Source organism: Pseudomonas retamae, from assembly GCF_043496865.1.
Lineage (GTDB): Bacteria > Pseudomonadota > Gammaproteobacteria > Pseudomonadales > Pseudomonadaceae > Aquipseudomonas > Aquipseudomonas retamae.
Map to the genome: position 1 here is coordinate 1 of NZ_JBIEIL010000020.1, position 55,173 is coordinate 55,173.

Here is a 55,173-nt window from a genome sequence, read left to right on the forward strand (position 1 = left end):
GGTCACGTTGACCACGGTAAAACCACTCTGACCGCTGCTCTGACTCGCGTCTGCTCCGAAGTTTTCGGTTCGGCCGTCGTTGAATTCGACAAGATCGACAGCGCTCCAGAAGAAAAAGCTCGCGGTATCACCATCAACACCGCTCACGTTGAGTACAACTCGACTATTCGTCACTACGCTCACGTTGACTGCCCAGGTCACGCTGACTACGTGAAGAACATGATCACCGGTGCTGCCCAGATGGACGGCGCGATCCTGGTTTGCTCGGCCGCTGATGGTCCGATGCCACAAACCCGTGAGCACATCCTGCTGTCCCGTCAGGTAGGCGTTCCGTACATCGTGGTTTTCCTGAACAAGGCTGACCTGGTAGACGACGCTGAGCTGCTGGAACTGGTTGAGATGGAAGTTCGTGACCTGCTGTCGACCTACGACTTCCCAGGTGACGACACTCCGATCATCATCGGTTCGGCTCGTATGGCGCTGGAAGGCAAAGACGACAACGAAATGGGCACCACTGCCGTTCGTAAGCTGGTTGAAACTCTGGATACCTACATCCCAGAACCAGTTCGTATGATCGACAAGCCATTCCTGATGCCAATCGAAGACGTATTCTCGATCTCGGGTCGCGGTACTGTTGTGACTGGTCGTATCGAGCGCGGTATCGTTCGCGTTCAGGATGCACTGGAAATCGTTGGTCTGCGTGACACCACCACCACCACCTGCACCGGTGTTGAGATGTTCCGCAAGCTGCTCGACGAAGGTCGTGCTGGCGAGAACTGCGGCGTTCTGCTGCGTGGTACCAAGCGTGACGACGTTGAGCGTGGCCAGGTTCTGGTCAAGCCAGGTTCGGTCAAGCCGCACACCAAGTTCACTGCAGAAGTTTACGTTCTGAGCAAGGAAGAAGGCGGTCGTCACACTCCGTTCTTCAAAGGCTACCGTCCACAGTTCTACTTCCGTACTACTGACGTGACTGGTAACTGCGAGCTGCCAGAAGGCGTTGAAATGGTAATGCCAGGTGACAACATTCAGATGACTGTTACCCTGATCAAAACCATCGCGATGGAAGACGGTCTGCGTTTCGCTATCCGTGAAGGCGGTCGTACCGTCGGCGCTGGCGTCGTAGCTAAAATCATCGAGTAAGTGGTTGTAATGTATTTTTCGGGCCGGCATAATGGTCGGCCTGATTTTGTTTTAGGTCAGTAGCTCAATTGGCAGAGCGACGGTCTCCAAAACCGTAGGTTGGGGGTTCGATTCCCTCCTGACCTGCCAGATTCACTCGGTGTGTCTGGCTTTCTTTTCACAGGATCTTCATAGATGACTCCTAAAGCTGAAGCTCAAGGCTCTCGCTTCGATCTGCTCAAGTGGCTTGTAGTTGTCGCTTTGGTGGTTGTTGGCGTTGTTGGCAATCAGTATTACTCTGCTTCGCCGATCCTGTACCGTGTACTCGCTTTGCTTGTCATCGCTGCTGTAGCTGCCTTTGTAGGCCTGCAGACTGCGAAGGGCAAGTCTTTCTTTGTACTGGTTAAGGAAGCTCGCACCGAGATTCGTAAAGTCGTGTGGCCAACTCGCCAAGAAACCACGCAGACCACCCTGATTGTGGTGGCTGTTGTTCTGGTTATGGCGTTGCTGTTGTGGGGGCTTGATTCCCTGCTCGGCTGGCTTGTTTCCTTGATTGTCGGCTAAGGGTGTCCCGTGGCTAAGCGTTGGTATGTTGTGCATGCTTACTCGGGTTACGAGAAGCATGTGATGCGCTCGCTGATCGAGCGCGTAAAGCTGGCTGGCATGGAAGATGGCTTCGGCGAAATTCTGGTTCCCACTGAAGAAGTGGTTGAAATGCGTAATGGCCAGAAGCGCAAAAGCGAGCGTAAGTTCTTCCCTGGCTATGTGCTGGTCCAGATGGATATGAACGAGGGTACTTGGCACTTGGTCAAGGATACTCCTCGGGTGATGGGCTTTATCGGCGGTACTGCTGACAAGCCTGCGCCCATTACTGATAAAGAGGCAGAAGCGATTCTGCGTCGTGTCGCTGATGGTAGCGACAAGCCGAAGCCGAAGACTCTGTTTGAGCCAGGCGAGACAGTACGCGTCAATGACGGTCCATTTGCTGATTTCAATGGCGTTGTCGAAGAAGTTAACTACGAAAAGAGCCGGATCCAGGTCGCAGTGCTCATTTTCGGTCGCTCTACTCCGGTGGAGCTCGAGTTCAGTCAGGTCGAAAAGGTCTAACTGGGCAAGCAATCCCAACCCCGCAGCCCTAGGCTGTGGGGTTTTGTCGTCACTGGGATAAACGCGCAAGTAACCGGGGAGCCTTTCGAGGCGTTCGAACCCGTAATTGGAGTGCCTCATGGCCAAGAAGATTACCGCTTACATCAAGCTGCAAGTGAAGGCCGCTCAGGCTAACCCAAGCCCACCTGTTGGTCCTGCTCTGGGTCAGCACGGCGTGAACATCATGGAATTCTGCAAGGCTTTCAACGCCCGTACTCAGGGTCTTGAGCCAGGTCTGCCGACTCCAGTGATCATCACTGTCTACAGCGACCGTAGCTTCACTTTTGAAACCAAATCCACCCCTGCTTCGGTTCTGCTGAAGAAGGCGGCCGGTCTGACCAGCGGCTCCGCTCGTCCGAACACCGTTAAGGTTGGCACCGTTACCCGTGCTCAGCTGGAAGAAATCGCGAAAACCAAAAACGCGGATCTGACTGCAGCTGATATGGATGCAGCCGTGCGTACTATCGCCGGTTCTGCTCGTAGCATGGGCCTTAACGTGGAGGGTGTGTAATGGCTAAGCTGACCAAGCGTCAAAAGGCTATCGCCGGCAAAATCGAAGCAGGCAAGGCCTACAACATTGTAGATGCCGCTGCTTTGCTGGCTGAGCTGTCGACTGTCAAGTTCAGCGAGTCGTTCGACGTTGCTGTAAACCTGGGTGTAGACCCGCGTAAATCCGACCAGGTTGTTCGTAGCGCTACCGTGCTGCCACACGGCACTGGCAAGACTGTTCGCGTTGCTGTGTTTACCCAGGGTCCAGCTGCTGAGGCCGCTCTGGCTGCCGGCGCTGACCGTGTTGGCATGGACGACCTGGCCGCCGAAATGAAAGGCGGCGACCTGAACTACGACGTAGTGATCGCATCCCCGGATGCCATGCGCGTTGTCGGTCAGTTGGGTCAGATCCTCGGTCCACGTGGTCTGATGCCTAACCCTAAGGTTGGTACCGTGACTCCAGACGTAGCTACCGCGGTTAAAAACGCCAAGGCTGGTCAGGTTCGTTATCGCACCGACAAAAACGGCATCATTCACACCTCCGTTGGCAAGATCGGTTTCGACGCCGTCAAGCTGAAGGAAAACGTTGAAGCCCTGATCGCTGACCTGAAGCGTATCAAGCCAGCTTCTTCGAAAGGTATCTACGTCAAGCGCGTTACCCTGAGCACCACTATGGGCCCAGGTCTGGTTATCGATCAGAGCTCGCTGGACGCGTAAGACACAGATTGGCGCGAGAGATCGCGTCAATTGAAAAATTGGGGTCCCTGCCTGGCGGGGGCTATCCAAGACCGTAGGCGACGTAAGTCTTAAACCATCAGCCTACGCAGATGGTGCTCCCGGTTCCTTACCGAATCAGACACCAAAACGACATTCGGTTTCGATCGAATGAAACGGTAACAAGCAGGAGTTAAACCCGTGGCAATTAATCTCGAAGACAAGAAGGCCATCGTCGCTGAAGTCAACGAGGCTGCCAAAGTCGCTCTGTCCGCTGTCGTGGTTGATGCACGTGGCGTAACAGTAGGCGCAATGACCGGACTCCGTAAAGAGGCTCGTGAAGCTGGCGTTTACGTACGTGTTGTACGTAACACCCTGCTCAAGCGCGCTGTTGCTGACACTCAATACAGTGTCCTTAACGACGTGTTCACCGGCCCGACCCTGATTGCATTCTCCAACGAACATCCGGGCGCTGCTGCCCGTATCTTCAAAGAGTTTGCCAAGGGTCAGGACAAGTTCGAGATCAAGGCAGCTGCGTTCGAGGGCAAGTTCCTCGCAGCTAATCAGATCGACGTACTGGCAACTCTGCCGACCCGTGACGAAGCAATTTCTCAGCTGATGAGCGTGATTCAAGGCGCTACCAGCAAATTGGCTCGTACTCTGGCGGCAATTCGCGACCAGAAAGAAGCTGCCGCAGCCTAAGGCTCGTCAACTTCTCGCGTTTTTTGTTTATTTCGATGGTCGCGTAGGCCGTCCCCCAATTCAGGAATTGAGTCATGTCTCTGACTAACGAACAAATCATCGAAGCAATCGGCCAGAAATCCGTAGTGGAAATCGTTGAGCTGATCAAAGCGATGGAAGAAACCTTCGGTGTTACCGCTGCTGCCGCTTCGGCTGGCCCAGCTGTAGCTGCTGCTGCTGTTGAAGAGCAAACCGAGTTCAACGTTGTGCTGCTGGAAGCTGGCGAGAAGAAGGTTAACGTGATCAAGGCAGTTCGTGAACTGACTGGTCTGGGCCTGAAAGAAGCCAAAGAGAAAGTAGACGGCGCTCCTCAGGTTGTAGCTGAAGGCGTTTCGAAAGAAGCGGCTGAAGACGCCAAGAAGAAGCTGGAAGAAGCAGGCGCTAAAGTCGAGCTGAAGTAAGCATCGACTTTGCTCCTCCAGCCCGAGCGTCAAGCGACAGGCTGATGGCTGGTGGCTCTTGCCACCGGCCTTTTTCCGTTATTGGCAGCCGACTGGGTCGGTGCTGATAAAGGCGCTGTAACCACCCGATGCGGTGGCGCAAACCATGGGGTTTGCACGATTTTCTGGCTGCTCCCGTCGGGAGGGGCCAAACAAGCAGGTGACCAAGCTGGGGAACGCTGATGGCTTACTCATATACTGAGAAAAAACGTATCCGCAAGGACTTTAGCAAGTTGCCGGACGTCATGGATGTGCCTTACCTCCTGGCCATCCAGCTGGATTCGTATCGTGAATTCTTGCAAGCGGGAGCGACTAAAGATCAGTTCCGCGACGTGGGCCTGCATGCGGCCTTCAAATCCGTTTTCCCGATCATCAGCTACTCCGGCAATGCTGCGCTGGAGTACGTCGGTTATCGTCTGGGCGAACCGGCATTTGATGTCAAAGAATGCGTATTGCGCGGTGTAACTTTCGCCGTACCTTTGCGGGTAAAAGTGCGCCTGATCATTTTCGACAAAGAATCGTCGAACAAAGCGATCAAGGACATCAAAGAGCAAGAAGTCTACATGGGTGAAATCCCCCTGATGACTGAGAACGGTACCTTCGTAATCAACGGTACCGAGCGTGTAATCGTTTCCCAGCTGCACCGTTCCCCGGGCGTGTTCTTCGACCACGACCGCGGCAAGACGCATAGCTCCGGCAAACTGCTGTACTCCGCGCGCATCATTCCTTACCGCGGTTCGTGGCTGGACTTCGAGTTCGACCCGAAAGATTGCGTGTTCGTGCGTATCGACCGTCGTCGCAAGCTGCCGGCCTCCGTGCTGCTGCGCGCGCTCGGCTATACCACTGAAGAAGTGCTCGACGCGTTCTACACCACCAACGTGTTCCACCTGAGCGGCGAAACCCTCAGCCTGGAACTGGTGCCGTCGCGCCTGCGTGGTGAAATCGCAGTTCTGGACATCCAGGACGACAAAGGCAAGGTCATTGTTGAAGCAGGCCGCCGTATTACCGCGCGCCACATCAACCAGATCGAAAAAGCCGGCATCAAGACGCTGGAAGTGCCTCTGGACTACGTCCTGGGTCGCACTACCGCCAAGGTCATCGTGCACCCGGCTACCGGCGAAATCCTGGCTGAGTGCAACACCGAACTGAACACCGAAGTCCTGGCAAAAATTGCCAAGGCCGGCGTTGTACGCATCGAGACTCTGTACACCAACGATATCGACTGCGGTCCGTTCGTCTCCGACACACTGAAGATCGACTCCACCAGCAACCAATTGGAAGCGCTGGTCGAGATCTATCGCATGATGCGTCCAGGCGAGCCGCCAACCAAAGACGCTGCCGAGACCCTGTTCAACAACCTGTTCTTCAGCCCTGAGCGCTACGACTTGTCTGCGGTCGGCCGGATGAAGTTCAACCGTCGTATCGGTCGTACCGAGATCGAAGGTTCGGGCGTGCTGTGCAAGGAAGACATCGTCGCGGTACTGAAGACTCTGGTCGACATCCGCAACGGTAAAGGCATCGTCGATGACATCGACCACCTGGGTAACCGTCGTGTTCGCTGCGTAGGCGAAATGGCCGAGAACCAGTTCCGCGTTGGCCTGGTACGTGTAGAGCGTGCGGTTAAAGAGCGTCTGTCGATGGCTGAAAGCGAAGGCCTGATGCCACAAGACCTGATCAACGCCAAGCCAGTGGCTGCGGCGGTGAAAGAGTTCTTCGGTTCCAGCCAGCTTTCGCAGTTCATGGACCAAAACAACCCGCTGTCCGAGATCACCCACAAGCGTCGTGTGTCTGCACTCGGCCCTGGCGGTCTGACTCGTGAGCGCGCCGGCTTTGAAGTTCGTGACGTACACCCGACTCACTACGGTCGTGTCTGCCCGATTGAAACGCCGGAAGGGCCGAACATCGGTCTGATCAACTCCCTGGCTGCGTACGCTCGCACCAACCAGTACGGCTTCCTGGAAAGCCCGTACCGTGTGGTGAAAGAGGGTGTGGTCACCGACGAGATCGTGTTCCTGTCCGCCATTGAAGAAGCCGATCACGTGATCGCGCAGGCTTCGGCGACCATGAACGAGCAGAAAGTCCTGATCGACGAACTGGTTGCCGTACGTCACCTGAACGAATTCACCGTCAAGGCGCCTGAAGAAGTCACCTTGATGGACGTTTCGCCGAAGCAGGTAGTTTCGGTTGCAGCGTCGCTGATTCCGTTCCTCGAGCACGACGACGCCAACCGTGCGTTGATGGGTTCGAACATGCAGCGTCAGGCTGTACCAACCCTGCGCGCCGACAAGCCGCTGGTCGGTACCGGCATGGAGCGTAACGTAGCCCGTGACTCCGGCGTTTGCGTCGTGGCTCGTCGTGGCGGCGTGATCGATTCCGTTGATGCCAGCCGTATCGTGGTTCGTGTTGCTGATGACGAAGTTGAAACCGGCGAAGCTGGTGTCGACATCTACAACCTGACCAAATACACCCGCTCGAACCAGAACACCTGCATCAACCAGCGTCCGCTGGTACGGAAAGGTGATCGCGTTCAGCGTAGCGACATCATGGCCGATGGCCCGTCCACCGACATGGGTGAACTGGCGCTGGGTCAGAACATGCGCATCGCGTTCATGGCATGGAACGGCTTCAACTTCGAAGACTCCATCTGCCTGTCCGAGCGTGTGGTTCAGGAAGACCGCTTCACCACGATTCACATTCAGGAACTGACCTGTGTGGCTCGTGACACCAAGCTTGGCCCAGAGGAAATCACTGCGGACATCCCGAACGTGGGTGAAGCTGCGCTGAACAAGCTGGACGAAGCCGGTATCGTTTATGTAGGTGCTGAAGTAGGCGCAGGCGACATCCTGGTAGGCAAGGTCACTCCGAAAGGCGAGACCCAACTGACTCCGGAAGAAAAACTGCTGCGTGCGATCTTCGGTGAAAAAGCCAGCGACGTTAAAGACACCTCCCTGCGCGTGCCTACCGGCACCAAAGGTACTGTCATCGACGTACAGGTCTTCACCCGTGACGGCGTTGAGCGTGATGCTCGTGCACTGTCGATCGAGAAGTCCCAGCTGGACGAGATCCGCAAGGATCTGAACGAAGAGTTCCGCATTGTTGAAGGCGCTACCTTCGAACGTCTGCGTTCCGCTCTGGTAGGCCACAAGGCTGAAGGCGGTGCGGGTCTGAAGAAAGGTCAGGACATCACCGACGAAGTACTCGACGGTCTTGAGCACGGCCAGTGGTTCAAACTGCGCATGGCTGAAGATGCTCTCAACGAGCAGCTCGAGAAGGCTCAGGCCTACATCGTTGATCGTCGCCGTCTGCTGGACGACAAGTTCGAAGACAAGAAGCGCAAACTGCAGCAGGGCGATGACCTGGCTCCAGGCGTGCTGAAAATCGTCAAGGTTTACCTGGCAATCCGTCGTCGCATCCAGCCGGGCGACAAGATGGCCGGTCGTCACGGTAACAAAGGTGTGGTCTCCGTGATCATGCCGGTTGAAGACATGCCGCACGATGCCAATGGCACCCCGGTCGACGTGGTCCTCAACCCGCTGGGCGTACCTTCGCGTATGAACGTTGGTCAGATCCTCGAAACCCACCTGGGCCTCGCGGCCAAAGGTCTGGGCGAGAAGATCAACCGGATGGTCGAAGAGCAGCGTAAAGTCGCTGAACTGCGCACCTTCCTGGACGAGATCTACAACCAGATCGGCGGTCGTAACGAAGATCTGGACAGCTTCTCCGATCAGGAAATCCTGGATCTGGCGAAGAACCTGCGTGGCGGCGTTCCAATGGCCACTCCAGTGTTCGACGGCGCCAAGGAAAGCGAAATCAAGGCCATGCTGAAGCTGGCAGACCTGCCGGAAAGCGGCCAGATGCAACTGACCGACGGCCGTACCGGCAACAAGTTCGAGCGTCCAGTTACCGTTGGCTACATGTACATGCTGAAGCTGAACCACTTGGTAGACGACAAGATGCACGCGCGTTCTACCGGTTCTTACAGCCTGGTCACCCAGCAGCCGTTGGGTGGTAAGGCGCAGTTCGGTGGTCAGCGTTTCGGGGAGATGGAGGTCTGGGCACTGGAAGCATACGGTGCTGCATACACTCTGCAAGAAATGCTCACAGTGAAGTCGGACGATGTGAACGGCCGTACCAAGATGTACAAGAACATCGTGGATGGCGATCACCGTATGGAGCCGGGCATGCCCGAGTCCTTCAACGTGTTGATCAAGGAAATTCGTTCCCTCGGCATCGATATCGATCTGGAAACCGAATAACACGTGACGCGAATCGAGAGCGGGGCAGGATTGCCCGCTCTCTGCTCCGCCAGGAGGAAAGGCCTTGAAAGACCTACTGAATTTGCTGAAAAACCAGGGTCAAGTCGAAGAGTTCGACGCCATCCGTATCGGATTGGCATCGCCTGAGATGATCCGTTCGTGGTCGTTCGGTGAAGTTAAAAAGCCGGAAACCATCAACTACCGTACGTTCAAACCTGAGCGTGACGGCCTGTTCTGCGCCAAGATCTTTGGCCCGGTAAAGGATTACGAGTGCCTGTGCGGTAAGTACAAGCGCTTGAAGCACCGTGGTGTGATCTGCGAGAAGTGCGGCGTTGAAGTTGCACTGGCCAAAGTTCGTCGTGAGCGCATGGCGCACATCGAACTGGCTTCGCCGGTTGCCCACATCTGGTTCCTGAAATCGCTGCCGTCGCGTATCGGCTTGCTGATGGACATGACCCTGCGTGATATCGAACGCGTTCTCTACTTCGAGAGCTATGTCGTTATCGATCCAGGCATGACCACCCTTGAAAAAGGTCAGCTGCTGAACGACGAGCAGTACTTCGAAGCGCTGGAAGAGTTCGGTGACGACTTCGACGCCCGCATGGGTGCAGAAGCTGTCCGTGAACTGCTGCACGCTATCGACCTGGAACACGAGATTGGCCGTCTGCGTGAAGAAATTCCGCAAACCAACTCGGAAACCAAGATCAAGAAACTGTCCAAGCGTCTGAAGTTGATGGAAGCCTTCCAGGGTTCCGGCAACCTGCCAGAGTGGATGGTGCTGACCGTTCTGCCGGTTCTGCCGCCAGATCTGCGTCCACTGGTCCCGCTCGATGGCGGTCGTTTCGCGACTTCCGACCTCAACGATCTGTATCGTCGAGTGATCAACCGTAACAACCGTTTGAAGCGCCTGCTGGATCTGTCCGCTCCGGACATCATCGTGCGCAACGAAAAGCGTATGTTGCAGGAAGCTGTCGATGCTCTGCTCGACAACGGTCGTCGTGGCCGCGCCATCACCGGTTCGAACAAGCGTCCTCTGAAATCCCTGGCTGACATGATCAAGGGTAAGCAGGGTCGTTTCCGTCAGAACTTGCTCGGTAAGCGTGTTGACTACTCCGGTCGTTCGGTAATTACCGTAGGCCCGACCCTGCGTCTGCACCAGTGCGGTCTGCCGAAGAAGATGGCTCTCGAGCTGTTCAAGCCGTTCATTTTCGGCAAGCTGGAAATGCGTGGTCTCGCGACCACCATCAAAGCGGCCAAGAAAATGGTCGAGCGCGAACTGCCAGAGGTTTGGGACGTTCTCGCTGAAGTGATTCGCGAACACCCGGTCCTGCTCAACCGTGCACCGACCCTTCACCGTCTGGGTATCCAGGCGTTTGAACCGGTTCTGATCGAAGGTAAGGCTATCCAGCTGCACCCGCTGGTCTGCGCCGCGTACAACGCCGACTTCGACGGCGACCAAATGGCCGTGCACGTACCGCTGACGCTGGAAGCCCAGCTCGAAGCGCGTGCGTTGATGATGTCGACCAACAACATTCTGTCGCCAGCCAACGGTGAGCCAATCATCGTTCCGTCGCAGGACGTTGTATTGGGTCTGTACTACATGACCCGTGAAGCGATCAACGCCAAAGGCGAAGGTCGTGTGTTCGCGGATCTGCAGGAAGTTGACCGGGTGTTCCGTGCCGGCGAAGCCGCACTGCACGCCAAGGTCAAGGTTCGTATCAACGAAACCGTCAACGACCGTGACGGCAACAGCGTGAGCGGTACCCGTATCGTCGACACCACTGTCGGCCGTGCGCTGCTGTTCCAGGTTGTGCCAAAAGGTCTGTCATTCGACGTCGTCAACCTGCCGATGAAGAAAAAGGCGATCTCCAAACTGATCAACCAGTGCTACCGCGTGGTTGGTTTGAAAGAGACCGTTATCTTCGCTGACCAGTTGATGTACACCGGTTTCGCTTACTCGACCATCTCCGGCGTCTCCATCGGTGTTAACGACTTCGTTATCCCGGACGAGAAAGCCCGCATCATCGGTGCTGCCACCGACGAAGTGAAAGAGATCGAGAGCCAGTACGCCTCCGGCCTGGTAACCCAGGGCGAGAAGTACAACAAAGTGATCGACCTCTGGTCGAAAGCGAACGACGAAGTTTCCAAGGCAATGATGGCCAACCTCTCGAAAGAGAAGGTTATCGACCGTCACGGCGTTGAAGTCGATCAAGAGTCGTTCAACTCGATGTACATGATGGCCGACTCGGGTGCGCGGGGTTCCGCCGCACAGATTCGTCAGCTGGCCGGTATGCGTGGTCTGATGGCCAAGCCGGACGGTTCCATCATTGAAACGCCGATTACTGCGAACTTCCGTGAAGGTTTGAGCGTACTTCAGTACTTCATCTCGACTCACGGTGCTCGTAAAGGTCTGGCGGATACCGCGTTGAAAACTGCGAACTCCGGTTACCTGACTCGTCGTCTGGTAGACGTGGCGCAGGATCTGGTAGTAACCGAGATCGATTGCGGCACCGAGCACGGTCTGCTGATGACTCCGCACATTGAAGGCGGTGACGTTGTAGAGCCGTTGGGTGAGCGCGTATTGGGTCGTGTTATTGCCCGTGACGTATTCAAGCCAGGTACCGAGGACGTTATCGTTCCTGCCGGCACTCTGGTAGACGAGAAGTGGGTCGAGTTCATCGAGCTGAACAGCATCGACGAAGTGATCGTGCGTTCGCCGATCAGCTGCGAAACCCGCTATGGCATTTGCGCCAAGTGCTACGGCCGTGATCTGGCACGTGGTCACCAGGTGAATATCGGTGAAGCGGTCGGCGTTATCGCTGCCCAGTCCATCGGTGAGCCGGGTACCCAGCTGACGATGCGTACGTTCCACATCGGTGGTGCGGCTAGCCGTACTTCCGCAGCCGACAGCGTTCAGGTGAAGAATGGCGGTACCGTCCGTCTGCACAACCTGAAGCACGTTGAGCGAGTGGATGGTCACCTGGTCGCTGTGTCCCGTTCCGGTGAGCTGGCAATCGCTGATGACTTCGGTCGTGAGCGCGAGCGTTACAAGCTGCCATACGGTGCCGTGATTTCGGTTAAAGAAGGTGACAAGGTCGACGCTGGCGCAATCGTGGCCAAGTGGGATCCGCACACTCACCCGATCGTTACCGAAATGAAAGGTACCGTGACCTACGTGGGCATGGAAGAAGGCATCACGATCAAGCGTCAGACTGACGAATTGACCGGTATGACCAACATTGAAGTACTCGACGCGAAAGATCGTCCAGCTGCGGGCAAAGAAATTCGTCCTGCAGTGAAGATGGTCGACGACAACGGCAAGGATCTGTTGCTGCCAGGCACTGACGTTATCGCTCAGTACTTCCTGCCAGCCAACGCTCTGGTCGGTGTGGCTGACGGCGCGAAGATTGCGATCGGTGATGTTATCGCTCGTATCCCGCAAGAAACTTCGAAGACCCGTGACATCACCGGTGGTCTGCCGCGTGTTGCCGACCTGTTCGAAGCCCGTCGTCCGAAAGAAGCGTCGATTCTGGCTGAAGTCAGCGGCACCATCGCGTTCGGTAAAGAGACCAAGGGCAAGCGCCGTCTGGTCATTACCCCGAACGACGGTAGCGATCCGTACGAAGAGCTGATTCCGAAGTGGCGTCACCTGAACGTGTTCGAAGGCGAACAGGTCAACCGCGGCGAAGTTATCTCCGACGGCCCGAGCGATCCACACGACATCCTGCGTCTGCTGGGTGTGAGTGCGCTGGCCAAGTACATCGTCAACGAGATCCAGGACGTTTACCGTCTGCAAGGCGTGAAGATCAACGACAAGCACATCGAGACCATCCTGCGTCAGATGCTGCGTAAAGTTGAGATCTCCGAGTCCGGCGACTCCAGCTTCATCAAGGGCGACCAGATGGAACTGACTCACGTTCTGGTAGAGAACGAGCGTCTGAGCACGGAAGACAAGTTTGTCTCCAAGTTCACTCGCGTTCTGCTGGGTATCACCAAGGCGTCGTTGTCCACCGAATCGTTCATCTCGGCGGCTTCCTTCCAGGAAACCACCCGCGTACTGACCGAAGCGGCAGTCACCGGCAAGCGCGATTACCTGCGCGGCCTGAAAGAAAACGTCGTCGTGGGTCGTCTGATCCCGGCGGGTACCGGTCTGGCTTATCACAGCGAGCGCAAGCGTCGCCGTGATGCAGACAAACCGTTGCGCGTAAGCGCCAGTGAAGTGGAAGCTGCACTGACCGAAGCACTGAACTCGAGCGGTAACTGAGTTCTGCGGTAATTGAGCGTAAGGCCCTGATCGCTCCGTTCGTCGAATCGAGACATTTAGTCGAGGTTCGATGGGCGGGGAGGTCGGGGCCTTGCCTTGACTGGGATCAAGATCCTCTTTAGACTCTTGATCCCCTAAATTTGGCGGGAATTCGTTCCTGCCATTTTGCTTTTCTTGCAAGACAATAGCGTCGCAAGACAACAGTGGAGCTAGTAGATGGCAACTATCAACCAGCTGGTACGTCAGCCGCGTAAGCGTATCGTCGAGAAATCCGACGTGCCTGCGCTGCAGAACTGCCCGCAACGTCGTGGCGTGTGCACCCGTGTGTACACCACCACGCCGAAAAAACCTAACTCGGCACTGCGTAAAGTATGCCGTGTGCGCCTGACCAACGGTTTCGAGGTTTCCTCGTACATCGGTGGTGAAGGTCACAACCTGCAAGAGCACAGCGTGGTACTGATCCGCGGCGGTCGTGTAAAAGACTTGCCAGGTGTTCGTTACCACACCGTTCGCGGCTCCTTGGATACTTCCGGCGTTAAAGGCCGTAACCAGGGTCGTTCGAAGTACGGTACCAAGCGTCCGAAGTAATCGGCCGTTTTGCAGTTTTTCATTTTATTGAGTCGATAAGAGTAAGGTCGGGCACGCATCCTCTGGATCTGTCCCGAGCTAACCTGAAGACCGCTTGAGGGCTTATCATGCCAAGACGTCGCGTAGCAGCAAAGCGTGAGATTCTGGACGATCCGAAATACGGAAGCCAGATCCTCGCCAAATTCATGAACCACGTTATGGAAAGCGGCAAGAAAGCCGTTGCCGAGCGTATCGTTTATGGTGCCCTGGAAACCGTTGCGGCCCGTAAGGCTGGCACCGATCCCCTGGAACTCTTCGAAAAAGCACTCGACGCCATCGCTCCGCTGGTCGAAGTGAAGTCGCGCCGCGTTGGTGGTGCTACTTACCAGGTTCCGGTCGAGGTTCGTCCTTCCCGTCGTAACGCTCTGGCAATGCGCTGGTTGGTAGACTTCGCCCGTAAGCGTGGCGAGAAGTCTATGGCTCTGCGTTTGGCTGGCGAACTGCTGGATGCTGCTGAAGGTAAAGGTGCTGCTGTTAAGAAGCGTGAAGACGTGCACCGTATGGCTGAAGCCAACAAAGCTTTCTCGCACTACCGCTTCTAATTTTAGCTTCACTAATTTTGCGAGGGCTTTATGGCTCGTACTACTCCGATTAGCCGCTACCGTAACATCGGTATCGTCGCTCACGTGGATGCTGGTAAAACCACCACCACCGAGCGCGTACTGTTTTACACCGGCAAAAGTCACAAAATGGGCGAGGTGCATGATGGCGCCGCGACCACAGACTGGATGGTTCAGGAGCAGGAGCGTGGTATTACCATTACTTCTGCTGCCATTACCGCCTTCTGGAAAGGTTCCGAGAAGCAGTACCCGCACGAACACCGCTTCAACGTAATCGATACCCCGGGCCACGTAGACTTCACCATTGAAGTTGAGCGTTCCCTGCGCGTACTCGACGGCGCTGTCGTTGTATTCTGTGGTACCTCGGGTGTTGAGCCGCAGTCGGAAACCGTATGGCGTCAAGCCAACAAATACGGCGTTCCACGTCTTGTTTACGTAAACAAGATGGACCGTGCCGGCGCCAACTTCCTGCGCGTGATCGGTCAGATCAAGCAGCGTCTGGGTCACACTCCGGTGCCGATTCAGCTGGCTATCGGTTCCGAAGACAACTTCCAGGGTCAGATCGATCTGATCAACATGCAAGCTGTCTACTGGAACGACTCTGACAAGGGTATGGTCCCTGTTCGCAAGGACATCCCTGCCGAGCTGCAAGAGCTGGCTGAAGAGTGGCGCAACAACATGGTTGAAGCAGCCGCCGAAGCCAACGAAGAGCTGATGAACAAGTACCTGGAAGGCGAAGAGCTGTCGATCGAAGAGATCAAGGCTGCTTTGCGTCAGCGTACTATCGCCGGCGAAATCGTTCTGGCCGTTTGCGGTTCTTCGTTCAAGAACAAGGGTGTTCCCCTGGTTCTCGACGCCGTTATCGACTACCTGCCTGCTCCGACCGACATTCCTGCGATCAAGGGTTCCAACCCTGATAACGAGGAAGAGGAAATGGAGCGTCACGCAAGCGATGACGAGCCGTTTGCTGCTCTGGCGTTCAAGATTGCTACCGACCCATTCGTGGGTACTCTGACCTTCGTCCGCGTTTACTCGGGCGTGTTGAACTCCGGCGACGGCGTGATCAACTCGGTCAAGGGCAAGAAAGAGCGTGTGGGTCGTATGGTGCAAATGCACGCAAACGCCCGTGAAGAGATCAAGGAAGTGCGCGCTGGTGACATCGCGGCCCTGATCGGCATGAAGGACGTCACCACTGGTGAAACCCTCTGCAACGCTGACAAGCCAATCATCCTGGTTCGCATGGACTTCCCGGAGCCGGTTATCTCGGTTGCCGTAGAGCCCAAGACCAAGGACGACCAGGAAAAAATGGGTATCGCTCTGGGCAAACTTGCTCAGGAAGACCCGTCTTTCCGCGTAAAAACTGATGAAGAGACTGGTCAGACGATCATCTCCGGCATGGGCGAGTTGCACCTGGACATCCTGGTTGACCGGATGCGCCGTGAGTTCAACGTCGAAGCCAACATCGGCAAGCCTCAGGTTTCGTATCGTGAGCGCATCACGAAGAACTGTGAAATCGAAGGCAAGTTCGTTCGTCAGTCCGGTGGTCGCGGCCAGTTCGGTCACTGCTGGATCCGTTTTGCTCCTGCTGACGAAGGTCAGGAAGGTCTGCAATTCGTGAACGAAGTTGTAGGTGGTGTGGTTCCTAAGGAATACATCCCGGCTATCCAGAAGGGTATCGAAGAGCAGATGAAGAACGGCGTTGTTGCCGGCTATCCGCTGATCGGCCTGAAGGCTACCGTGTTCGATGGTTCTTACCACGACGTCGACTCGAACGAGATGGCGTTTAAAGTGGCTGCTTCCATGGCGACCAAGCAACTGGCCCAAAAGGGCGGTGGTGAGTTGCTCGAGCCGATCATGGCTGTAGAAGTTGTTACGCCTGAAGACTATATGGGTGATGTGATGGGCGACCTTAACCGTCGTCGCGGCATGATCCAGGGTATGGAAGACACAGTGTCCGGCAAGGTTATCCGTGCCGAGGTTCCACTGGGTGAGATGTTCGGTTATGCGACCGACGTTCGCTCCATGTCCCAGGGTCGCGCAAGCTACTCTATGGAATTCAAAAAATACGATACGGCTCCGTCGCACATCGTCGAATCCGTAACCAAAAAACAAGGCTGATTCAGCCCCTTTAGGCTAGGAGTTAATTGTCGTGGCTAAAGAAAAATTTGATCGTTCCCTACCGCACGTCAACGTTGGCACCATCGGTCACGTTGACCACGGTAAAACCACTCTGACCGCTGCTCTGACTCGCGTCTGCTCCGAAGTTTTCGGTTCGGCCGTCGTTGAATTCGACAAGATCGACAGCGCTCCAGAAGAAAAAGCTCGCGGTATCACCATCAACACCGCTCACGTTGAGTACAACTCGACTATTCGTCACTACGCTCACGTTGACTGCCCAGGTCACGCTGACTACGTGAAGAACATGATCACCGGTGCTGCCCAGATGGACGGCGCGATCCTGGTTTGCTCGGCCGCTGATGGTCCGATGCCACAAACCCGTGAGCACATCCTGCTGTCCCGTCAGGTAGGCGTTCCGTACATCGTGGTTTTCCTGAACAAGGCTGACCTGGTAGACGACGCTGAGCTGCTGGAACTGGTTGAGATGGAAGTTCGTGACCTGCTGTCGACCTACGACTTCCCAGGTGACGACACTCCGATCATCATCGGTTCGGCTCGTATGGCGCTGGAAGGCAAAGACGACAACGAAATGGGCACCACTGCCGTTCGTAAGCTGGTTGAAACTCTGGATACCTACATCCCAGAACCAGTTCGTATGATCGACAAGCCATTCCTGATGCCAATCGAAGACGTATTCTCGATCTCGGGTCGCGGTACTGTTGTGACTGGTCGTATCGAGCGCGGTATCGTTCGCGTTCAGGATGCACTGGAAATCGTTGGTCTGCGTGACACCACCACCACCACCTGCACCGGTGTTGAGATGTTCCGCAAGCTGCTCGACGAAGGTCGTGCTGGCGAGAACTGCGGCGTTCTGCTGCGTGGTACCAAGCGTGACGACGTTGAGCGTGGCCAGGTTCTGGTCAAGCCAGGTTCGGTCAAGCCGCACACCAAGTTCACTGCAGAAGTTTACGTTCTGAGCAAGGAAGAAGGCGGTCGTCACACTCCGTTCTTCAAAGGCTACCGTCCACAGTTCTACTTCCGTACTACTGACGTGACTGGTAACTGCGAGCTGCCAGAAGGCGTTGAAATGGTAATGCCAGGTGACAACATTCAGATGACTGTTACCCTGATCAAAACCATCGCGATGGAAGACGGTCTGCGTTTCGCTATCCGTGAAGGCGGTCGTACCGTCGGCGCTGGCGTCGTAGCCAAAATCATCGAGTAAGACTTTTTTAAAGTCAGCTTGATGGATTGAAAAAGCCCCCGCTCAGCGGGGGCTTTTTTATTGGGTTGACACCTATCGGGGGCGTCTATAGAATTGCGCCTCCTTTTAACGGGCGTATTGCGCCCGGTGGGAATAGCAGCCGGAGTCTGAAATCCAATGCAAAATCAGCAAATCCGTATCAGGTTGAAGGCTTTTGACCATCGCCTGATCGACCAATCAACCCAGGAAATCGTGGAAACCGCGAAACGTACTGGTGCTCAAGTGCGTGGTCCAATTCCACTGCCTACCCGTAAAGAGCGGTTCACCGTTCTGGTTTCCCCGCACGTCAACAAAGACGCGCGTGACCAGTACGAGATCCGCACTCATAAGCGCGTTCTGGACATCGTCCAGCCAACGGATAAAACCGTTGATGCTCTTATGAAGCTTGATCTTGCGGCCGGTGTGGAAGTGCAGATCAGCCTCGGCTAAGACTCGGTCTTAGTCGTGTAACGCTCTGAAATGGGCGGCCATAGCGGGTGAAAGCCCCGTACACTCATGAGGTTTACAACATGACTATTGGTGTAGTCGGTCGTAAATGCGGTATGACCCGTATTTTCACCGAAGAAGGTGTCTCCATTCCGGTCACGGTCATTGAGATCGAGCCGAATCGCGTCACCCAGTTCAAAACTGAAGAGACCGATGGCTATCGTGCAGTGCAAGTCACTGTCGGCGAGCGTCGTGCTTCGCGTGTAACAGCAGCTCAGGCTGGCCACTTCGCTAAAGCGAACGTTGCCGCTGGTCGCACCACCATGGAATTCCGTCTTGAAGAAGGCGAGTACCAGGCGGGCGATCTGATCAACGCTGAAATCTTCGCCGCTGGCCAACTGGTTGATGTAACCGGTCAGTCCAAGGGTAAAGGCTTCCAGGGTACGATCAAGCGTTGGAATTTCCGCGGGCAAGATAACACCCACGGTAACTCCGTATCCCACCGCGTCCCAGGCTCTATCGGCCAGTGCCAGACTCCTGGTCGTGTATTCAAGGGCAAAAAAATGTCCGGTCATATGGGCGCTGAGCGCGTGACCGTGCAGTCCCTGGAAGTAGTGCGCGTGGACGCTGAACGCAATCTGTTGTTGGTCAAGGGTGCTGTTCCTGGCGCTACTGGCGGCAACCTGGTTGTACGTCCAGCAGCCAAGGCTCGCGGTTAAGGGGAAGCTGACATGCAATTAAATGTAAATGACGCTCAAGCGATCGAAGTTTCCGAACTGACATTTGGCGGCGAATTCAACGAGACGCTGGTTCACCAAGCAGTCGTGGCCTACATGGCCGGCGGCCGTCAAGGTAGCAAGCAGCAGAAGACCCGTTCCGACGTTCGTGGTGGCGGCAAGCGCCCATGGCGTCAGAAAGGTACTGGCCGTGCTCGTGCCGGTACTATCCGTAGCCCAATCTGGCGTGGCGGCGGTACCACTTTCGCAGCTCGTCCACAGGATCACTCCCAGAAGCTGAACAAGAAGATGTATCGCGCAGCAATGCGTTCCATCCTTGCTGAGCTGGTGCGTACTGATCGTCTGGTCGTGGTTCAGGATTTCGCTGTTGAAACTCCGAAAACCAAAGATCTGCTGGGCAAGCTGAACAACATGAGCCTGACCGATGTTCTCATCGTGTCGGACGCTGTTGATCAGAACCTGTACCTGGCTGCTCGCAACCTGCCGCACGTAGATGTACGTGATGTGCAAGGTTCCGATCCAGTTAGTCTGATCGCATACGACAAGGTGTTGATCACCGTGTCGGCCGTGAAGAAATTCGAGGAGCTGCTGGGATGAACCAGGAACGCGTATTTAAAGTTCTGCTTGGCCCGCACGTTTCCGAGAAGGCTACGGTTCTGGCAGACAAGAAAGGCCAGTTCGTTTTCAAGGTTGCTACTGACGCAACCAAGCTGGAAATCAAGAAGGCCGTCGAAAGCCTGTTCAGCGTGAAAGTAGAGCGCGTCACTACCCTGAATGTTCTGGGTAAGAGCAAGCGCACTGCTCGCGGTCTGGGCAAGCGTAATGACTGGAAGAAGGCAGTTATCTCCCTTCAGCCAGGCCAAGATCTCGATTTCAGCAGCAGTGCTGAGTAAGGAAGGGGTGCATCATGGCAATCGTTAAATGCAAACCGACTTCCCCTGGCCGCCGTTTTGTGGTCAAGGTGGTCAACCAGGAGCTGCATAAAGGCGCTCCTCACGCACCGCTGCTCGAGAAAAAATCGAAGACTGGTGGTCGTAACAACAATGGCCGTATTACCACTCGTCACATCGGTGGTGGTCATAAGCAGCATTACCGTATGGTCGATTTTCGTCGCAACGACAAAGATGGCATCGTCGCCACTGTCGAGCGTATCGAATACGATCCAAACCGTACTGCTCACATCGCACTGCTGTGCTACGCAGACGGCGAACGCCGCTACATCATCGCCCCTAAAGGCGTGAGTGCTGGCGACCAGCTGATCGCAGGCGCTCTGGCTCCAATCAAGCCAGGCAACGCTCTGCAACTGCGCAACATTCCAGTCGGTTCTACCGTACACGGCATCGAATTGAAGCCAGGTAAAGGCGCACAGATCGCTCGTTCCGCTGGTGCTTCGGCTCAGCTGATCGCTCGTGAAGGTGTGTACGTTACCCTGCGTCTGCGTTCCGGTGAAATGCGTAAAGTCCTGGCTGAATGCCGTGCGACCCTGGGCGAAGTCTCGAACTCCGAGCACAGCCTGCGTTCGCTGGGTAAAGCTGGTGCCAAACGCTGGCGTGGCGTTCGCCCAACCGTTCGTGGTGTTGCCATGAACCCGGTTGACCACCCACATGGTGGTGGTGAAGGTCGTACCTCTGGTGGTCGTCATCCGGTATCGCCATGGGGCTTCCCGACTAAGGGCGCGAAGACTCGTGGTAATAAGCGTACCGACAAAATGATCGTCCGTCGTCGCAAGTAAATAGAGGGATACGACAGTGCCACGTTCTCTGAAAAAAGGTCCTTTTATTGATCTTCACCTACTGAAGAAGATCGAAGTGGCGGCGGAAAAGAACGATCGCAAACCAATTAAAACCTGGTCGCGTCGTTCCATGATCCTGCCACAAATGGTCGGTCTGACCATCGCAGTACACAACGGTCGTCAGCACGTCCCGGTTCTCGTTAACGAAGACATGGTCGGCCACAAACTGGGCGAGTTCGCCGGTACCCGCAACTATCGCGGGCACGTGGCTGACAAGAAAGCCAAGCGTTAAGGGGTAAGGAAATGGAAGTAGCCGCTAAGTTGTCGGGCGCTCGAATCTCCGCCCAGAAAGCCCGCTTGGTCGCCGACCAGATCCGCGGGAAGAAGGTGGGCGAAGCGCTCAACCTGTTGGCTTTCAGCAGTAAGAAAGCCGCCGAGATCATGAAAAAAGTGCTGGAGTCGGCCGTAGCCAACGCCGAGCATAACGAAGGCGCAGACGTTGATGACCTGAAGGTCAGCACCGTTTTCGTCAACGAAGGGCGTTCGCTGAAGCGCATCATGCCACGTGCCAAAGGCCGTGCTGATCGCATCGTCAAGCGGTCTTGCCATATCACTGTCAAGGTTGCTGACAAGTAACGGAGTCGAAGAGATGGGTCAGAAAGTACATCCCATTGGCATTCGCCTGGGAATCGTCAAGGAGCACACCTCCGTCTGGTACGCAGACGGTCGGACTTATGCGGACTACTTGTTCGCAGATCTGAAAGTGCGTGAGTATCTCCAAGACAAACTAAAAAGCGCGTCCGTAAGCCGTATCGATATCCATCGTCCGGCCCAAACTGCACGCATCACCATCCACACCGCTCGTCCAGGTATCGTTATCGGGAAGAAAGGTGAAGATGTTGAGAAACTGCGTCAGGACCTGACCAAGCAAATGGGTGTGCCTGTGCACATCAATATCGAAGAGATCCGCAAGCCGGAGCTCGACGGTATGCTGGTTGCGCAGAGCGTAGCTCAGCAGCTGGAGCGTCGCGTAATGTTCCGTCGCGCTATGAAGCGCGCCGTACAGAATGCCATGCGCATTGGTGCCAAAGGCATCAAAATCCAAGTGAGCGGTCGTCTCGGCGGTGCTGAAATCGCACGTACTGAATGGTATCGCGAAGGTCGTGTGCCGTTGCACACCCTGCGTGCCGACATCGACTATGCCAACTACGAAGCTCACACCACCTACGGTGTGATCGGTGTAAAGGTTTGGATCTTCAAAGGCGAAGTTATTGGTGGTCGCCAAGAAGAACTGAAACCACAAGCACCAGCGCCTCGTAAAAAAGCTGCTAAGTAAGGGGTACGCCAAATGTTGCAACCAAAGCGTACGAAGTTCCGCAAGCAGATGACCGGCCACAACCGTGGTCTGGCACTGCGCGGTAGCAAAGTCAGCTTCGGCGAGTTCGCGCTGAAGTCTGTTGCTCGTGGTCGTCTCACCGCTCGTCAGATCGAGTCAGCGCGTCGTGCTCTGACCCGTCACGTAAAACGTGGCGGCAAGATCTGGATCCGTGTATTCCCGGACAAGCCGATCTCCAAAAAACCTCTCGAGGTTCGTATGGGTAAAGGTAAGGGTAACGTGGAGTACTGGGTTGCCCAGATTCAGCCAGGCAAAGTCCTGTATGAAATCGAGGGTGTTTCTGAAGAGCTGGCGCGTGAGGCTTTCGCCCTGGCTGCTGCAAAGCTGCCGCTCGCCACCTCCTTTGTTAAACGGACGGTGATGTGATGAAAGCGAATGAACTTCGTGAAAAATCCGCACAGCAGCTGAACGAGCAACTGCTCGGCCTGCTGCGCGACCAGTTCAATCTGCGCATGCAGAAAGCAACTGGCCAGTTGGGGCAGTCTCATCTGCTCTCGCAAGTTAAGCGTGACATCGCTCGCGTGAAGACTGTGCTCAACCAGCAGGCAGGTAAGTGATCATGGCTGAAGCCGAAAAAACTGTCCGTACGCTGACTGGCCGTGTTGTCAGCGACAAGATGGACAAAACCATCACCGTTCTGATCGAGCGTCGCGTTAAGCACCCGATCTACGGTAAATACGTTAAGCGTTCGACTAAGCTGCACGCGCACGACGAAACCAATCAGTGCCACATCGGCGACAAAGTCACTATTCGTGAAACTCGTCCGATGGCCAAGACCAAGTCTTGGGCGCTGGTTGATGTTCTCGAACGCGCTGTGGAAGTCTAAGGGCTAGGGGTCGGAGAAATTATATGATTCAGACTCAATCCATGCTCGATGTGGCCGATAACAGCGGCGCTCGCCGCGTTATGTGCATCAAGGTGCTGGGTGGCTCCCATCGTCGTTACGCTGGTATCGGTGACATCATCAAAGTTACCGTGAAGGAAGCAATTCCTCGCGGTAAGGTGAAAAAAGGCCAAGTGATGACTGCTGTCGTAGTCCGCACTCGTCACGGCGTACGTCGTGCTGATGGCTCCATTATCCGCTTTGATGGCAACGCTGCTGTTCTTCTGAACAACAAGCAAGAGCCGATCGGCACCCGTATCTTTGGGCCAGTGACCCGTGAACTTCGTACTGAGAAGTTCATGAAGATCGTCTCGCTCGCCCCAGAAGTGCTGTAAGGAGATCCGACATGCAAAAGATTCGTCGTGACGACGAGATCATCGTGATCGCCGGCAAAGACAAAGGTAAGCGCGGTAAGGTGCTGAAGGTTCTTGCTGACAACCGTCTGGTTGTTGGTGGTCTGAACCTGGTCAAGCGTCATACCAAGCCTAACCCGATGTCGGGCGTACAGGGCGGTATCGTCGAGAAAGAAGCGCCACTGCACGCTTCCAACGTCGCCATCTTCAACGGCGAAACCAACAAGGCTGACCGCGTTGGTTTCAAAGTAGAAGACGGTAAGAAAATTCGTGTCTTCAAGTCGACCCAAAAAGCGGTTGATGCTTGAACACTGCTAGGTAGAAGACCATGGCACGACTAAAAGAGATTTACCGGAAGGAAATCGCTCCGAAACTTAAGGAAGAACTTAAGCTTTCGAACGTGATGGAAGTTCCGCGCGTTACCAAAATCACCCTGAACATGGGTCTGGGCGAAGCGATCGGCGACAAAAAAGTCATCGAACACGCTGTTGCTGACCTGGAAAAGATCACCGGCCAGAAAGTCGTTGTGACCTACGCTCGTAAATCCATCGCAGGCTTCAAAGTCCGCGAAGGATGGCCGATCGGCGTCAAAGTGACCCTGCGCCGTGAGCGTATGTACGAGTTCCTGGATCGTCTGCTGTCGATCTCCCTGCCTCGGGTTCGCGACTTCCGCGGCCTGAATGCCAAGTCCTTCGATGGTCGTGGTAACTACAGCATGGGCGTGAAAGAGCAGATCATTTTCCCGGAAATCGACTACGACAAGATCGATGCTCTCCGCGGTCTGGACATTACCCTGACCACCACTGCCAAGAACGATGATGAAGGTCGCGCGCTGCTGCGTGCTTTCAAATTCCCGTTCCGCAACTGATTGGAGTAGGAAAATGGCCAAGAAGAGCATGAAAAACCGTGAGCTGAAGCGTCAGCTCACCGTTGCCAAGTACGCCACCAAGCGTGCAGCGCTGAAAGCTATCATCGTCGATCTGAACGCAAGTCCAGAAGCGCGTTGGGAAGCTACCGTAGCTCTGCAGAAGCAACCACGTGACGCAAGCGCTTCGCGCATGCGTAACCGTTGCCGCCTGACTGGTCGTCCGCACGGCGTTTACCGCAAGTTCGGCCTTGGCCGTAACAAGCTGCGTGAAGCTGCAATGCGTGGTGACGTTCCAGGTCTGGTTAAAGCCAGCTGGTAATAGTCGTCAAAGCCTCGATGGTCCGGTTTGTGAAAACCTGACCATCGGTGCCTTGAATATGAATCAAGCCCCTTTTGGGGCTTGATTCATTTCTGGGGTGTGTCTAGAATGACCGGCTCGCCTGAGCCCGTGTTTTTTCATGCCCGGAAGTTCTCGGCGACAAGTAGTAGCCGCAAGGCTAATTTTTCTGTATTAGGAGCGTCTAGCCCATGAGTATGCAGGACCCGTTAGCGGACATGCTAACTCGAATCCGTAATGCCCAGATGGCTGAAAAGTCTGTCGTAAGCATGCCGTCTTCCACGTTGAAGGCTGCTGTAGCAAAAGTCCTGAAGGACGAAGGTTACATCGCGGATTTTCAGATCACCACCGACGCCAAGCCGTCGTTGTCCATCTCGCTGAAGTACTTCGAAGGCCGTCCGGTTATCGAAGAAGTGAAGCGCGTTAGTCGTCCAGGCCTGCGTCAGTACAAGTCCGTTGAAGATCTGCCGAAAGTTCGTGGCGGTCTTGGCGTGTCTATCGTCTCCACCAACAAAGGTGTGATGACGGATCGTGCTGCGCGCGCTGCCGGTGTCGGCGGCGAAGTTCTTTGCACTGTGTTCTAAGGGGGGATAAGCATGTCTCGCGTCGCTAAGAACCCCGTTAAGCTGCCAGCCGGTGTCGAAGTCAAATTCGCAGGCCAACAGCTTTCGGTGAAGGGTGCCAAGGGTACTCTTGAACTGAACATCCATTCGTCCGTTGAGATCGTTGAAGAAGCTGGTGAGCTGCGTTTCGCTGCTCGCAATGGCGATCAACAAACTCGCGCAATGGCCGGTACCACGCGTGCGTTGGTAAACAACATGGTCCAGGGCGTAAGCCAAGGCTTCGAGCGCAAGCTCCAGCTGGTCGGTGTTGGTTACAAGGCGCAAGCAAAAGGTCAGGTTCTGAACCTGGCTCTTGGCTTCTCGCACCCAGTGGATTACGAACTGCCGCAAGGCATCACCGCTGAGACTCCTAGCCAGACCGATATCCTGATCAAGGGCATCGACAAGCAGCTGGTAGGTCAAGTGGCCGCTGAGATCCGCGACTTCCGTCCACCAGAGCCGTACAAAGGCAAAGGTGTGCGCTACGCGGACGAAGTCGTCCGTCGTAAAGAAGCCAAGAAGAAGTAGGGCATAGCAAATGACCGACAAAAAAGTTACTCGACTGCGTCGCGCTCGCAAAGCACGCCTGAAAATGCACGAACTCGAAGTCGTGCGTCTCTGCGTGTTCCGCTCGTCGCAGCACATCTACGCCCAGGTCATCTCGGCCGACGGCAACAAAGTCCTGGCAAGTGCCTCGACTTTGGATAAAGAACTGCGTGATGGTGCCACTGGCAACATCGACGCGGCCACAAAGGTTGGCCAGCTGGTCGCTACGCGTGCTAAGGCCGCTGGCGTATCGCAAGTGGCTTTCGACCGCTCTGGCTTCAAGTACCACGGCCGCGTTAAAGCGCTGGCTGATGCTGCTCGTGAAGCTGGGCTGGAGTTCTAAGTTATGTCAAATAACGACCAAAAGCGCGACGAAGGCTACATCGAGAAGCTGGTTCAAGTTAACCGCGTAGCCAAAACCGTTAAAGGCGGCCGTATCTTCACTTTCACCGCGTTGACCGTGGTTGGTGATGGTAAAGGGCGTGTTGGCTTCGGCCGTGGCAAGTCACGTGAAGTGCCTGCTGCGATCCAGAAGGCAATGGAAGCTGCTCGCCGCAACATGATTCAAGTTGACCTGAATGGCACCACTCTGCAGTACGCAATGAAGTCCGCTCACGGCGCTTCGAAGGTGTACATGCAGCCTGCTTCTGAAGGTACCGGTATCATCGCTGGCGGCGCTATGCGTGCTGTCCTCGAAGTTGCTGGCGTTCAGAACGTTCTGGCCAAGTGCTACGGCTCGACCAACCCGGTAAACGTGGTTCACGCCACTTTCAAGGGTCTGAAGGCTATGCAGTCTCCTGAGTCCATCGCTGCGAAGCGTGGCCTGCGTGTTGAGGAGATCAAGTAATCATGGCTACCGTTAAAGTTACGCTGATCAAAAGCATGACCGGCCGCATCCCTAACCACAAACTGTGCGTTAAGGGTCTGGGTCTGCGTCGCATCGGTCACACTGTAGAAGTCCAGGATACTCCCGAGAATCGCGGGATGATCAACAAGGCTTACTACATGCTGCGTGTCGAGGGTTAATCGATGAAACTCAATGATCTGAGTCCAGCGCCGGGTTCCCGTCGCGAAAAGCATCGTCCGGGCCGTGGTATCGGTAGTGGTTTGGGCAAGACTGGTGGCCGTGGTCACAAAGGTCAGACCTCCCGCTCCGGTGGCACCATCGCTCCAGGCTTTGAAGGCGGTCAACAGCCGCTGCATCGTCGCCTGCCTAAGTTCGGTTTCGTTTCCCTGAAAGCCATGGATCGCGCAGAAGTGCGTCTGTCCGAGCTGGCCAAAGTGGAAGGCGACATCGTTACTGTGCAGTCCCTGAAAGATGCCAACGTGATCAACGTCAACGTACAGCGTGTGAAAATCATGCTGTCCGGTGAAGTGGCTCGCGCTGTCACTATCGGCAAGGGAATCGGCGCCACCAAAGGTGCGCGTGCGGCTATCGAAGCAGCTGGCGGCAAGTTCGAGGAATAAATGGCTAAGCAAGGTGCTCTCTCTGCGCTCGGCAAAGGCGGTATGTCTGAACTCTGGGCTCGTCTGCGTTTTCTGTTCCTGGCGATTATCGTCTACCGAATAGGCGCACACATCCCGGTTCCAGGTATCAACCCGGACCGACTCGCAGACCTGTTTCGACAGAATGAGGGGACCATTCTTAGCTTGTTCAACATGTTCTCCGGCGGTGCGCTGGAACGGATGAGCATCTTTGCACTGGGGATCATGCCGTATATTTCGGCATCGATTATCATGCAGTTGATGACCGCCGTCAGCCCACAGCTGGAGCAGTTGAAGAAGGAAGGTGAAGCTGGCCGTCGCAAGATCAGCCAGTACACCCGCTACCTCACCGTCGCTCTCGCTCTCGTTCAGGCCATTGGCATGTCCATTGGTCTGGCGGGGCAGGGCGTGGCGTTCACTGGTGACTTAGGCTTCCATTTCGTCGCGGTAACCACATTTGTGGCTGGTGCGATGTTCATGATGTGGCTGGGTGAGCAGATTACTGAGCGTGGTGTTGGCAACGGTATCTCGATGTTGATTTTTTCGGGTATCGTCGCCGGTCTTCCGAGAGCAATCGGGCAGTCTTTCGAGTCTGCGCGTCAGGGTGATATCAACATCTTCGCCCTGGTTGCCATCGGTTTGCTGGCAGTAGCGATTATCGGTTTTGTGGTGTTCATTGAGCGTGGTCAGCGTCGTATTGCTGTTCACTACGCCAAGCGTCAGCAGGGCCGCAAGGTTTTTGCTGCGCAGACCAGCCACTTGCCGCTGAAAGTGAACATGGCCGGTGTTATTCCGGCTATTTTCGCGAGCAGCATTTTGCTGTTCCCGGCTTCGCTGGGTGCCTGGTTTGGTCAGTCTGAAGGTATGGGCTGGTTGCAGGACATCTCGCAGTCGATCGCTCCTGGTCAGCCGTTGAATATTCTGCTGTTTAGTGCAGGGATTATTTTCTTCTGCTTCTTCTATACGGCGTTGATGTTCAATCCGAAAGACGTAGCGGAAAACCTGAAGAAGTCCGGTGCCTTTATTCCGGGCATTCGTCCAGGTGAGCAGTCTGCGCGCTACATTGATGGCGTTCTGACTCGTTTGACCCTGTTCGGTGCTCTTTACATGACGGCCGTGTGTCTGTTGCCCCAGTTTCTGGTGGTTGCGGCAAACGTACCGTTCTACCTTGGCGGGACCTCGTTGCTGATCGTGGTCGTGGTTGTGATGGACTTCATGTCCCAAGTACAATCGCACCTCGTTTCGCACCAGTACGAATCCCTGATGAAGAAAGCCAACCTGAAGGGTTACGGCAGCGGCATGTTGCGCTGAGTACCCATAAGGTTCGAGGAGTTGGTGATGAAAGTTCGTGCATCGGTGAAAAAGCTGTGCCGTAACTGCAAGATTATTCGCCGCGAAGGTGTTGTTCGAGTAATTTGCAGCGCGGAACCGCGTCACAAACAGCGCCAAGGCTGAGTGTGATTGTGCTTCAAGCCCGGTAGCTAGTGCGCTACCGGGTTGATTATTTGTTATTACAGCGATATTATCTCGCGCCCTATTTCTTGGCTTCCGGGGCGTAGGTAGCTGTCAATTGGAGTCCCACTGAATGGCCCGTATTGCAGGCGTTAACATTCCAGATAACAAGCATACTGTTATCTCGCTGACCTACATCTATGGTGTTGGTCGCACTACTGCGCAGAAGATCTGTGCAGTGACTGGGGTAAACCCAGCAGCAAAGATCAAAGATCTGAGCGACGAGCAAATTGAACAGCTGCGTGGCGAAGTGGCGAAGTTCACCACTGAAGGTGACCTGCGTCGCGAAATCAACATGAAAATCAAGCGCTTGATGGACCTCGGTTGCTATCGCGGTCTGCGTCATCGTCGTGGTCTGCCAGTACGCGGTCAGCGTACCAAGACCAACGCGCGTACCCGTAAAGGTCCGCGTAAGCCGATCCGCAAGTAATCGCCCCAGCGAATCGACAGGAATTTAATCATGGCAAAACCTGCTGCTCGTCCTCGTAAAAAAGTTAAAAAGACAGTGGTTGATGGCATCGCCCACATCCATGCATCTTTTAACAACACCATCGTGACCATTACCGACCGTCAAGGTAACGCTCTTTCCTGGGCTACCTCCGGTGGTTCGGGTTTCCGCGGTTCCCGCAAGTCCACCCCGTTCGCTGCTCAAGTAGCTGCTGAACGTGCTGGTCAAGCTGCGCTGGAATACGGCCTGAAAAACCTCGACGTCAACGTCAAGGGTCCAGGTCCAGGTCGTGAATCCGCAGTCCGCGCTTTGAACGGCTGTGGCTACAAGATCGCCAGCATCACCGACGTGACGCCAATCCCGCACAACGGGTGCCGTCCGCCGAAGAAGCGCCGCGTGTAATCCAGGAGATTGTAAAGAATGGCTCGTTACATTGGTCCAAAATGCAAACTCGCTCGTCGCGAAGGCACCGATCTCTTCCTGAAGAGCGGCGTGCGCGCGATCGAATCGAAGTGCAACATTGAAGCAGCACCTGGTATCCACGGCCAGCGCCGCGGTCGCCAGTCCGACTACGGCACCCAACTGCGTGAAAAGCAGAAGGTCCGTCGTATCTACGGCGTTCTCGAGCGTCAGTTCAGCGGCTACTACAAAGAAGCTGCTGGCAAGAAAGGTGCAACCGGTGAAAACCTGCTGCAACTGCTCGAATGCCGTCTGGACAACGTCGTATACCGTATGGGCTTTGGTTCGACTCGTGCCGAATCCCGTCAGCTCGTATCGCACAAGTCGATCAGCGTTAACGGTCAGACCGTAAACGTTCCGTCGTATCAGGTTCGTGCTGGTGACGTGGTTGCAGTTCGCGAGAAAGCAAAAAACCAGCTTCGCATTGTCCAAGCTCTCGATCTGTGTGCCCAACGTGGCCGCGTAGAATGGGTAGAAGTAGACACTGAGAAGAAGTCGGGCGTTTTCAAGAACGTTCCTGCTCGCAGTGATCTGTCCGCCGACATCAACGAAAGCCTGATTGTCGAGCTCTACTCCAAGTAAGGGCTAGAAAATAGGTGCATCCATGCAGATTTCGGTAAATGAGTTCCTGACACCCCGCCACATTGATGTGCAGGTTGTCAGTCCAACCCGCGCCAAGATCACTCTCGAGCCTCTCGAGCGTGGTTTTGGCCACACCCTGGGCAACGCGCTGCGCCGCATCCTGTTGTCCTCAATGCCCGGCTGCGCAGTAGTCGAGGCCGAGATTGACGGTGTGCTCCACGAGTACAGCGCCATCGAAGGTGTACAGGAAGACGTAATTGAAATCCTGTTGAACCTTAAAGGTCTGGCCATCAAGCTGCACGGTCGTGACGAAGTTACGCTGACCTTGTCGAAGAAGGGTTCGGGGGTGGTTACCGCTGCCGATATTCAGCTGGATCATGATGTCGAGATCGTTAATCCCGATCACGTAATCGCTAACCTGGCGTCTAACGGCGCCCTGAACATGAAGCTCACCGTAGCTCGTGGTCGTGGTTATGAACCAGCCGACTCGCGTCAGAGCGATGAAGACGAAAGCCGCAGCATCGGTCGCTTGCAGCTCGATTCTTCGTTCAGCCCGGTTCGCCGTATCGCTTACGTGGTGGAAAACGCCCGTGTCGAACAGCGTACCAACCTGGACAAGCTGGTTATTGATCTGGAAACCAACGGTACTCTGGATCCTGAAGAGGCTATTCGCCGCGCTGCAACCATTCTGCAACAGCAGTTGGCTGCGTTCGTCGACCTCAAGGGTGACAGTGAGCCAGTGGTTGTCGAGCAGGAAGACGAGATCGATCCGATCCTGCTTCGCCCGGTTGACGATCTGGAACTGACTGTACGTTCGGCTAACTGCCTTAAGGCGGAAAACATCTACTACATCGGCGACCTGATTCAGCGTACCGAAGTAGAGCTGTTGAAGACTCCGAACCTTGGCAAGAAATCCTTGACTGAAATCAAGGACGTTCTGGCCTCCCGCGGTCTGTCCCTCGGCATGCGCCTCGACAACTGGCCGCCTGCAAGTCTTAAGAAGGACGACAAGGCGACTGCCTGATCGTCGTAATCACCGAACGTAGTGTTTGGTAAGGAATGAACCATGCGTCATCGTAAAAGTGGTCGTCACCTGAGCCGCACCAGCTCGCACCGCAAGGCCATGTTCCAAAACATGGCGGTGTCGCTGTTCGAGCACGAGCTGATCAAAACTACTCTGCCAAAAGCCAAAGAACTGCGCCGCGTTGCCGAGCCGCTGATCACTCTGGCCAAGACAGACAGCCTGGCTAACCGCCGTCTGGCTTTCGACCGTACTCGTTCGAAAGCTATCGTTGGTAAGCTCTTCAACGACCTGGGCAAGCGTTACGCTACCCGTGAGGGTGGCTACCTGCGCATCCTCAAGTGCGGTTTCCGCGCTGGCGACAACGCGCCTATGGCGTACGTCGAGTTGGTTGATCGTGCTACTGCCGGCGAAGCTGTATCCGCCGAGTAAGACGTCAGTCTGAAACAAAGAACCGGGCCTAGTGCCCGGTTTTTTGTGCCCGCTAGAAATGCGCGGTTCGTACAAGTTTCTGACACAGTCGTAATGCCAGTATGTGCGGTGGAACATAATTAGTAATTATCTATCGACTTCTACAAGTTAATAAATTTGTGGCTGTCGCAGCGATGATCAATACTCCCCACCAAGCCATTAGCCGGCAGTTCAAGACTGACAGAGGAAGAAGACCGCATGAGCCAGACCAAGACGCTTACAACCGCCAGTGGCGCACCTGTCGCCGACAACCAGAATTCTCGCTCCGCCGGCCCGCGCGGTCCGTTGCTGCTCGACGATTTTCATCTGATCGAGAAGCTTGCCCACTTCAACCGTGAAAACATTCCTGAGCGCCGCGTACACGCAAAAGGCTCGGGTGCCTACGGCACCTTCACCGTCACTCGTGATATCACCAACTACACCAGCGCCAAACTGTTCGAAGCGGTCGGCAAGCAAACCCCGACGTTCCTGCGCTTCTCCACTGTGGGTGGCGAACGCGGTTCAGCCGACACCGAGCGTGATCCGCGCGGTTTCGCACTGAAGTTCTACACCGAAGAAGGTAACTGGGACATCGTCGGCAACAACACGCCGGTGTTTTTCATTCGCGACCCACTGAAATTCCCTGACTTTATCCACACGCAAAAACGCCTGCCGCAGAGCAATCTGAAAAGCGCGCAGATGATGTGGGATTTCTGGTCGCATTCGCCTGAGGCACTGCACCAGGTAACAATTCTGTTCTCCGATCGCGGCATTCCTGACGGCTACCGCCACATGCACGGCTTCGGTAGCCACACTTATAGCCTGATCAACGCCAAGGGCGAGCGTCACTGGGTGAAGTGGCATTACAAGACCCAGCAGGGCATCAAGAACCTTGCGCCAGCCGATGCTGCACGCTTGGCCGGCACCGATCCGGACTACGCCCAGCGCGACCTGTTTGAAGCGATCGAGCGCGGTGATTTCCCTAAATGGCGCGTGTGCATCCAGATCATGACCGAAGCCCAAGCGGCCGCGCATTACGAGAACCCGTTCGACGTAACAAAAACCTGGTCGCAGAAGGAATTCCCACTGATCGAAGTCGGTGAGCTGGAGTTGAACCGCAACCCGCTCAACTATTTTGCCGAAGTCGAGCAGGCCGCGTTCGGTCCGAGCAACATGGTGCCCGGTGTTGGCCTGTCGCCAGATCGCATGCTGCAAGGTCGTGTGTTCGCTTACGCCGACGCCCACCGCTACCGCGTCGGCACCAATCACCAGCAACTGCCGGTGAACGCCCCACGCAGTCCGGTTAATACCTATCAGCGTGACGGCTCGATGGCTTTCGGCAGCAACGGTGGTGCGGCGCCTAACTATGAGCCGAACAGCTACATCGAATCACCTAAGCAAGCCCCGCACTATGCCGAGCCTGCACTGGCCTTGAGCGGCGCGGCAGATCGCTACGATCATCGCGAAGATACCGATTACTACAGCCACGCCGGTGCACTGTACCGCTTGATGAGTGAAGAGCAGAAAGCGCTGCTGGTCAGCAACATCGCCGGTGCAATGGCCGGGGTTTCGAGTGATGTCGTAGACCGCCAGTTGCAGCATTTCTACAAAGCCGATCCGGCGTATGGAGAAGCAATCGCAAAGCTGCTGAACGTACAGCTTAACGAAGTCTAAACGAGAAGCAGAACCGCCCTCATTTGGGCGGTTTTTGCGTTATTTAAGCTGCTTTTCTCGGATATTCTTCGCTTTTCTTGCGCTCAGCGGGTGACCTTATGGTCAGGTTGGTTCAAACTACAGACTTTCAAGCAGGGAGATGTAGGGCGATGCAAGGCCACCCAGACGTAATCGATTACCTCAACACGTTGCTGACCGGCGAACTGGCCGCGCGTGACCAATATTTTGTTCATTCGCGGATGTATGAGGACTGGGGGTTCACCAAGCTCTACGAGCGAATCAACCACGAGATGGAAGAAGAAGCAGGCCACGCCGACGCGTTGATGCGGCGGATTCTGATGCTCGAAGGTACGCCGCGCATGCGTCCGGATGATCTGGATGTGGGCACGACGGTGCCGACCATGCTTGAAGCCGACCTGCGCCTTGAGTACAAAGTTCGCGCTGCCCTGTGCAAAGGCATCGAGCTGTGCGAGCAACACAAGGATTACGTCAGCCGTGAAATCCTGCGGGTTCAGCTCAACGACACCGAAGAAGATCACACCTACTGGCTGGAAAAGCAGTTGGGGCTGATCAAGCTCATCGGTCTCGAGAACTACCTGCAATCCCACGCGTCCTGATCGCAACCGATATAAAAAAGCCCCTGTCACTTCAACGGTGACAGGGGCTTTTTCATGTCTGGCGTTTACGCCCGATCACGGATCAGTAGAGGCTTGAGGTAATGGCCAGTATGAGATTGCTTCATCTCGGCCACTTCCTCCGGCGTACCGGTGGCAATGATCTGCCCGCCCTTGGAGCCGCCTTCCGGTCCGAGGTCGACCAGCCAGTCGGCAGTCTTGATGACATCGAGGTTGTGTTCGATCACCACCACGGTGTTGCCGTGATCGCGCAGGCGATGCAGTACGTCGAGCAATTGCTGGATATCCGCGAAGTGCAAACCGGTGGTCGGCTCATCAAGGATATACAGGGTTTTGCCGGTATCACGCTTGGACAGCTCGCGAGACAACTTGACCCGCTGCGCTTCACCGCCCGATAGCGTGGTCGCCGACTGCCCGAGCTTGATGTACGACAGGCCGACATCCATCAGCGTTTGCAGCTTGCGCGCCAACGCCGGCACCGCGTCGAAGAATTCGCGGGCTTCCTCGATGGTCATCTCGAGGGTCTCGTGAATGCTCTTGCCCTTGTATTTGATCTCAAGGGTTTCGCGGTTATAGCGCTTGCTCTTGCACACGTCGCACGGCACATAGATGTCAGGCAGGAAGTGCATCTCCACCTTGATCAGGCCATCGCCCTGGCAGGCCTCGCAACGACCGCCCTTGACGTTGAACGAGAACCGCCCCGGCCCGTAACCGCGCGAACGCGACTCCGGCACGCCGGCGAACAGTTCGCGTATCGGCGTGAACAGCCCGGTATACGTCGCCGGGTTGGAGCGCGGTGTGCGGCCGATCGGGCTCTGGTCGATGTCGACAACCTTGTCCAGATGCTCCAGGCCTTTGATGCTGTCATGTGCGGCCGCTTCCAGCGTGGTCGCACCGTTGAGCGCGGTGGCACTCAGCGGAAACAGCGTGTTGTTGATCAGCGTCGACTTGCCCGAGCCGGACACGCCGGTTACGCACGTCAGCAGGCCGATCGGAATGTCCAGATCGACGTTGCGCAGGTTGTTGCCGCGCGCGCCTCTGAGCGACAGGTTGAGCTTCTTGTTGCGCGGCGTGCGCTTGGCCGGCACTTCGATCTTCACCCGGCCCGACAGGTATTTACCGGTCAGGGAATCCGGGTGCGCCATGACTTCGTCCGGCGTGCCTTCGGCAACGATCTGACCACCATGTACGCCGGCGCCCGGGCCGATATCCACGACATAGTCGGCCAGACGAATCGCGTCCTCGTCGTGCTCGACCACAATCACCGTGTTGCCGATATCACGCAGATGCTTGAGCGTGCCGAGCAATCGGTCGTTATCGCGCTGATGCAGGCCAATGGACGGTTCATCAAGGATGTACAAGACGCCCACAAGACCCGCACCGATCTGGCTGGCCAGACGAATGCGCTGCGCCTCGCCACCGGACAGAGTGTCGGCGCTGCGATCCAGCGACAGGTAATCGAGCCCCACGTTAACCAGAAACTGCAGACGCTCGCGAATCTCCTTGAGGATCTTGTCGGCGATCTCACCGCGGCGGCCGGTCATCTTCAGATCGGCGAAGTACTCGCAGGCATCGCCGATCGGCAGGTTGGTCACGGCCGGCAGGGTTTTTTCGCCGACCCATACATGCCGCGCTTCGCGACGCAGGCGCGTGCCGCGGCAATCCGGGCAGGCCTGGTGGCTGAGGAACTTGGCCAGCTCTTCGCGTACGCTTGCCGACTCGGTCTCGCGGTAGCGGCGCTCGAGGTTCGGCACGATGCCTTCGAACGGGTGCGAACGCTTGACGATATCGCCGCGGTCGTTGAGGTATTTGAAGTCAACATTCTGCGAACCGCTGCCGTGCAGGATGTTTTTCTGCTGCTCGGCGGTCAGTTCGTTGAAGGGCTTGTCGAGGCTGAATTTGTAGTGCGAAGCCAGCGAGCCGAGCATCTGGAAGTAATAGACGTTACGCCGGTCCCAGCCGCGGATGGCACCCTCGGCCAGGGTCAGCTCACCGTTGACCAGGCGCTTGATATCGAAGAACTGCTTTACCCCCAGGCCATCACACGTCGGGCAGGCGCCGGCCGGGTTGTTGAAGGAAAACAGCTTGGGTTCCAGCTCGCTGATCGCGTGGCCGCAGATCGGGCAGGCGAAGCGCGCGGAGAAGATCATTTCTTCGCCGGGCTCGTCATCCATCGGTGCCACCAGGGCAATGCCGTCGGCCAGCTTCAACGCGGTTTCGAACGACTCGGCCAGGCGCTGCTGCAGGTCGGCGCGGACCTTGAAGCGGTCGACGATCACATCGATCGAGTGCTTCTTCTGTTTATCCAGTTTCGGCAGTTCGTCGAGCTCGCAGATGCGCCCATTGACCCGAGCGCGGACAAAGCCCTGCGCGCGCAGTTCTTCGAAGACCGACAGGTGTTCGCCTTTGCGCTCACGGATCACCGGCGCCAGCAGCATCAGCTTGCTGCCTTCCGGCTGGGCCAGTACCAGGTCGACCATCTGGCTGACGGTCTGCGCCTCCAGTGGAATGTCGTGATCCGGGCAACGCGGCGTACCCACGCGAGCGTAAAGCAAGCGCAGGTAGTCATAGATTTCGGTGATGGTGCCGACCGTGGAACGCGGGTTGTGCGAGGTCGACTTCTGTTCGATGGAGATCGCCGGCGACAGGCCTTCGATGGTGTCGACGTCGGGTTTTTCCATCATCGACAGGAACTGGCGGGCGTAGGCCGACAGCGATTCGACATAGCGGCGCTGACCTTCGGCATACAGCGTGTCGAATGCCAGGGACGACTTGCCGGATCCGGACAGGCCGGTGATGACAATCAGTTTGTCCCGTGGCAGGGTCAGGTCGATGTTCTTCAGGTTGTGGGTACGGGCCCCACGTATCAGGATCTTGTCCAAAGTGGCCTCGCTCGGCGGGCGTCGAAAACGTAGGAGTATACGGGCAAATACTGGATGGATGCACACTATCAAACGAAGGGCGTTTCACCGTTCATGAAGAGAGTTTCATCTATACGCGTCATAGCGTCGCGATATACCCCGTCTTCCGATGGGACTGGTAGAATCGCCGCCGGTTCACACGAGGTTTTTCCATGCACGATCCCCACAGCGAACGCATGAGTGGCAGCGAGACCCGCGCGGCGAGCGGTCTGGCCCTGGTGTTCGCCTTCCGTATGCTGGGCATGTTCATGGTGTTGCCGGTACTGGCGACCTATGGCATGGATCTGGCGGGCGCGACCCCGGCGCTGATCGGCCTGGCGATCGGCGCTTACGGCCTGACCCAGGCGATTTTCCAGATTCCGTTCGGGATCATTTCCGACCGCATCGGCCGCCGTCCGGTGATTTATCTGGGGCTGATCGTCTTCGCCCTCGGCAGTGTCCTGGCCTCGCAGGCCGATTCGATCTGGGGCGTGATCGCCGGGCGGATCCTGCAAGGCGCCGGGGCGATTTCCGCGGCGGTGATGGCGCTGCTGTCCGACCTGACCCGCGAACAACACCGCACCAAAGCCATGGCGATGATCGGCATGACCATCGGCCTGTCGTTCGCCGTGGCGATGGTGGTCGGGCCGTTGCTGACCCGTGCGTTCGGGCTGTCGGGGTTGTTCCTTGCCACTGGCGGCATGGCGCTGATCGGCATTCTGATCATCATGTTCATGGTGCCGCGTTCCACCGGGCCGCTGCAGCATCGTGAATCCGGGGTGGCGCGGCAGGCATTGCTGCCGACGCTCAAGCATCCGGACCTGCTGCGCCTCGACCTGGGCATCTTTGTGTTACATGCCATGTTGATGTCGAGCTTCGTCGCCTTGCCGTTGGCGCTGGTGGAAAAAGCCGGTTTGCCCAAGGAACAGCACTGGTGGGTGTATCTGACCGCGCTGGTGATTTCCTTCTTCGCCATGATCCCTTTCATCATCTATGGCGAGAAGCGACGCAAAATGAAACGAGTTTTGCTCGGCGCCGTCATGACACTCATGCTGACTGAACTATTCTTCTGGCAGTTCGGCGACAGCCTGCGCGCTCTGGTGATCGGCACGGTGGTGTTCTTCACCGCGTTCAATCTGCTGGAGGCATCGTTGCCGTCGCTGATCAGCAAGGTTTCACCGGCAGGTGGCAAGGGCACGGCCATGGGCGTGTACTCCACCAGCCAGTTCCTCGGATCGGCACTCGGCGGGATACTCGGCGGCTGGCTGTTTCAGCATGGCGGTCTGTCGGTTGTGTTCCTTGGATGTGCCGGGCTGGCTGCACTTTGGCTGGCCTTTGCTGTTACCATGCGCGAACCTCCCTACGTGACGAGCCTGCGCTTGCCGTTGTCGCCCGAAGCGATCCGCGAAGCGGGTCTGGTCGAGCGTCTCAAGGCCCTCGTAGGGGTAACGGATGCAGTGATAGTCGCTGACGAGGCGGCTGTTTACATCAAACTGGACAAAGAATTAGTGGATCGCGACACCCTCGAACGCCTGGTGAACAACCCGGCCGGGGCTGCGTGCTAAGCCTAGGAGAACGTTATGGCCCGTGGGGTTAACAAAGTCATATTGGTCGGCACTTGCGGCCAGGATCCCGAAGTTCGCTACCTGCCGAACGGTAACGCCGTGACCAACCTGAGTCTGGCCACCAGCGAACAATGGACCGACAAGCAAACCGGTCAGAAGGTCGAGAAGACCGAATGGCACCGAGTGTCGATGTTCGGCAAGGTTGCCGAAATCGCCGGCGAATACCTGCGCAAGGGTTCGCAGGTGTACATCGAAGGCAAGCTGCAGACCCGTGAATGGGAAAAAGACGGTATCAAGCGTTACACCACTGAAATCGTGGTCGACATGCAAGGCACCATGCAACTGCTCGGCGGCCGTCCACAACAGGGCGACCAGCAAGGCGGCGGCAACAACTACCAGCAGCAGGCGCCACGTCAGCAGGCTCCACGCCCGCAGCAGTCGGCACCGCAGCAGCGTTCGGCGCCGCCAGCGCCACAGCAGGCCGCACCGCAACCGGCTCCGGATTTCGACAGCTTCGATGACGATATTCCGTTCTGATTTGCCGCTGCATCCGCTGTAAATGAAAAGGCCTGTCGTGTTACGCGACGGGCCTTTTTTGTGCCGCAAATTCAAGGTTGCCTTCGATCTACTGTGGGAGCGACCTGTCAGTCACCCTTTGCATTGACTGACCTGACGCTTTCGCAAGCAGGCTCGCTCCCACATGGGGACTGGTGTTCTAGTCGAGGATCAGGTGGGGCAGGAAGCGACTGGAGTCTTTTGTGATCAGGCTGTTGTCCTCACGCACGCCAATTCCCGCCGCCTCATCACCGATCACCCACGAACCGATCAGCGTGTAGCTGTCGCCAAACTTCGGCAACGGCGCAAATTCCTGCAGGATAAATGGCGCATCGGTGTAGGGGCCGTCCTCTTTGACGATTATTCCTTCAGCGGTTTGCAGCTCGATGTTCGCGCCTTCACGGGAAAAGTACGGTTTGCGCACCCAGCCTTTCGGCACCGCGCTTTGCGGATTCGGATCGAGATGCGCGGCCAGCAGATTCGGATGACCCTTGTGCATCTCCCACAACAATGGCAACACGCCTTTATTGGATAGAATTGCCTTCCATGCCGGCTCGAAAAATTGTGTGTCGCAGGCGGCAATCGCTGCGCCGAACGGTTCGTGGAAGATGAATTCCCAGGCATGCAGTTTGAACAGGTGCGGGATCCAGCGATCCTCGAGGTCGACGAAGCGACCCTCGGCTGTCAGGCCGATGTCTTCGATATCGATCTGCCGCGACTCGATGCCGACCTTTTCCGCGATCAGGCGCAGGTAATCGGTAGTGCCCTTGTCTTCGAGGGAGTCTTTCATCGAGGCGAAATAGAACGGACGCTTGAGCTGCAGTTCGGCGAAAGCCTGGTGCAGTTTGGTGTCGATGCTGTTGAACTGGTCGGCATGGCGCGGCAGCATGCCGCGTTCGATGCACTGTTCCAGCCAGCCCCACTGAAACGCTGCGGCTTCGTAGAGGCTGGTCGGCGTGTCGTAATTGAGTTCGAGCAGTTTCGCCGGGCCGTTACCGCTGTAGGAAAAGTCCATGCGCCCGTACAGATGCGGATGACCTTCCCGCCAGGAGGTGCGGATCAGGTCGTAGTACGACGGCGGAATGCTCAGGCGGTCCAGCAGTTCTTCGCTGTGCACGACGCGTTCGACCAGGTCCATGCACATCTCGTGCAGCTCGGTGGTCGGGTCCTCGAGATCGTTTTCGATCTGCGCCAGGCTGAACTGGTAATGCGCGCTTTCGTCCCAGTACGGCTCGTCGTCGATGGTATGGAACAGAAAGCCGAGGCTCTCGGCGGTGTGCTTCCAGTCGGGCCGCTCGGCGCAGGCGATCTTCTTCATGATCAGCTGCTCGAACGCCCGGAACTGCTGCTCCAGCCACCCCAGCCGCTGCGGGCGCTGGACTGACTGCCGAAGCCGCCACGCGACGTCGAAGAGGCGACGTTGACCGGTTTGCTCTTAGTGCTTTCGTAATCGGGTTGGCTGCGCGCGGTCGTTTCGGCGCGGCGGTACTGCGTCGAGGTGTTGTAAGTCTGGCGGGTGTCGCGATCGCGATAAACCGTGCGATTGGCATTGTTGCTCATGGCATTGCCGATCAGCCAACCAGTCAGCCAGCCATTGCCGCCACCAGCACCGCCACCGGAAGAGTGCGAAGTGCTTTGCGCATTCTGTGTGGTGCTGTCACCGGCAGGCATTTGCGCATTGGCGATGGCATCGAGGTTCTGTTCGGCTTCACCGTTCTGCGGGATCTTGAAACCGCCGAGTTTCGGCACGAAGCGGCCATCGGAATTTTTCTGACACCAGTCAGCGGCAAAATCCGCATCGCACTTGGTCTTGTTGTCGTATGCCGGCGCGATACGCCGGTGTTCCGCCAGCGCGGCAACGTAGGCGTTGGAACAGACATCGGCGGCCACTTCGGCATCGACGCATTGCTCGACGCTCTGGAAACTGCGCGGTTGCTCCGCGGCGCTCGCCTGGCCGGAAACGGCCATGGCTACCGAGGCGGCGAGGGACAACTGAACGTATTTGCTGCGTTTCATCGAAGGCTTCCTGCCGATCAGTTGGACGGTGTCATGCACGCGGCATTGAGCATGCCGACGCTGATCGCCACCGCAGCGACGTAAATGCCGGCGGCGACTTCGCCGTTGGCGATGCGCTGAGAGGTACCCTTGAGTACCAATCCCGTGGCAACGAACGCCAGCAATTGCACGACAGCGGCAATGACCGCCCAGAGAATGAAGTCGAGCACATTGACCGAATAGGCGATCACGTTGCTGGCCGGGATGGCGAAACCGATGATCGCGCCGGACAGTGCGACAGCGGCAGCGGTGTTGCCGGCGCGGATCAGCTCGAATTCCTTGTGCGCAGTGATGCGCGTATAGACGAATTGAAACAGCATGAACAGCAGCACGGCGCCAATCAGGTAGACGACGAAACCGACCAGCGCGGTCTTGTTCAGGGAAACGGCCAACACTTCCAGCATGAAAAACTTCCTTTTTTAAATGGCGCTCAAATCAGTCGTGTACAGCGAAATGCCCAGCGAAGTGCTCAGGCTGACGGTGCCTTCTTCGTCCTGTTCGACGGAGAACAGCAGCAGTTCGCGGCGATCGGTCAGGCCGGTGTCGCGCGCGTAGAGCATCGAATGGTGGTTGATGGTGTAGCTTTCGTCCGGGTTGACCACGTGTTCGGTCATCGGTACCAGCTCGGTCTGGCCCTGTTCGGTACCCCATTCGCGGGTATAGGCGATGCCTTCGTAGGTGTAGTTCGGCAAACCGATCTTGCTGTTCGGGCCGGCCAGACGCTGCAGTTCGGCGTCACTGTTGACGGTCACGTAACTGAGATAATTGAACAGCGTGACGGATTCGATCTGGTCTTCACCGGTGACGTGGATCTGCACCCAGAAATCTTCGTCGTTCATGTAATAGCGATGCAGTTTGTTGGACTGGCCAAGGTCGACCCAGCCCGCGCTCCAGACTGCCTGATCGAAGGGCACCCGCACAGAAGTCGAGCCCTCGAGCAGCAAGGCCAGGGTCGTATCGAAGCGCACGCCTTTGCCCTGGGCCATCCCCAGCGGGCCGCCGGCCACGTGTGCAGTCGGCGCAGGCGTCTGCCAGTTGCTGGTGCCCAGCAAATCTTTAAACCATCCCATGGGTACGTTCCTTGAAGCGGGTGGACGTGTTCGTTGGCGAAAAAGTGGCGCTAGTGTACCGGGCGCAGCGGCGAACGAGCAGCGGCAATCGCACCGGAAACCGTGTGGGAGCGAGCCTGCTCGCGAAGAGGGCGTGTCAGTCAACCATGAAGCCGACTGACACGACGCTTTCGCGAGCGGGCTCGCTCCCACAAGTGTAATGCGCAGGTGTTACTGCGCGGACTTCTGCTTCAGACGCTCAAGAATCGCATTGGCGCTGCCTTCGTTCGGCGTAATGCCGGCGTCGCGCAGTTTGCGTTCCAGGTCGTTGCCGGTTGAAGCGTCGGCCAGTTCATCGGCGGCGCTCAATTCAGCGGCGCGTTGCTGCTGCTTGGCTTGCAGACGGTTCAGGGTGCCGACGGCGGTTTCCAGCTTGCCATTGGCGCCACCGCTGGCGATGGAAGCGCTGACTTGAGCTTTCTGCACGCTGTCACGGGCCTTGGCCATGTCCACTTGCTGGCGCAGGCTCTTGATCCGCGACTCGGCCTTGCTGATGTCCTTGCGCATGTTGTCGGCGTAGGCGCCAAATTCATCGCTGAGTTTTTTCTCGGCATTCAGGTCGTTGGTCAGGGTCGAGATCGCTTCGGCTACTTCCAGCGCCAGGTCTTCACGACCGGCGTTCAGCGCCGAGACTGCCTTGGCTTCGAGGTCCTTGATCTTGGCGTCGTACTCGCTGACGCGGTCGGCGGCCAGTTTGTGCTTGGCCATGATGGTGACCAGTTCGCGACGGGCGTTGGACAGCGCGGTGTCGGCGTCGCGGATTTCCTGATCGAGGATGCGCAGGGCCTGCTGGTCGGCGATGGCTTCGCCGACTTCATTGGCGCCGCCGCGCAGTGCGGTGAACAACTTGCTCCAGATGGACTGAGTCATTGGATATTCCCTGTTGATTACTTGAAGAAGTGTTCGAAGGCTTCGCTGGCGCGCTGCACGTTGTCGACCAGGGTTTTCACCTCGGTGACAATGTTGGTCAGGCTCGAGTCGGCGCTAAGAGCGCCAAACATGTTGTAAACGGTCTGCCCGTTCGGCATCGACTCGATACCGATCGATGACAGCGGGAACATTTCCCGGCTGCGCAGCACGGCATCGTTGAAGGCTTGGACATTGCTGATCGAATCGACATCCACCAGTACGGTGTCGACGATGATCTGCTGGCCAGCCAGGGCGATGTGAATCGGCAGACCGCCGAATTCGTTCATTTCCAGCTTGATGCTCGGCTCGGAGCTCTGGATCAGCGACAGCGTGATTTCTTGCGAAGCCACCTCGTCCAGGGCCTTGAGGGCGTTGAAGAGGCTATCGATGGTCCAGTTGTTGCCTGCGCTCATGTAATTCTCCGACATGAATGAGCCAGCCAGAATCGGTTGGCGTAGCTGTTGCTCCATTTGCTTGAGCAAGCTTCGGTTTTCGGGAAGCACCCAAGTTTCGTGTTTCACATAACCGGCGGCCGCCAGACCCGCGCGCATCTGCTTCATGTAGAAGCTCGATGGTTTCTTTGCGGAGGTTTTGGCGCGCTCGCCTTTAGGGCTTGCTGCGGCGTGCGCCTTCGAGCGGCTTGTCATGGCTGAAATCCGGTTATGAATGTCTCACGCGTGGGCCACACTACAACCAATCCAAAGTGCCATCAATGACTCACGCGTGAGATTTTCATGACAGATGCAAAAAGGCCCGCAACGTGGCGGGCCAGTGGGCATTGCAGTTGTTGCTAGGCGTTGCTGCGCAGAAATTCGTCAGTCGACACCACGCTGGCGTAAGCGAAACCCAGCGCCGACATGAACGCAGCATGCACCTGCGCGGCCGGCACGGTCAGGCCGTTGAACTCCAGATCGCGGCTGGCGCAGGCGTCGTGAATCACCGTGACGGTGTACCCCATGTCCGCCGCCGCACGGGTGATGCCATCGACGCACATGTGGCTCATGCTGCCGACGACGACCAGCTCGGTAGCGCCTTTTTCGTCGAGGACCGCTTTCAGATCGGTTTCGCGGAACGAGTTGACGAAGTGCTTGAGCACCACCGGTTCGTCGGCACGGTTGAGCACTTTCGGATGCAGCTTGGCGCCGTCTGAACCTGGGGTGAAAAACGGCGCGTCAGCCGACGTGAATTCGTGGCGAATGTGCACCACCGAATCGCCCGCCTCGCGGAAGGCTCCGATCAGTCGGGCGGCATTGTCGGCAGCGGCGTCGGCACCGGCCAACGGCCACTTGCCTTGAGGGAAGTAGTCATTCTGGATATCGACTACGATGAGCGCTTGCTTGGCCATGGGTGTGTCCTCGATGTGCTGGCTGGAAGTGACTCCAGTATTGGCGCTGATAAGCGATTCGAGGATTGGCCGCACCGACAATAGACAGGGGAAAACTGACAATGGGCGCAGAAAACGCCGCCATCGCTGAACTCGGTGTGCTGATTTATCCCGGCGCGCAGATGGCCGCGGTGCATGGGCTGACTGACCTGTTTGCGGTGGCCAACCGGATTGCCGCAGAGCAGCAGACCGCAAGATTGCCGATGTTGCGGGTCAGCCATTGGCAGGCCGAAGGTGATCAGCCGCCGACGCGGATCTACGCCAGTCTCGCCGGTGATGAAGCCAATTTGCAGGCCGTGCTGATTCCGCCGTCGATCAGCGGCTTCTCGGCGGCGCAGACGCCGAGTCGGCTGATGCAGTGGCTGCGTGATCAGCACGCATGCGGAGCAACGCTGGGCGGGGTTTGCGTGGGTTCGCTGATGCTTGCCGAAAGCGGCTTGCTCGATGGCCGCAGCGCGACGGTGCACTGGACCGCGGCGCAGGGCTTCAGCGAGCGCTACCCGCAGATCAAGCTCAAAGCCGATACGCCGATTGTCGACGATGGTGACCTGATCACCACGGCCGGGCTGATGGCCTGGTCGGAGCTGGGCCTGCGCCTGGTCAACCGTTTGCTCGGCCCGAGCATTGCCACTCGTACCGCGCATTTTCTGGTGATGGAGCACAGCGACAGCGCCAGCGCCTGCGGCAGCAACTTCGCGCCAATTCTCAGCCATGGCGACGCGGCGATTCTCAAGGTTCAGCACTGGCTGCAAAGCACCGGCGCGACGGATGTTTCGTTAGCCGCAATGGCTGAACGCGCGACGCTGGAGGAACGCACGTTCCTGCGCCGGTTTCGTGCCGCGACCGGGCTGAAGCCGACCGAGTATTGCCAGCATCTGCGGGTGGGCAAGGCGCGGGAGATGTTGGAGTTCAGCAATGGCACGATCGATCACATTGCGTGGACCGTGGGTTATCAGGATCCCGGCGCATTTCGCGCAATTTTCAAGAAGATTACCGGGCTGACGCCGAGTGATTATCGGGGGCGGTTTGGCGTGAATCCGATTTCGAAAACGGTGACGCCCTGATGTGGGAGCGAGCCTGCTCGCGAAAGCGGTTGGCCTGTGACATTGATGTTGGCTGATGCGACGCCTTCGCGAGCAGGCTCGCTCCCACATTTGGACCTCGACCGAATGGGAGATCGTGCAATTTGCCGGGATTTTTTGCGCTGTCGTGCAGTTTGAAACAGGCGCGGTGCCAGCATTTTCTCGGTAACTGATTGATTTTCATGAGCTTTGCTGCGTGCAGCGATTGGCCTGATCTCTGCACCTCTCAACGGGAAACCATTGAACCAGCAAAAGGGGAACGCATGACCCCGACACCGCGCAAGAAAATCGTCGTCGCTCACTCGGTGCGTCCCGACGCGCCGCAACACGAAGTACAGACCAACAAAGCCCTGGCGCGCTGGCTGGCGCAGATTCTCGGCTGCAAGTTCGGCGGCAGTTACGATGCGGAAAAACATCGCGGCTGCGACCTGTACCTATTGCCGACGCAAACCATTGTCGGCGCCGCCCACGCCGAGGAACTGGGCATCAGCGGCCCGGACGATCTGTGGGGCGGCTTCGTTGAACATGATTTCATCTGCACCAAAGCCATCAGTCACGGTTTACGCAGCCACCTGGCCCACGCGCCGCCGGGCTGGTCGCCGCTGTTTTCCGAACGGGTGCGCAACGTCGTGCTTGATGGGCTCAGCGTGTTCGCCCTGGAAGATGCACGGCCAGCCGCCGAGCATCTGCTATACGCCGGTCCGATCCGCATCAAGCCGATTCATGCCTGCGCCGGTCGCGGCCAGGAAGTCATCAAAAGTCTCGACGCCTTCGATGAAATCCTCGCCCGACCCGAGGCAGAAACGCTGTTCAGCGAAGGTGTGGTGCTCGAGCAGGACTTGAGCAAAGTGGTGACCCATAGCGTTGGCCAGTCATTCATCGGCGGCAAGGTGCTGAGTTACTGCGGCGAGCAATACCTGACCGAGGATGGTCAGGGCGAGGAGGTCTACGGCGGTTCCAATCTGCTGGTGGTGCAGGGCGATTACGAAGCCTTGCTGGCGCTGGATCTGCCTGACGACGTGCGTCTGGCCATCGAACAGGCGCAGGTGTTCGACAGCGCTGCGGATGAAGCCTACCCGCGATTCTTCGCCTCGCGACGCAATTACGACATTGCCCAAGGCCTGGACAGCAGTGGCAACCCGCGCAGCGGCGTGCTCGAGCAATCCTGGCGCATGGGCGGGGCGAGCAGCGCTGAAGTCGCGGCGCTGCAGAGTTTCGTCAACGATCCGGGGATGCGCGCGATCCGCGTGTCTTCGGTGGAAACCTACATCGATCAGGCGCTGCCGGCAGACGCCATCGAGGTCTATCGCGGCCCGGCCGAGAGCAGCGACTTTCTTCTCAAATATGTAACGGTCAAATCCTATGACGGCTAGAAGCGAAAGCATTCAAATCGACATTGATGATGAACAGATGAGCGGGACTTTTCTCAGCCCCAAATCAAAAGTCCCCGGCGTGTTGTTCGTGCACGGTTGGGGCGGCAGCCAGGAGCGTGATCTGGAACGGGCCAAGGGCATCGCCGGTCTGGGCTGCGTGTGCCTGACGTTCGATTTGCGCGGGCATACCGGCGGTACCGGTATTCCGCTGAGCCGCGTGACCCGTGAGGACAATCTACGCGATTTGCTCGCGGCCTACGACCGCCTGCTGGCGCATCCGGCACTCGACACGTCGGCGATCGCCGTGGTCGGCACCAGCTATGGCGGTTATCTGGCCTCGATTCTGACTTCGTTGCGCCCGGTGCGCTGGCTGGCGCTGCGGGTGCCGGCGCTGTACCGCGACGAGCAGTGGCACACGCCCAAGCGCGATCTGGACAAGGCGGATCTGCGTGACTATCGCGGCACGCTGGTGCGCGCGGAAAGCAACCGCGCCTTGCATGCCTGCTCGCAATTCACCGGGGACGTGCTGCTGGTGGAATCTGAAACCGATGATTTCGTCCCGCATGCGACGATCATGAGTTATCGCGCGGCGTGCCAGCAGACCCATTCATTGACGCACCGGATCATTGATGGTGCCGATCATGCGCTGAGCGATCCGGTGTCGCAGCAGGCATATACCTCGATTCTGGTGGACTGGATTACCGAGATGGTGGTCGGGGAGCGGTTGAGTATCATCCAGTCCAGATGATGAGTTGGGTTTTCTGGCCTCTTCGCGAGCAGGCTCGCTCCACATTTGAAATGCATGCAACCTGTGGGAGCGACGGTGCGACGATTCGACCTGCTCGCGAAGGGGCCGTCGGGTTCAAAAAAACCATCAGGAAGGTTTCTTCTCGATCCGCAACGCCTTGGCCTTCGCTTCCACCACCAGATACATCACCAGTGTGATCAGCAGCGGCAATAGAAAGTAAATCGCCCGGTACGCCAGCAACCCCGCCACCAGGCTGCCGCGCGAGACCTCATGTTGCAGCAGCGCGACGAACACCGCTTCGAGTACACCAAGCCCAGCCGGGATATGCGTGATGACCCCGGCAATCGCACTGATCAGCAACACGCCCAGCACCAATGGATAATCGAGTTTGCTTGGCAGCAGGGTGAAAATCACCGCCGCCATCAACGACCAGTTCAACGCGCCGAGCAGCAGTTGCAGGACCGCCATGCGCAACGACGGCAGGTTGATTTCGACGTTGCGAATCGACCATTCGCGGCGCTTGGAAAAGCGGCACGCGGCCAGGTAACCCGTGCTCACCAGCAACAGCAAAACGCCAATGCCCTGCAATGCGGTGCTGCTGATTTTCCAGCCCGGCGGCATACTCACCAGACCGCTGGTGAAGACCACGCCGGCGATGGTCATGTAGCCGAACCAGTTGGTCGCCAGGCTCAGGCCGAGAATCTTGGCAATGTTGCTTTTGCTCACCCCCAGCCGCGAGTACAGGCGATAGCGCATGGCGATGCCGCCGACCCAGGCGCTGAGATTGAGGTTGAATGCGTAGCTGATGATTCCCACCGGCAGGATCTGCTTCCAGGTCAGGTCCTGACGGATGTAAGTGCGGCCGATCAGGTCGAAACTGGCGTACACCAGAAAACTCAGCAGGGTCAGGCTGGCAGCGATGATCAGCGTGCGCACCTTGAAGTCGGCGAGGGTCTGCAGGACCTCGGCCCATTCGATGCGCATGGCGAACATGGTCAGCAAGACGATCAGGGCGAGAAAGAACAGCAGCGTCAGCGGACGCTTCCAGCGGCTCCACTTCGAATGTTGCGTGGGTGCCGAGTGCTCGGCCGAATGCGTGTCGGAATGGCTCATGTCAGGTTCCCTCGAAATGGCTTGAGCCTTGGTTTATGTGCCGGCAGCCAGCCGGCCATGGCCGGGAAATGCCGCAGGAAGTGAAACACCAGAAAACCCACAGTCATGTGCCAGATACGCCCGCGCGGCAGCTTCGCCGGGTCCATGGCTTTACAGTGGTTGCGGCTGAGGTCTTCAAGGCGCTCGTACAGATGCTGATTGAATGCGCGATCGCGAATCAGCACGTTGGCTTCAAGGTTCAGCGACAGGCTCAGCGGATCGAGATTGCTCGAGCCGACGGTGCTCCATTCTTCATCCATCAGTGCGACTTTGCCGTGCAGCGGACGCTGGCAATATTCGTGAATCTGCACGCCGGCCTTGAGCAGATAATCGTAGGTCATGCGTGCGGCGATCTTGGCCACCAGCATGTCCGGCTGACCTTGCAGAATCAGGCGTACCTCGACGCCCCGGCGCGCGGCATTACGGATCTCGCGCAGCAAGCGATAGCCAGGGAAGAAATAGGCGTTGGCGATCACTACTCGGCGTTTGGCGTGGCGCAGCGCCTGCAGATAAACATCTTCGATGTCGGTGTGGTGCTGGTCGTTATCGCGGAACACCAGGCGCACCTGGCCATCGTGATCGTTGAAGGCCATTTCGGCGCGGCGCTGGCGCCGGCGCTGCCACCAGAATTTCGCCCGTCCCGGACGACCGCTTTGCAGCAAGGCGAAGTGGTGAATATCGGCGACCGCCGGGCCCTGAATCTCCACCGAATAATCCTGCTTGGCTTCGGGGCCGAAGTCGGCCAGGTGATCGCCGGAAAAATTGATCCCGCCAATGAACGCGATCGTGCCGTCGACCACCACGATCTTTCGGTGCAGACGGCGGAACCAGTTGGTGCGAATGCCCAAGTGCTTCGGCGCCGGGTCGAAGATCTGCAGATGCACGCCGGCGTCGCTGAGTGCCGTGAGGTAGCCGGTGCTCAGCTCGCCACAGCCAAAGCCGTCAAGGCTGACCGTGGTGCGCACGCCACGCCGCGCGGCGTCGATGAGGATTTCCTGAAGCTCGGCGCCGACCTTGTCTTCAAAAACAATAAACGTCTCAAGAAGAATTTCGCTTTTCGCCGCGCGCATCGCCTCGAACACTCGCGGGAAATACTCCTCGCCGTTCTCCAGCAGTTCGATGCGGTTACCGCCGTGCCAGCGATACTCGACGTCGACGTGGCCGGGCTCGCGGACCGGTGGGGTGATGGTCATCGGCTCCACGGCGGATTTCTCCAGTGGCGAGCTGCTCATAGTTGGATCTCCACCGACAACGGGACATGATCGGAAAGGTGTGACCAGGGCCGGTTCGCGAGGACTTTCGGCTGGCTGGCCTTGAGGTTGCGCACATAGATACGGTCCAGGCGCAGGGTCGGCAGGCGCGCCGGAAAACTGCGCGCCGGTTTGCCCTGATGTTCGGCGAACACTTCGCGCAGGCCGCAGGGCTTGAGCTGCGCATCGGCACGCTGGCGCCAGTCATTGAAATCGCCGGCAACGATCACCGGCGCGTCCTGCGGCAATTCGGCCAGGCGTTGCATGAGCAAATCCAGTTGCGCGTTGCGATGGCTCTCGCGCAAGCCCAGATGCACGCAGATCGCATGCACCTCGGCGCCGTCACCGGGCAAGCGCAGCACGCAATGGAGCAGGCCGCGGTTCTCGTGGCCGCTGATCGACACGTCGAGGTTGTCGTGACGGATGATCTGGAATTTCGACAGCAGCGCATTACCGTGGTCGCCATCCGGATACACCGCATTACGCCCGTAGGCAAACTGTGGCCAGAGGCTGTCGGCGAGGAATTCGTATTGCGGCATCGTTGGCCAGTTGTCGAAGCGCTTGTGGTGGTGTTCGTGGGTGCCGTGGACCTCCTGCAAAAACACCACATCGGCGGCGACGCTGCGCACCGCTTCGCGCAGCTCCGGCAGGATGAAACGCCGGTTGAGCGCGGTGAAGCCCTTGTGCGTGTTGACCGTCAGTACGGTGAAGGTGCGTACCGAGGGCGCGCTTACCGAGCCTTCATCGGTGAAGCCGACCGGTTCCGGAATGCTCATGCCAACACTCCTTCGCCAGCGGGTTCACCGGGGGCGGTGGCCAGGTCTTTATCCAGATCGAAACGCTGCAACAGGTTGCGTGCGTCATAGGGCGCGCGGACTTTGATGTCGTTATCGAAATAGCAGAACACTTCGCGGGATTTGCGCGGGCGCGGTTTCAGGCGCGGGGCGATCAACTGCGCATCCTGCGGTTGCCCGCCATGGTGCCAGGCGTCGATGCGCTCGGCCCAGCGTTCCAGAGCCTCGGCGCTATAACCGCTGGCGTAAAGTTCTTCGGCACCGTGCAAACGCAGGTAGACAAAATCGCTGGTGACGTCTTCGCGGTACGGCCATTTATTCGCAGTGTCGGCGATCACCAGCGCGGTGTTGTGCCGCTTGAGCAAGCGTACGAATTCGGGATCGATAAAGCTGTCGTTGCGGATTTCCACCGCATGGCGCAGCGGTTTCTTGCGCCACGCTTTGACGCTGACCGGGCCGCGCAGGTGCTCATCATGCTGACGCGCGAGTGCGGCGGCAGCTTCGGTGTCGCGCGGCAATTGGGCGAGGAAGTTTTCGAAGCGTTCAGGCTCGAGTTTGAAGTTGGGCGGGAACTGCCAGAGGATCGGCCCGAGCTTTTCCTTGAGTTCCAGCACGCCTGAAGCGAAGAAATTCGCCAGCGGTTTTTCGATCTCGCGCAAGCGCCGCACATGGGTAATGAAACGCGGTGCCTTGACGCTGAAGACGAAGTTGTCCGGGGTTTCGGCGTACCACTGGGCGTAGCGTTCCGGCCGTTGCAGGGCGTAGAACGATCCATTGATTTCGATGCTGTTGACGGCGCGCGAGGCGAATTGCAATTCGCGTTTCTGCGCCAGCCCCTTCGGGTAGAAGTCCCCGCGCCACGGGGCGTAGCGCCAGCCTGAAATACCGATGTGAATCGCCGCCATCCCATCCTCCCGTAGAAAGTCCTCGTGTTGCCGGTGTTTTGTGATGACTGCGACGGGGGCGGGAAAGTTTCGACGGTGTTACGGGCGGTCACGATCGCGAATCGCCTCCGGTTCATTGTGGGAGCGAGCCTGCTCGCGAAAGCGGTGGGTCAGTCAGCAGAGCGGTTGAATATGAAGCCGCCTTCGCGAGCAGGCTCGCTCCCACAGGGGATGTGTGTGGCCCTGATGCTGAACTTGCCGCGCAATTACCGATCAGTTCCTTACAGGTTCACCCACAGGAGTTCCGCGTGTTGACCAGGTTCAGGATCGCCATTGTGCTGGGAGCGCTGCTGTTTCTCGGCGCCAGTGAAGTCGAGGCGGCAGCGTTACCGGGCGTTCCGGCCAGCGCCGAAGCCAGCGAAAAAGCCGCCGAACCCGAGCCGCTGGTGCAGGGCGGGCTGCTCGGCGCGATCAGTACCAGCATCGATGACGTGCAGGAAAAACTCGACCTCAACGAAGATCTGGTCGACGCCTGGCGCCTGCGTGCCGACCGCGCTGCCGATGAAGTCGACAAACTGGTCAAGCAACCCTCAAATCGCTCGGGCTGGAGCGTCGCCGGGGATTTCCTCACCTTGTCCGGCGCCTGGCTGGGCAGCTTTGCCGTGCTGACCGTCCTCGGCAGCCTGTTGGCCAAACGCCTGCGCGAAGGCCGCTGGCTGCGCACGCGCCAGCGCGGTCAGGACCTGCTCGGTTATCTGCTGCCGTTCACGGTGCCAGCACTGATCTGCCTGCCGCTGACCCTGTACGTCAGCCACTTTCTGCAAGCGTCGGTGGGCCGCGCCTTGGCGCTGTGTCTGGCTTACGCAACCAGCAGCGGCATCTTTTCCACCTCGATGCTGCTGTGCGTGGTCGTGGTGTTCAATGTCGGGCACAAACGCACCGCCGCGCGAATCATTCGCCAATACTGCCCGCGACCGCTGTTCCTGATCGGTTTTCTTGCCGCGCTCAGCGATGCCTTGACCAGCCCGCAGATCGCCCGGCAACTGGGCGGCAACATCACCAGCAGCATCGCCGTGTTCACTGGCCTGATCGCCTCGATCATCTTCGGCTTGCTGGTGATTCGCCTGCGCCGGCCGGTGGCGCATTTGATCCGCAATCGCTCGCTGAGCCAGCGCCTGAAACAGCCGTCACTGCAAGAGTCGCTGCGGATTTTTTCCGGGCTGTGGTACTGGCCGATCGTGCTGATGGTGCTGGTCTCGGCGGTCAGCCTGATCGGCATCGGCGAGGACAACCAGAAAGCCCTGCGCTGCGCCTTGTTCACTACGGTATTGCTGATCGGCACGGTGTTTCTCAGCACCGTGCTGCAGCACCTGTTCAAATCGCGCAAGGCCGAAGCGATCCAGCGCAGCAGCGCCTACAAGGAACGTTTTCTCAGCCTGTTGCACGCGTTGCTGCGGATCGTCATCGCGATTGCCTTCCTCGATATTCTCGGGCGGATCTGGGGCGTGTCACTGCTCGATTTTGCCCAGAGCAGCGCGGTGGGCCGGGCGATCAGCGAGGCGTTGAGCAGCATCGGTCTGATCTTTCTGGTGACGTGGTTGCTGTGGGTGGTGCTGGACACGGCAATCCAGGAAGCGCTGAAACCGCCGCTGAGCAAACGCGCGGCGCGCCAGCCGAGCACGCGGGTGAAAACCATCCTGCCGCTGCTGCGCAACGCGATCAAAATCATCCTGGTGGTGATCTGCGCAATCACCACCATGGCCAATCTGGGGATCAACGTCGCGCCCTTGCTGGCGGGTGCCGGGGTGGTCGGTCTGGCGATCGGTTTCGGCTCGCAGCAATTGGTCCAGGACGTGATCACCGGGCTGTTCATCATCATCGAAGACACCTTGTCGATCGGCGATTGGGTGGTGCTCGATTCCGGGCATGCCGGTACGGTCGAAGGGTTGACCATCCGCACCCTGCGCCTGCGCGATGGCAAAGGCTTCGTGCACTCGGTGCCGTTCGGCCAGATCAAAGCGGTGACCAATCAATCGCGGCAGTTCGCTTTCGCGTTTTTCTCGGTGCAGTTCACCTATGACACTGACGTGGACCGGGCCATCGAACTGATCCGCGAGACCGGCGATTCGATCCGCGAAGACCCGTTCCTCAAGTACAACCTGCAAGGCCCGCTGGATGTGTTTGGGGTCGACAGGATGGACCTCAACGGGGTGGTCCTGACCGCGCAATTCCGCACGGTGTCGGGCGGGCAGTATGCGGTGAGCCGGGCGTTCAACCAGCGTTTGAAGAAGCTTGTGGATAACACTGCGAATGTGCATTTTGCGCAAACTTATCCACAGCAGGTGGTGTTGCCCAAGCGCCAGGCGGTGGATGAGGTGGCGGAGGCGCAGGTGCCGCAGGAATCGCGGACATAAGCCTGGGATTATTGAGGGTGGGCTGGCCTCTTCGCGAGCAGGCTCGCTCCCACAAGGGGGGGCGTGCACGGTCAAAAAGGTGGGAGCGAGCCTGCTCGCGAAGAGGTCGCCAGGGTCGCCTTCAATGCCGGATCAGCTTGCTGTGCAACTGCTCCGCCGCCACCTGAGCCAGCTCTACCCAGATCTGTTGTTTGCCGGCAACCATTGCCGCCGCTGGAACCCCATCGCGATACACCAGCCGATTACTCGCCAGCGCCGGGACTTTCATCCCCGGCAACAGGGTCCCGGCGAGGTTCAGCGGATCGACCCCGCAGACCATCACCAGACTGCCGTCGTGCGGGCGTCGACGCACTTCGCGCAGCAGGGGAATCGCCTCGGGCAGGGCGAATTGTTCGCCCGCCAGACCACTGACGAAGCGCCCGCCACGAATCTCGCCACGCGCTTCGAGCCGATGGAACGTGCGCAATAGCTCGCGCCAGCTCGGCAACCAGTCCGCCTCACGTTCAAGCAAGCGCCAGAACACCACGCCGTAGCGGCGCAGCAACGTCATGGCGACGTGCTCCAGCGTTTGGCTGTTATCCACAGCCGCACCGCGCCGCAACAAAGCCCAGCGTCCGGCATCGTCCATGCCGCCGACAAACGCGCCGCGCCCGCGTCGACTGCTACGCTGTTGGCGCTTGCTCGGCGGGGTGATCAGTGCGCGCAGGCCGGCGAAGCTGTCGGCGTTCACCAGCCCGGCGCCGACCAGTTCCTGCAAGGCGATTTCCAGTTCGCTGCGCAGCAGGTGCGCTTCGTGAATCAGCTCATCGAAAAACAACGCGCCGTGCTGGCTCAAGGCGTCGAAGACCTTGCGGGTCTTCGGCGACAGTTCGTCTACCGGCGTCTGTTCCGCCAGCGCACTCCACAAGCCGACCTGATTGCGCGGCAGCAACACGATCGGTGTGCTGCGCAACGCCGTGCCGCTGACCTTTTGCCGACCGCTGAGGCGCGTCCACACCAGTTTGCCGTTGCGGCACAGCTCATCCAGCCAGCTCGGCGAATAGTCCTTGAGCCGTGCCGGCAAAATGTCGCTGTCCCACGCCGAAGCCGCTGCCGCGTAGCCTTCGAACTGGCCG

The 55,173-nt window shown here is 57.6% G+C and carries 62 protein-coding genes and 1 tRNA gene (1 of these 63 only partly in view); 50 read left to right on the forward strand and 13 right to left on the reverse strand.

Annotated elements, in window-relative coordinates; translation table 11 throughout:
• From tuf (ACGSLL_RS26890) to bfr, 44 genes are all read left to right on the forward strand, one after another.
• On the forward strand, positions 1-1,140 hold a 1,140-nt coding region (tuf, locus tag ACGSLL_RS26890), incomplete at its 5' end, for an elongation factor Tu (protein ID WP_151101633.1).
• A 53-nt stretch (positions 1,141-1,193) separates the two neighbouring features.
• A tRNA-Trp gene (locus tag ACGSLL_RS26895) sits at positions 1,194-1,269 on the forward strand.
• A 45-nt stretch (positions 1,270-1,314) separates the two neighbouring features.
• Positions 1,315-1,683, forward strand: coding sequence for a preprotein translocase subunit SecE (gene secE / locus ACGSLL_RS26900; protein ID WP_007916493.1), 369 nt, complete (start codon positions 1,315-1,317; stop codon positions 1,681-1,683).
• A 9-nt stretch (positions 1,684-1,692) separates the two neighbouring features.
• Positions 1,693-2,226, forward strand: a complete 534-nt coding sequence (nusG, locus tag ACGSLL_RS26905) for a transcription termination/antitermination protein NusG (RefSeq protein ID WP_007957598.1) — start codon at positions 1,693-1,695, stop codon at positions 2,224-2,226.
• A 118-nt stretch (positions 2,227-2,344) separates the two neighbouring features.
• A complete protein-coding gene (rplK, locus tag ACGSLL_RS26910) occupies positions 2,345-2,776 on the forward strand; it encodes a 50S ribosomal protein L11 (protein WP_003176435.1) in 432 nt (143 codons plus the stop codon).
• Positions 2,776-3,471 (forward strand): 50S ribosomal protein L1, encoded by a 696-nt coding sequence (gene rplA / locus ACGSLL_RS26915; RefSeq protein ID WP_003228754.1) that lies wholly within the window; start codon positions 2,776-2,778, stop codon positions 3,469-3,471. The genes rplK and rplA overlap by 1 nt, the downstream gene beginning before the upstream one ends.
• Positions 3,472-3,669: 198 nt before the next feature.
• The gene (gene rplJ / locus ACGSLL_RS26920) at positions 3,670-4,170 is read left to right on the forward strand and encodes a 50S ribosomal protein L10 (RefSeq protein WP_008081912.1); all 501 of its coding nucleotides are present in this window, start codon (positions 3,670-3,672) and stop codon (positions 4,168-4,170) included.
• Between the two features lie 74 nt (positions 4,171-4,244).
• Positions 4,245-4,610, forward strand: a complete 366-nt coding sequence (gene rplL, locus ACGSLL_RS26925) for a 50S ribosomal protein L7/L12 (RefSeq protein WP_007962228.1) — start codon at positions 4,245-4,247, stop codon at positions 4,608-4,610.
• Positions 4,611-4,831: 221 nt separating this feature from the next.
• The gene (gene rpoB / locus ACGSLL_RS26930; RefSeq protein WP_394508539.1) at positions 4,832-8,905 is read left to right on the forward strand and encodes a DNA-directed RNA polymerase subunit beta; all 4,074 of its coding nucleotides are present in this window, start codon (positions 4,832-4,834) and stop codon (positions 8,903-8,905) included.
• 64 nt (positions 8,906-8,969) lie between these two features.
• Positions 8,970-13,169 carry a DNA-directed RNA polymerase subunit beta' gene (gene rpoC / locus ACGSLL_RS26935; RefSeq protein ID WP_090286774.1) on the forward strand — a complete coding sequence of 1,400 codons (4,200 nt, stop codon included), beginning with the start codon at positions 8,970-8,972 and terminating at the stop codon, positions 13,167-13,169.
• 216 nt (positions 13,170-13,385) lie between these two features.
• Positions 13,386-13,757: a 30S ribosomal protein S12 gene (gene rpsL / locus ACGSLL_RS26940; RefSeq protein WP_003186084.1), complete on the forward strand. Its 372-nt coding sequence runs from the start codon at positions 13,386-13,388 to the stop codon at positions 13,755-13,757.
• Positions 13,758-13,864: 107 nt separating this feature from the next.
• Entirely contained in the window at positions 13,865-14,338 is a 474-nt protein-coding gene (gene rpsG, locus ACGSLL_RS26945; RefSeq protein ID WP_016772941.1) for a 30S ribosomal protein S7, read from the forward strand.
• 30 nt (positions 14,339-14,368) lie between these two features.
• Complete coding sequence (gene fusA, locus ACGSLL_RS26950) at positions 14,369-16,474, forward strand: elongation factor G (RefSeq protein ID WP_090286772.1); 2,106 nt, start codon at positions 14,369-14,371, stop codon at positions 16,472-16,474.
• A gap of 31 nt (positions 16,475-16,505) precedes the next feature.
• Positions 16,506-17,699: an elongation factor Tu gene (tuf, locus tag ACGSLL_RS26955; RefSeq protein ID WP_024014521.1), complete on the forward strand. Its 1,194-nt coding sequence runs from the start codon at positions 16,506-16,508 to the stop codon at positions 17,697-17,699.
• 156 nt (positions 17,700-17,855) lie between these two features.
• Complete coding sequence (rpsJ, locus tag ACGSLL_RS26960) at positions 17,856-18,167, forward strand: 30S ribosomal protein S10 (RefSeq protein WP_003186070.1); 312 nt, start codon at positions 17,856-17,858, stop codon at positions 18,165-18,167.
• Positions 18,168-18,247: 80 nt separating this feature from the next.
• Positions 18,248-18,883: a 50S ribosomal protein L3 gene (gene rplC / locus ACGSLL_RS26965; RefSeq protein WP_003228738.1), complete on the forward strand. Its 636-nt coding sequence runs from the start codon at positions 18,248-18,250 to the stop codon at positions 18,881-18,883.
• 12 nt (positions 18,884-18,895) lie between these two features.
• Positions 18,896-19,498 carry a 50S ribosomal protein L4 gene (gene rplD / locus ACGSLL_RS26970; RefSeq protein ID WP_003228735.1) on the forward strand — a complete coding sequence of 201 codons (603 nt, stop codon included), beginning with the start codon at positions 18,896-18,898 and terminating at the stop codon, positions 19,496-19,498.
• The gene (gene rplW / locus ACGSLL_RS26975) at positions 19,495-19,794 is read left to right on the forward strand and encodes a 50S ribosomal protein L23 (RefSeq protein ID WP_002555488.1); all 300 of its coding nucleotides are present in this window, start codon (positions 19,495-19,497) and stop codon (positions 19,792-19,794) included. Before rplD ends, rplW begins: the two co-directional genes overlap by 4 nt.
• A gap of 14 nt (positions 19,795-19,808) precedes the next feature.
• Positions 19,809-20,633: a 50S ribosomal protein L2 gene (rplB, locus tag ACGSLL_RS26980; protein WP_003228734.1), complete on the forward strand. Its 825-nt coding sequence runs from the start codon at positions 19,809-19,811 to the stop codon at positions 20,631-20,633.
• Between the two features lie 16 nt (positions 20,634-20,649).
• Complete coding sequence (rpsS, locus tag ACGSLL_RS26985; RefSeq protein WP_011336172.1) at positions 20,650-20,925, forward strand: 30S ribosomal protein S19; 276 nt, start codon at positions 20,650-20,652, stop codon at positions 20,923-20,925.
• An 11-nt stretch (positions 20,926-20,936) separates the two neighbouring features.
• Positions 20,937-21,269 (forward strand): 50S ribosomal protein L22, encoded by a 333-nt coding sequence (rplV, locus tag ACGSLL_RS26990; protein ID WP_003103908.1) that lies wholly within the window; start codon positions 20,937-20,939, stop codon positions 21,267-21,269.
• Positions 21,270-21,282: 13 nt separating this feature from the next.
• Positions 21,283-21,969, forward strand: coding sequence for a 30S ribosomal protein S3 (gene rpsC / locus ACGSLL_RS26995; RefSeq protein ID WP_003176422.1), 687 nt, complete (start codon positions 21,283-21,285; stop codon positions 21,967-21,969).
• A 12-nt stretch (positions 21,970-21,981) separates the two neighbouring features.
• Positions 21,982-22,395 (forward strand): 50S ribosomal protein L16, encoded by a 414-nt coding sequence (rplP, locus tag ACGSLL_RS27000; protein ID WP_003228729.1) that lies wholly within the window; start codon positions 21,982-21,984, stop codon positions 22,393-22,395.
• The gene (gene rpmC / locus ACGSLL_RS27005) at positions 22,395-22,586 is read left to right on the forward strand and encodes a 50S ribosomal protein L29 (RefSeq protein ID WP_002555481.1); all 192 of its coding nucleotides are present in this window, start codon (positions 22,395-22,397) and stop codon (positions 22,584-22,586) included. The genes rplP and rpmC overlap by 1 nt, the downstream gene beginning before the upstream one ends.
• Positions 22,587-22,588: 2 nt before the next feature.
• Positions 22,589-22,855: a 30S ribosomal protein S17 gene (gene rpsQ / locus ACGSLL_RS27010; RefSeq protein ID WP_003194644.1), complete on the forward strand. Its 267-nt coding sequence runs from the start codon at positions 22,589-22,591 to the stop codon at positions 22,853-22,855.
• A 23-nt stretch (positions 22,856-22,878) separates the two neighbouring features.
• Complete coding sequence (rplN, locus tag ACGSLL_RS27015; protein WP_002555479.1) at positions 22,879-23,247, forward strand: 50S ribosomal protein L14; 369 nt, start codon at positions 22,879-22,881, stop codon at positions 23,245-23,247.
• An 11-nt stretch (positions 23,248-23,258) separates the two neighbouring features.
• Positions 23,259-23,573: a 50S ribosomal protein L24 gene (gene rplX, locus ACGSLL_RS27020; protein WP_003186046.1), complete on the forward strand. Its 315-nt coding sequence runs from the start codon at positions 23,259-23,261 to the stop codon at positions 23,571-23,573.
• A gap of 20 nt (positions 23,574-23,593) precedes the next feature.
• Complete coding sequence (gene rplE / locus ACGSLL_RS27025; protein WP_003210069.1) at positions 23,594-24,133, forward strand: 50S ribosomal protein L5; 540 nt, start codon at positions 23,594-23,596, stop codon at positions 24,131-24,133.
• Between the two features lie 13 nt (positions 24,134-24,146).
• Positions 24,147-24,452 carry a 30S ribosomal protein S14 gene (rpsN, locus tag ACGSLL_RS27030; RefSeq protein WP_003228726.1) on the forward strand — a complete coding sequence of 102 codons (306 nt, stop codon included), beginning with the start codon at positions 24,147-24,149 and terminating at the stop codon, positions 24,450-24,452.
• Positions 24,453-24,661: 209 nt separating this feature from the next.
• The gene (gene rpsH, locus ACGSLL_RS27035; protein ID WP_016772944.1) at positions 24,662-25,054 is read left to right on the forward strand and encodes a 30S ribosomal protein S8; all 393 of its coding nucleotides are present in this window, start codon (positions 24,662-24,664) and stop codon (positions 25,052-25,054) included.
• 12 nt (positions 25,055-25,066) lie between these two features.
• Complete coding sequence (gene rplF / locus ACGSLL_RS27040) at positions 25,067-25,600, forward strand: 50S ribosomal protein L6 (RefSeq protein WP_007966176.1); 534 nt, start codon at positions 25,067-25,069, stop codon at positions 25,598-25,600.
• A gap of 10 nt (positions 25,601-25,610) precedes the next feature.
• Complete coding sequence (gene rplR, locus ACGSLL_RS27045; RefSeq protein ID WP_003186037.1) at positions 25,611-25,961, forward strand: 50S ribosomal protein L18; 351 nt, start codon at positions 25,611-25,613, stop codon at positions 25,959-25,961.
• 3 nt (positions 25,962-25,964) lie between these two features.
• Positions 25,965-26,465: a 30S ribosomal protein S5 gene (gene rpsE, locus ACGSLL_RS27050; RefSeq protein WP_007955637.1), complete on the forward strand. Its 501-nt coding sequence runs from the start codon at positions 25,965-25,967 to the stop codon at positions 26,463-26,465.
• Between the two features lie 2 nt (positions 26,466-26,467).
• Positions 26,468-26,644, forward strand: a complete 177-nt coding sequence (rpmD, locus tag ACGSLL_RS27055) for a 50S ribosomal protein L30 (RefSeq protein WP_003176408.1) — start codon at positions 26,468-26,470, stop codon at positions 26,642-26,644.
• A 3-nt stretch (positions 26,645-26,647) separates the two neighbouring features.
• A complete protein-coding gene (gene rplO / locus ACGSLL_RS27060; protein ID WP_011336169.1) occupies positions 26,648-27,085 on the forward strand; it encodes a 50S ribosomal protein L15 in 438 nt (145 codons plus the stop codon).
• Entirely contained in the window at positions 27,086-28,414 is a 1,329-nt protein-coding gene (gene secY / locus ACGSLL_RS27065) for a preprotein translocase subunit SecY (RefSeq protein ID WP_090286770.1), read from the forward strand.
• Positions 28,415-28,441: 27 nt separating this feature from the next.
• Complete coding sequence (gene rpmJ, locus ACGSLL_RS27070; RefSeq protein ID WP_002555468.1) at positions 28,442-28,558, forward strand: 50S ribosomal protein L36; 117 nt, start codon at positions 28,442-28,444, stop codon at positions 28,556-28,558.
• Between the two features lie 130 nt (positions 28,559-28,688).
• Positions 28,689-29,045 (forward strand): 30S ribosomal protein S13, encoded by a 357-nt coding sequence (gene rpsM / locus ACGSLL_RS27075; protein ID WP_003186020.1) that lies wholly within the window; start codon positions 28,689-28,691, stop codon positions 29,043-29,045.
• A gap of 30 nt (positions 29,046-29,075) precedes the next feature.
• Complete coding sequence (gene rpsK, locus ACGSLL_RS27080) at positions 29,076-29,465, forward strand: 30S ribosomal protein S11 (RefSeq protein WP_002555466.1); 390 nt, start codon at positions 29,076-29,078, stop codon at positions 29,463-29,465.
• Between the two features lie 18 nt (positions 29,466-29,483).
• Complete coding sequence (gene rpsD, locus ACGSLL_RS27085) at positions 29,484-30,104, forward strand: 30S ribosomal protein S4 (RefSeq protein ID WP_003176404.1); 621 nt, start codon at positions 29,484-29,486, stop codon at positions 30,102-30,104.
• Between the two features lie 22 nt (positions 30,105-30,126).
• Entirely contained in the window at positions 30,127-31,128 is a 1,002-nt protein-coding gene (locus ACGSLL_RS27090) for a DNA-directed RNA polymerase subunit alpha (protein ID WP_003186012.1), read from the forward strand.
• Positions 31,129-31,170: 42 nt separating this feature from the next.
• Entirely contained in the window at positions 31,171-31,557 is a 387-nt protein-coding gene (gene rplQ / locus ACGSLL_RS27095; RefSeq protein WP_003176402.1) for a 50S ribosomal protein L17, read from the forward strand.
• Between the two features lie 237 nt (positions 31,558-31,794).
• A complete protein-coding gene (locus ACGSLL_RS27100; protein ID WP_394508540.1) occupies positions 31,795-33,249 on the forward strand; it encodes a catalase in 1,455 nt (484 codons plus the stop codon).
• Positions 33,250-33,398: 149 nt separating this feature from the next.
• Positions 33,399-33,866: a bacterioferritin gene (gene bfr / locus ACGSLL_RS27105; RefSeq protein ID WP_016772947.1), complete on the forward strand. Its 468-nt coding sequence runs from the start codon at positions 33,399-33,401 to the stop codon at positions 33,864-33,866.
• A gap of 65 nt (positions 33,867-33,931) precedes the next feature.
• Here bfr and uvrA read toward each other — a convergent pair whose 3' ends face one another.
• Entirely contained in the window at positions 33,932-36,766 is a 2,835-nt protein-coding gene (gene uvrA / locus ACGSLL_RS27110; RefSeq protein ID WP_090286766.1) for an excinuclease ABC subunit UvrA, read from the reverse strand.
• Positions 36,767-36,957: 191 nt separating this feature from the next.
• Between uvrA and ACGSLL_RS27115 the strand changes: the two genes are divergently transcribed.
• Together ACGSLL_RS27115 and ACGSLL_RS27120 are read left to right on the forward strand one after the other, a co-directional pair.
• Positions 36,958-38,349 carry an MFS transporter gene (locus ACGSLL_RS27115; RefSeq protein ID WP_394508541.1) on the forward strand — a complete coding sequence of 464 codons (1,392 nt, stop codon included), beginning with the start codon at positions 36,958-36,960 and terminating at the stop codon, positions 38,347-38,349.
• A gap of 15 nt (positions 38,350-38,364) precedes the next feature.
• Positions 38,365-38,886: a single-stranded DNA-binding protein gene (locus ACGSLL_RS27120; RefSeq protein ID WP_042610650.1), complete on the forward strand. Its 522-nt coding sequence runs from the start codon at positions 38,365-38,367 to the stop codon at positions 38,884-38,886.
• A 178-nt stretch (positions 38,887-39,064) separates the two neighbouring features.
• Here the strand turns inward: ACGSLL_RS27120 and ACGSLL_RS27125 are convergent, their stop codons facing one another.
• The 7 genes from ACGSLL_RS27125 to ACGSLL_RS27155 form a co-directional block, all read right to left on the reverse strand.
• Positions 39,065-40,222: a glutathionylspermidine synthase family protein gene (locus ACGSLL_RS27125; protein ID WP_394508542.1), complete on the reverse strand. Its 1,158-nt coding sequence runs from the start codon at positions 40,220-40,222 to the stop codon at positions 39,065-39,067.
• A 2-nt stretch (positions 40,223-40,224) separates the two neighbouring features.
• Complete coding sequence (locus ACGSLL_RS27130) at positions 40,225-40,920, reverse strand: DUF1190 domain-containing protein (protein ID WP_394508543.1); 696 nt, start codon at positions 40,918-40,920, stop codon at positions 40,225-40,227.
• 17 nt (positions 40,921-40,937) lie between these two features.
• Positions 40,938-41,363: a DUF350 domain-containing protein gene (locus ACGSLL_RS27135; protein WP_394508544.1), complete on the reverse strand. Its 426-nt coding sequence runs from the start codon at positions 41,361-41,363 to the stop codon at positions 40,938-40,940.
• Positions 41,364-41,378: 15 nt separating this feature from the next.
• Complete coding sequence (locus ACGSLL_RS27140) at positions 41,379-42,029, reverse strand: DUF2491 family protein (RefSeq protein ID WP_394508545.1); 651 nt, start codon at positions 42,027-42,029, stop codon at positions 41,379-41,381.
• 210 nt (positions 42,030-42,239) lie between these two features.
• Positions 42,240-42,938 (reverse strand): PspA/IM30 family protein, encoded by a 699-nt coding sequence (locus tag ACGSLL_RS27145; protein ID WP_090286755.1) that lies wholly within the window; start codon positions 42,936-42,938, stop codon positions 42,240-42,242.
• Positions 42,939-42,955: 17 nt separating this feature from the next.
• Positions 42,956-43,537: a YjfI family protein gene (locus ACGSLL_RS27150; protein ID WP_203419683.1), complete on the reverse strand. Its 582-nt coding sequence runs from the start codon at positions 43,535-43,537 to the stop codon at positions 42,956-42,958.
• 230 nt (positions 43,538-43,767) lie between these two features.
• Positions 43,768-44,322: a cysteine hydrolase family protein gene (locus ACGSLL_RS27155; RefSeq protein WP_394508546.1), complete on the reverse strand. Its 555-nt coding sequence runs from the start codon at positions 44,320-44,322 to the stop codon at positions 43,768-43,770.
• Between the two features lie 101 nt (positions 44,323-44,423).
• Between ACGSLL_RS27155 and ACGSLL_RS27160 the strand changes: the two genes are divergently transcribed.
• The 3 genes from ACGSLL_RS27160 to ACGSLL_RS27170 all read left to right on the forward strand — a co-directional run bounded on the left by ACGSLL_RS27160 (position 44,424) and on the right by ACGSLL_RS27170 (position 47,564).
• Complete coding sequence (locus tag ACGSLL_RS27160; protein ID WP_394508547.1) at positions 44,424-45,425, forward strand: GlxA family transcriptional regulator; 1,002 nt, start codon at positions 44,424-44,426, stop codon at positions 45,423-45,425.
• A gap of 281 nt (positions 45,426-45,706) precedes the next feature.
• Positions 45,707-46,816, forward strand: a complete 1,110-nt coding sequence (locus tag ACGSLL_RS27165; protein ID WP_394508548.1) for a DUF3182 family protein — start codon at positions 45,707-45,709, stop codon at positions 46,814-46,816.
• Complete coding sequence (locus ACGSLL_RS27170; protein ID WP_208939576.1) at positions 46,806-47,564, forward strand: alpha/beta hydrolase family protein; 759 nt, start codon at positions 46,806-46,808, stop codon at positions 47,562-47,564. Before ACGSLL_RS27165 ends, ACGSLL_RS27170 begins: the two co-directional genes overlap by 11 nt.
• Before the next feature lie 126 nt (positions 47,565-47,690).
• Here the strand turns inward: ACGSLL_RS27170 and ACGSLL_RS27175 are convergent, their stop codons facing one another.
• From ACGSLL_RS27175 to ACGSLL_RS27190, 4 genes are read right to left on the reverse strand one after another with little or no spacing between them, the layout of a single operon-like run.
• Entirely contained in the window at positions 47,691-48,677 is a 987-nt protein-coding gene (locus ACGSLL_RS27175) for a lysylphosphatidylglycerol synthase domain-containing protein (protein ID WP_394508549.1), read from the reverse strand.
• Positions 48,674-49,948 carry a cardiolipin synthase ClsB gene (gene clsB, locus ACGSLL_RS27180; protein ID WP_394508550.1) on the reverse strand — a complete coding sequence of 425 codons (1,275 nt, stop codon included), beginning with the start codon at positions 49,946-49,948 and terminating at the stop codon, positions 48,674-48,676. Before clsB ends, ACGSLL_RS27175 begins: the two co-directional genes overlap by 4 nt.
• A complete protein-coding gene (locus tag ACGSLL_RS27185) occupies positions 49,945-50,742 on the reverse strand; it encodes an endonuclease/exonuclease/phosphatase family protein (RefSeq protein ID WP_394508551.1) in 798 nt (265 codons plus the stop codon). Before ACGSLL_RS27185 ends, clsB begins: the two co-directional genes overlap by 4 nt.
• Positions 50,739-51,665, reverse strand: coding sequence for a DUF72 domain-containing protein (locus ACGSLL_RS27190; RefSeq protein ID WP_394508552.1), 927 nt, complete (start codon positions 51,663-51,665; stop codon positions 50,739-50,741). The genes ACGSLL_RS27185 and ACGSLL_RS27190 overlap by 4 nt, the downstream gene beginning before the upstream one ends.
• Positions 51,666-51,955: 290 nt before the next feature.
• Between ACGSLL_RS27190 and ACGSLL_RS27195 the strand changes: the two genes are divergently transcribed.
• Positions 51,956-54,058 carry a mechanosensitive ion channel family protein gene (locus tag ACGSLL_RS27195; RefSeq protein WP_394508561.1) on the forward strand — a complete coding sequence of 701 codons (2,103 nt, stop codon included), beginning with the start codon at positions 51,956-51,958 and terminating at the stop codon, positions 54,056-54,058.
• A 121-nt stretch (positions 54,059-54,179) separates the two neighbouring features.
• On the opposite strand, the gene ACGSLL_RS27200 is transcribed toward ACGSLL_RS27195, so the two are convergent.
• On the reverse strand, positions 54,180-55,173 hold the end of the coding sequence (locus ACGSLL_RS27200; protein WP_394508553.1) for a DEAD/DEAH box helicase. 3,293 nt of this gene lie beyond the right edge of the window; the window shows 994 of its 4,287 coding nt (coding positions 3,294-4,287); its start codon lies beyond the right edge, outside the window; it ends in the stop codon at positions 54,180-54,182.

What these genes read in the sequence shown, in the direction of transcription:
- secE (WP_007916493.1), top strand. Translation starts at nt 1,315, where the DNA reads ATGACTCCTAAAGCTGAAGCTCAAGGCTCTCGCTTCGATCTGCTCAAG.
- rplK (WP_003176435.1), top strand. Translation starts at nt 2,345, where the DNA reads ATGGCCAAGAAGATTACCGCTTACATCAAGCTGCAAGTGAAGGCCGCT.
- rplA (WP_003228754.1), top strand. Translation starts at nt 2,776, where the DNA reads ATGGCTAAGCTGACCAAGCGTCAAAAGGCTATCGCCGGCAAAATCGAA.
- rplL (WP_007962228.1), top strand. Translation starts at nt 4,245, where the DNA reads ATGTCTCTGACTAACGAACAAATCATCGAAGCAATCGGCCAGAAATCC.
- rpoB (WP_394508539.1), top strand. Translation starts at nt 4,832, where the DNA reads ATGGCTTACTCATATACTGAGAAAAAACGTATCCGCAAGGACTTTAGC.
- rpsL (WP_003186084.1), top strand. Translation starts at nt 13,386, where the DNA reads ATGGCAACTATCAACCAGCTGGTACGTCAGCCGCGTAAGCGTATCGTC.
- rpsG (WP_016772941.1), top strand. Translation starts at nt 13,865, where the DNA reads ATGCCAAGACGTCGCGTAGCAGCAAAGCGTGAGATTCTGGACGATCCG.
- fusA (WP_090286772.1), top strand. Translation starts at nt 14,369, where the DNA reads ATGGCTCGTACTACTCCGATTAGCCGCTACCGTAACATCGGTATCGTC.
- rpsJ (WP_003186070.1), top strand. Translation starts at nt 17,856, where the DNA reads ATGCAAAATCAGCAAATCCGTATCAGGTTGAAGGCTTTTGACCATCGC.
- rplC (WP_003228738.1), top strand. Translation starts at nt 18,248, where the DNA reads ATGACTATTGGTGTAGTCGGTCGTAAATGCGGTATGACCCGTATTTTC.
- rplD (WP_003228735.1), top strand. Translation starts at nt 18,896, where the DNA reads ATGCAATTAAATGTAAATGACGCTCAAGCGATCGAAGTTTCCGAACTG.
- rplW (WP_002555488.1), top strand. Translation starts at nt 19,495, where the DNA reads ATGAACCAGGAACGCGTATTTAAAGTTCTGCTTGGCCCGCACGTTTCC.
- rplB (WP_003228734.1), top strand. Translation starts at nt 19,809, where the DNA reads ATGGCAATCGTTAAATGCAAACCGACTTCCCCTGGCCGCCGTTTTGTG.
- rplV (WP_003103908.1), top strand. Translation starts at nt 20,937, where the DNA reads ATGGAAGTAGCCGCTAAGTTGTCGGGCGCTCGAATCTCCGCCCAGAAA.
- rpsC (WP_003176422.1), top strand. Translation starts at nt 21,283, where the DNA reads ATGGGTCAGAAAGTACATCCCATTGGCATTCGCCTGGGAATCGTCAAG.
- rplP (WP_003228729.1), top strand. Translation starts at nt 21,982, where the DNA reads ATGTTGCAACCAAAGCGTACGAAGTTCCGCAAGCAGATGACCGGCCAC.
- rpmC (WP_002555481.1), top strand. Translation starts at nt 22,395, where the DNA reads ATGAAAGCGAATGAACTTCGTGAAAAATCCGCACAGCAGCTGAACGAG.
- rpsQ (WP_003194644.1), top strand. Translation starts at nt 22,589, where the DNA reads ATGGCTGAAGCCGAAAAAACTGTCCGTACGCTGACTGGCCGTGTTGTC.
- rplN (WP_002555479.1), top strand. Translation starts at nt 22,879, where the DNA reads ATGATTCAGACTCAATCCATGCTCGATGTGGCCGATAACAGCGGCGCT.
- rplX (WP_003186046.1), top strand. Translation starts at nt 23,259, where the DNA reads ATGCAAAAGATTCGTCGTGACGACGAGATCATCGTGATCGCCGGCAAA.
- rplE (WP_003210069.1), top strand. Translation starts at nt 23,594, where the DNA reads ATGGCACGACTAAAAGAGATTTACCGGAAGGAAATCGCTCCGAAACTT.
- rpsN (WP_003228726.1), top strand. Translation starts at nt 24,147, where the DNA reads ATGGCCAAGAAGAGCATGAAAAACCGTGAGCTGAAGCGTCAGCTCACC.
- rpsH (WP_016772944.1), top strand. Translation starts at nt 24,662, where the DNA reads ATGAGTATGCAGGACCCGTTAGCGGACATGCTAACTCGAATCCGTAAT.
- rplF (WP_007966176.1), top strand. Translation starts at nt 25,067, where the DNA reads ATGTCTCGCGTCGCTAAGAACCCCGTTAAGCTGCCAGCCGGTGTCGAA.
- rplR (WP_003186037.1), top strand. Translation starts at nt 25,611, where the DNA reads ATGACCGACAAAAAAGTTACTCGACTGCGTCGCGCTCGCAAAGCACGC.
- rpsE (WP_007955637.1), top strand. Translation starts at nt 25,965, where the DNA reads ATGTCAAATAACGACCAAAAGCGCGACGAAGGCTACATCGAGAAGCTG.
- rpmD (WP_003176408.1), top strand. Translation starts at nt 26,468, where the DNA reads ATGGCTACCGTTAAAGTTACGCTGATCAAAAGCATGACCGGCCGCATC.
- rplO (WP_011336169.1), top strand. Translation starts at nt 26,648, where the DNA reads ATGAAACTCAATGATCTGAGTCCAGCGCCGGGTTCCCGTCGCGAAAAG.
- secY (WP_090286770.1), top strand. Translation starts at nt 27,086, where the DNA reads ATGGCTAAGCAAGGTGCTCTCTCTGCGCTCGGCAAAGGCGGTATGTCT.
- rpmJ (WP_002555468.1), top strand. Translation starts at nt 28,442, where the DNA reads ATGAAAGTTCGTGCATCGGTGAAAAAGCTGTGCCGTAACTGCAAGATT.
- rpsM (WP_003186020.1), top strand. Translation starts at nt 28,689, where the DNA reads ATGGCCCGTATTGCAGGCGTTAACATTCCAGATAACAAGCATACTGTT.
- rpsK (WP_002555466.1), top strand. Translation starts at nt 29,076, where the DNA reads ATGGCAAAACCTGCTGCTCGTCCTCGTAAAAAAGTTAAAAAGACAGTG.
- rpsD (WP_003176404.1), top strand. Translation starts at nt 29,484, where the DNA reads ATGGCTCGTTACATTGGTCCAAAATGCAAACTCGCTCGTCGCGAAGGC.
- ACGSLL_RS27090 (WP_003186012.1), top strand. Translation starts at nt 30,127, where the DNA reads ATGCAGATTTCGGTAAATGAGTTCCTGACACCCCGCCACATTGATGTG.
- rplQ (WP_003176402.1), top strand. Translation starts at nt 31,171, where the DNA reads ATGCGTCATCGTAAAAGTGGTCGTCACCTGAGCCGCACCAGCTCGCAC.
- ACGSLL_RS27100 (WP_394508540.1), top strand. Translation starts at nt 31,795, where the DNA reads ATGAGCCAGACCAAGACGCTTACAACCGCCAGTGGCGCACCTGTCGCC.
- bfr (WP_016772947.1), top strand. Translation starts at nt 33,399, where the DNA reads ATGCAAGGCCACCCAGACGTAATCGATTACCTCAACACGTTGCTGACC.
- ACGSLL_RS27115 (WP_394508541.1), top strand. Translation starts at nt 36,958, where the DNA reads ATGCACGATCCCCACAGCGAACGCATGAGTGGCAGCGAGACCCGCGCG.
- ACGSLL_RS27120 (WP_042610650.1), top strand. Translation starts at nt 38,365, where the DNA reads ATGGCCCGTGGGGTTAACAAAGTCATATTGGTCGGCACTTGCGGCCAG.
- ACGSLL_RS27125 (WP_394508542.1), bottom strand. Translation starts at nt 40,222, where the DNA reads ATGAAGAAGATCGCCTGCGCCGAGCGGCCCGACTGGAAGCACACCGCC.
- ACGSLL_RS27130 (WP_394508543.1), bottom strand. Translation starts at nt 40,920, where the DNA reads ATGAAACGCAGCAAATACGTTCAGTTGTCCCTCGCCGCCTCGGTAGCC.
- ACGSLL_RS27135 (WP_394508544.1), bottom strand. Translation starts at nt 41,363, where the DNA reads ATGCTGGAAGTGTTGGCCGTTTCCCTGAACAAGACCGCGCTGGTCGGT.
- ACGSLL_RS27140 (WP_394508545.1), bottom strand. Translation starts at nt 42,029, where the DNA reads ATGGGATGGTTTAAAGATTTGCTGGGCACCAGCAACTGGCAGACGCCT.
- ACGSLL_RS27145 (WP_090286755.1), bottom strand. Translation starts at nt 42,938, where the DNA reads ATGACTCAGTCCATCTGGAGCAAGTTGTTCACCGCACTGCGCGGCGGC.
- ACGSLL_RS27150 (WP_203419683.1), bottom strand. Translation starts at nt 43,537, where the DNA reads ATGAAGCAGATGCGCGCGGGTCTGGCGGCCGCCGGTTATGTGAAACAC.
- ACGSLL_RS27155 (WP_394508546.1), bottom strand. Translation starts at nt 44,322, where the DNA reads ATGGCCAAGCAAGCGCTCATCGTAGTCGATATCCAGAATGACTACTTC.
- ACGSLL_RS27160 (WP_394508547.1), top strand. Translation starts at nt 44,424, where the DNA reads ATGGGCGCAGAAAACGCCGCCATCGCTGAACTCGGTGTGCTGATTTAT.
- ACGSLL_RS27165 (WP_394508548.1), top strand. Translation starts at nt 45,707, where the DNA reads ATGACCCCGACACCGCGCAAGAAAATCGTCGTCGCTCACTCGGTGCGT.
- ACGSLL_RS27170 (WP_208939576.1), top strand. Translation starts at nt 46,806, where the DNA reads ATGACGGCTAGAAGCGAAAGCATTCAAATCGACATTGATGATGAACAG.
- ACGSLL_RS27175 (WP_394508549.1), bottom strand. Translation starts at nt 48,677, where the DNA reads ATGAGCCATTCCGACACGCATTCGGCCGAGCACTCGGCACCCACGCAA.
- clsB (WP_394508550.1), bottom strand. Translation starts at nt 49,948, where the DNA reads ATGAGCAGCTCGCCACTGGAGAAATCCGCCGTGGAGCCGATGACCATC.
- ACGSLL_RS27185 (WP_394508551.1), bottom strand. Translation starts at nt 50,742, where the DNA reads ATGAGCATTCCGGAACCGGTCGGCTTCACCGATGAAGGCTCGGTAAGC.
- ACGSLL_RS27190 (WP_394508552.1), bottom strand. Translation starts at nt 51,665, where the DNA reads ATGGCGGCGATTCACATCGGTATTTCAGGCTGGCGCTACGCCCCGTGG.